This window comes from Acidimicrobiales bacterium (assembly GCA_036399815.1).
Classification (GTDB): Bacteria; Actinomycetota; Acidimicrobiia; order Acidimicrobiales; family DASWMK01; genus DASWMK01.
Genome location: DASWMK010000185.1, coordinates 1 through 57,671, shown reverse-complemented (window position 1 = coordinate 57,671; position 57,671 = coordinate 1). Strand labels below are relative to the sequence as shown.

At 71.8% G+C, this 57,671-nt stretch carries 53 protein-coding genes and 3 pseudogenes (1 of these 56 running past the window's edge); 29 read left to right on the top strand and 27 right to left on the bottom strand.

Annotated elements, in window-relative coordinates; genetic code table 11:
• Both VGB14_14040 and VGB14_14035 read left to right on the top strand, forming a co-directional pair.
• Positions 1-594 carry the 3' portion of a cation:proton antiporter gene (locus VGB14_14040; GenBank protein ID HEX9994043.1) on the top strand. The gene continues 801 nt to the left of window position 1, outside the view, so the window shows 594 of its 1,395 coding nt (coding positions 802-1,395); its start codon lies beyond the left edge, outside the window; the stop codon is at positions 592-594.
• Between the two features lie 52 nt (positions 595-646).
• On the top strand, positions 647-2,032 hold the full coding sequence (locus tag VGB14_14035) for a tryptophan 7-halogenase (GenBank protein HEX9994042.1): 1,386 nt from the start codon (positions 647-649) through the stop codon (positions 2,030-2,032).
• A 75-nt stretch (positions 2,033-2,107) separates the two neighbouring features.
• On the opposite strand, the gene VGB14_14030 is transcribed toward VGB14_14035, so the two are convergent.
• Entirely contained in the window at positions 2,108-2,839 is a 732-nt protein-coding gene (locus VGB14_14030; GenBank protein ID HEX9994041.1) for a phosphotransferase, read from the bottom strand.
• Positions 2,840-2,933: 94 nt separating this feature from the next.
• Here VGB14_14030 and VGB14_14025 point away from each other — a divergent pair, with 94 nt between their 5' ends.
• From VGB14_14025 to VGB14_14000, 6 genes are all read left to right on the top strand, one after another.
• Positions 2,934-3,686, top strand: a complete 753-nt coding sequence (locus VGB14_14025) for an alpha/beta hydrolase (GenBank protein HEX9994040.1) — start codon at positions 2,934-2,936, stop codon at positions 3,684-3,686.
• Between the two features lie 98 nt (positions 3,687-3,784).
• Positions 3,785-5,152 carry a DUF1254 domain-containing protein gene (locus tag VGB14_14020; GenBank protein HEX9994039.1) on the top strand — a complete coding sequence of 456 codons (1,368 nt, stop codon included), beginning with the start codon at positions 3,785-3,787 and terminating at the stop codon, positions 5,150-5,152.
• Positions 5,149-5,811, top strand: coding sequence for a TetR family transcriptional regulator (locus tag VGB14_14015; GenBank protein HEX9994038.1), 663 nt, complete (start codon positions 5,149-5,151; stop codon positions 5,809-5,811). The genes VGB14_14020 and VGB14_14015 overlap by 4 nt, the downstream gene beginning before the upstream one ends.
• Positions 5,808-7,145 (top strand): DUF1254 domain-containing protein, encoded by a 1,338-nt coding sequence (locus tag VGB14_14010; GenBank protein HEX9994037.1) that lies wholly within the window; start codon positions 5,808-5,810, stop codon positions 7,143-7,145. The genes VGB14_14015 and VGB14_14010 overlap by 4 nt, the downstream gene beginning before the upstream one ends.
• Positions 7,146-7,195: 50 nt before the next feature.
• Complete coding sequence (locus tag VGB14_14005) at positions 7,196-7,531, top strand: DUF202 domain-containing protein (protein HEX9994036.1); 336 nt, start codon at positions 7,196-7,198, stop codon at positions 7,529-7,531.
• A complete protein-coding gene (locus VGB14_14000) occupies positions 7,528-7,833 on the top strand; it encodes a DUF202 domain-containing protein (protein HEX9994035.1) in 306 nt (101 codons plus the stop codon). Before VGB14_14005 ends, VGB14_14000 begins: the two co-directional genes overlap by 4 nt.
• Before the next feature lie 482 nt (positions 7,834-8,315).
• Here the strand turns inward: VGB14_14000 and VGB14_13995 are convergent, their stop codons facing one another.
• A complete protein-coding gene (locus VGB14_13995; protein HEX9994034.1) occupies positions 8,316-9,335 on the bottom strand; it encodes a 1-aminocyclopropane-1-carboxylate deaminase in 1,020 nt (339 codons plus the stop codon).
• 347 nt (positions 9,336-9,682) lie between these two features.
• Here VGB14_13995 and VGB14_13990 point away from each other — a divergent pair, with 347 nt between their 5' ends.
• Positions 9,683-10,246: a DinB family protein gene (locus tag VGB14_13990; protein ID HEX9994033.1), complete on the top strand. Its 564-nt coding sequence runs from the start codon at positions 9,683-9,685 to the stop codon at positions 10,244-10,246.
• An 81-nt stretch (positions 10,247-10,327) separates the two neighbouring features.
• Here the strand turns inward: VGB14_13990 and VGB14_13985 are convergent, their stop codons facing one another.
• Positions 10,328-10,552: a hypothetical protein gene (locus VGB14_13985; GenBank protein ID HEX9994032.1), complete on the bottom strand. Its 225-nt coding sequence runs from the start codon at positions 10,550-10,552 to the stop codon at positions 10,328-10,330.
• 1,335 nt (positions 10,553-11,887) lie between these two features.
• Here VGB14_13985 and VGB14_13980 point away from each other — a divergent pair.
• From VGB14_13980 to VGB14_13955, 6 genes are all read left to right on the top strand, one after another.
• Positions 11,888-12,262, top strand: a complete 375-nt coding sequence (locus VGB14_13980; protein ID HEX9994031.1) for a hypothetical protein — start codon at positions 11,888-11,890, stop codon at positions 12,260-12,262.
• Positions 12,263-12,457: 195 nt separating this feature from the next.
• Positions 12,458-13,090, top strand: a complete 633-nt coding sequence (locus tag VGB14_13975) for an ATP-binding protein (GenBank protein HEX9994030.1) — start codon at positions 12,458-12,460, stop codon at positions 13,088-13,090.
• Positions 13,091-13,261: 171 nt separating this feature from the next.
• Positions 13,262-13,933 carry a GAF and ANTAR domain-containing protein gene (locus tag VGB14_13970; GenBank protein ID HEX9994029.1) on the top strand — a complete coding sequence of 224 codons (672 nt, stop codon included), beginning with the start codon at positions 13,262-13,264 and terminating at the stop codon, positions 13,931-13,933.
• Positions 13,930-14,652 (top strand): GAF and ANTAR domain-containing protein, encoded by a 723-nt coding sequence (locus VGB14_13965; protein ID HEX9994028.1) that lies wholly within the window; start codon positions 13,930-13,932, stop codon positions 14,650-14,652. Before VGB14_13970 ends, VGB14_13965 begins: the two co-directional genes overlap by 4 nt.
• 343 nt (positions 14,653-14,995) lie before the next feature.
• Positions 14,996-15,808 carry a GGDEF domain-containing protein gene (locus tag VGB14_13960; GenBank protein HEX9994027.1) on the top strand — a complete coding sequence of 271 codons (813 nt, stop codon included), beginning with the start codon at positions 14,996-14,998 and terminating at the stop codon, positions 15,806-15,808.
• A gap of 172 nt (positions 15,809-15,980) precedes the next feature.
• The gene (locus tag VGB14_13955; protein HEX9994026.1) at positions 15,981-16,274 is read left to right on the top strand and encodes a hypothetical protein; all 294 of its coding nucleotides are present in this window, start codon (positions 15,981-15,983) and stop codon (positions 16,272-16,274) included.
• 225 nt (positions 16,275-16,499) lie between these two features.
• Here the strand turns inward: VGB14_13955 and VGB14_13950 are convergent, their stop codons facing one another.
• Complete coding sequence (locus VGB14_13950) at positions 16,500-18,527, bottom strand: hypothetical protein (protein HEX9994025.1); 2,028 nt, start codon at positions 18,525-18,527, stop codon at positions 16,500-16,502.
• A 440-nt stretch (positions 18,528-18,967) separates the two neighbouring features.
• Between VGB14_13950 and VGB14_13945 the strand changes: the two genes are divergently transcribed.
• From VGB14_13945 to VGB14_13925, 5 genes and pseudogenes are all read left to right on the top strand, one after another.
• Entirely contained in the window at positions 18,968-19,708 is a 741-nt protein-coding gene (locus tag VGB14_13945; GenBank protein ID HEX9994024.1) for a DUF4386 domain-containing protein, read from the top strand.
• Positions 19,709-20,253: 545 nt separating this feature from the next.
• A complete protein-coding gene (locus VGB14_13940) occupies positions 20,254-21,186 on the top strand; it encodes a hypothetical protein (GenBank protein ID HEX9994023.1) in 933 nt (310 codons plus the stop codon).
• A 121-nt stretch (positions 21,187-21,307) separates the two neighbouring features.
• Positions 21,308-21,862, top strand: a pseudogene (locus VGB14_13935) (AAA family ATPase).
• Entirely contained in the window at positions 21,859-23,745 is a 1,887-nt protein-coding gene (locus tag VGB14_13930; protein HEX9994022.1) for an alpha/beta fold hydrolase, read from the top strand. The pseudogene VGB14_13935 and the gene VGB14_13930 overlap by 4 nt, the downstream one beginning before the upstream one ends.
• Before the next feature lie 186 nt (positions 23,746-23,931).
• Positions 23,932-24,844 (top strand): annotated as a pseudogene (locus VGB14_13925) (IS481 family transposase).
• 89 nt (positions 24,845-24,933) lie between these two features.
• On the opposite strand, the gene VGB14_13920 reads toward VGB14_13925, so the two are convergent.
• Genes VGB14_13920 through VGB14_13905 form a run of 4 tightly spaced genes read right to left on the bottom strand, consistent with a single transcriptional unit; the run spans position 24,934 to position 27,630 of the window.
• Positions 24,934-25,350: a DUF2382 domain-containing protein gene (locus VGB14_13920; protein ID HEX9994021.1), complete on the bottom strand. Its 417-nt coding sequence runs from the start codon at positions 25,348-25,350 to the stop codon at positions 24,934-24,936.
• A complete protein-coding gene (locus VGB14_13915) occupies positions 25,347-26,024 on the bottom strand; it encodes a hypothetical protein (protein ID HEX9994020.1) in 678 nt (225 codons plus the stop codon). Before VGB14_13915 ends, VGB14_13920 begins: the two co-directional genes overlap by 4 nt.
• A 33-nt stretch (positions 26,025-26,057) precedes the next feature.
• Complete coding sequence (locus tag VGB14_13910; protein HEX9994019.1) at positions 26,058-26,810, bottom strand: PRC and DUF2382 domain-containing protein; 753 nt, start codon at positions 26,808-26,810, stop codon at positions 26,058-26,060.
• Between the two features lie 34 nt (positions 26,811-26,844).
• The gene (locus tag VGB14_13905) at positions 26,845-27,630 is read right to left on the bottom strand and encodes a hypothetical protein (GenBank protein HEX9994018.1); all 786 of its coding nucleotides are present in this window, start codon (positions 27,628-27,630) and stop codon (positions 26,845-26,847) included.
• Positions 27,631-27,815: 185 nt separating this feature from the next.
• Between VGB14_13905 and VGB14_13900 the strand changes: the two genes are divergently transcribed.
• Positions 27,816-29,069 carry a sigma-70 family RNA polymerase sigma factor gene (locus VGB14_13900; GenBank protein HEX9994017.1) on the top strand — a complete coding sequence of 418 codons (1,254 nt, stop codon included), beginning with the start codon at positions 27,816-27,818 and terminating at the stop codon, positions 29,067-29,069.
• 594 nt (positions 29,070-29,663) lie between these two features.
• The gene (locus VGB14_13895) at positions 29,664-30,119 is read left to right on the top strand and encodes a hypothetical protein (GenBank protein HEX9994016.1); all 456 of its coding nucleotides are present in this window, start codon (positions 29,664-29,666) and stop codon (positions 30,117-30,119) included.
• Here VGB14_13895 and VGB14_13890 read toward each other — a convergent pair.
• On the bottom strand, positions 30,064-30,267 hold the full coding sequence (locus VGB14_13890; GenBank protein HEX9994015.1) for a hypothetical protein: 204 nt from the start codon (positions 30,265-30,267) through the stop codon (positions 30,064-30,066). The two genes, VGB14_13895 and VGB14_13890, sit on opposite strands and share 56 nt — an antisense overlap.
• Before the next feature lie 527 nt (positions 30,268-30,794).
• Here VGB14_13890 and VGB14_13885 point away from each other — a divergent pair.
• The gene (locus tag VGB14_13885) at positions 30,795-31,391 is read left to right on the top strand and encodes a hypothetical protein (protein ID HEX9994014.1); all 597 of its coding nucleotides are present in this window, start codon (positions 30,795-30,797) and stop codon (positions 31,389-31,391) included.
• Positions 31,392-31,620: 229 nt separating this feature from the next.
• Positions 31,621-35,232, top strand: coding sequence for a MobF family relaxase (mobF, locus tag VGB14_13880; protein HEX9994013.1), 3,612 nt, complete (start codon positions 31,621-31,623; stop codon positions 35,230-35,232).
• Here the strand turns inward: mobF and VGB14_13875 are convergent.
• The gene (locus tag VGB14_13875; protein ID HEX9994012.1) at positions 35,222-35,521 is read right to left on the bottom strand and encodes a hypothetical protein; all 300 of its coding nucleotides are present in this window, start codon (positions 35,519-35,521) and stop codon (positions 35,222-35,224) included. The two genes, mobF and VGB14_13875, sit on opposite strands and share 11 nt — an antisense overlap.
• A gap of 320 nt (positions 35,522-35,841) precedes the next feature.
• On the opposite strand from VGB14_13875, the gene VGB14_13870 reads away from it, so the two are divergent.
• Positions 35,842-36,495: a cation diffusion facilitator family transporter gene (locus VGB14_13870; protein ID HEX9994011.1), complete on the top strand. Its 654-nt coding sequence runs from the start codon at positions 35,842-35,844 to the stop codon at positions 36,493-36,495.
• Between the two features lies 1 nt (position 36,496).
• On the opposite strand, the gene VGB14_13865 is transcribed toward VGB14_13870, so the two are convergent.
• The 4 genes and pseudogenes from VGB14_13865 to VGB14_13850 all read right to left on the bottom strand — a co-directional run bounded on the left by VGB14_13865 (position 36,497) and on the right by VGB14_13850 (position 37,646).
• Complete coding sequence (locus tag VGB14_13865; protein ID HEX9994010.1) at positions 36,497-36,700, bottom strand: hypothetical protein; 204 nt, start codon at positions 36,698-36,700, stop codon at positions 36,497-36,499.
• A gap of 77 nt (positions 36,701-36,777) precedes the next feature.
• Positions 36,778-36,957: pseudogene (locus VGB14_13860) on the bottom strand (leucine zipper domain-containing protein).
• A gap of 94 nt (positions 36,958-37,051) precedes the next feature.
• Positions 37,052-37,510 (bottom strand): VOC family protein, encoded by a 459-nt coding sequence (locus VGB14_13855; protein HEX9994009.1) that lies wholly within the window; start codon positions 37,508-37,510, stop codon positions 37,052-37,054.
• Complete coding sequence (locus tag VGB14_13850) at positions 37,488-37,646, bottom strand: hypothetical protein (protein HEX9994008.1); 159 nt, start codon at positions 37,644-37,646, stop codon at positions 37,488-37,490. The genes VGB14_13855 and VGB14_13850 overlap by 23 nt, the downstream gene beginning before the upstream one ends.
• A gap of 457 nt (positions 37,647-38,103) precedes the next feature.
• Here VGB14_13850 and VGB14_13845 point away from each other — a divergent pair, with 457 nt between their 5' ends.
• Positions 38,104-38,313, top strand: coding sequence for a hypothetical protein (locus VGB14_13845; protein ID HEX9994007.1), 210 nt, complete (start codon positions 38,104-38,106; stop codon positions 38,311-38,313).
• Between the two features lie 868 nt (positions 38,314-39,181).
• Here the strand turns inward: VGB14_13845 and VGB14_13840 are convergent.
• From VGB14_13840 to VGB14_13825, 4 genes are all read right to left on the bottom strand, one after another.
• Entirely contained in the window at positions 39,182-39,526 is a 345-nt protein-coding gene (locus tag VGB14_13840; protein ID HEX9994006.1) for a hypothetical protein, read from the bottom strand.
• Positions 39,527-39,656: 130 nt separating this feature from the next.
• Entirely contained in the window at positions 39,657-44,912 is a 5,256-nt protein-coding gene (locus tag VGB14_13835) for a DEAD/DEAH box helicase family protein (GenBank protein ID HEX9994005.1), read from the bottom strand.
• A gap of 36 nt (positions 44,913-44,948) precedes the next feature.
• Positions 44,949-45,290 (bottom strand): hypothetical protein, encoded by a 342-nt coding sequence (locus tag VGB14_13830; GenBank protein HEX9994004.1) that lies wholly within the window; start codon positions 45,288-45,290, stop codon positions 44,949-44,951.
• Entirely contained in the window at positions 45,283-46,725 is a 1,443-nt protein-coding gene (locus tag VGB14_13825) for a type IV secretory system conjugative DNA transfer family protein (protein HEX9994003.1), read from the bottom strand. Before VGB14_13825 ends, VGB14_13830 begins: the two co-directional genes overlap by 8 nt.
• 605 nt (positions 46,726-47,330) lie before the next feature.
• On the opposite strand from VGB14_13825, the gene VGB14_13820 reads away from it, so the two are divergent.
• Positions 47,331-48,293 carry a hypothetical protein gene (locus VGB14_13820; protein ID HEX9994002.1) on the top strand — a complete coding sequence of 321 codons (963 nt, stop codon included), beginning with the start codon at positions 47,331-47,333 and terminating at the stop codon, positions 48,291-48,293.
• Positions 48,294-48,447: 154 nt separating this feature from the next.
• Here VGB14_13820 and VGB14_13815 read toward each other — a convergent pair whose 3' ends face one another.
• From VGB14_13815 to VGB14_13800, 4 genes are read right to left on the bottom strand one after another with little or no spacing between them, the layout of a single operon-like run.
• Positions 48,448-48,891 (bottom strand): hypothetical protein, encoded by a 444-nt coding sequence (locus tag VGB14_13815; GenBank protein ID HEX9994001.1) that lies wholly within the window; start codon positions 48,889-48,891, stop codon positions 48,448-48,450.
• A 6-nt stretch (positions 48,892-48,897) separates the two neighbouring features.
• Positions 48,898-49,554 carry an NAD(P)H-binding protein gene (locus tag VGB14_13810; protein HEX9994000.1) on the bottom strand — a complete coding sequence of 219 codons (657 nt, stop codon included), beginning with the start codon at positions 49,552-49,554 and terminating at the stop codon, positions 48,898-48,900.
• The gene (locus tag VGB14_13805; protein HEX9993999.1) at positions 49,551-50,585 is read right to left on the bottom strand and encodes an LLM class flavin-dependent oxidoreductase; all 1,035 of its coding nucleotides are present in this window, start codon (positions 50,583-50,585) and stop codon (positions 49,551-49,553) included. Before VGB14_13805 ends, VGB14_13810 begins: the two co-directional genes overlap by 4 nt.
• 2 nt (positions 50,586-50,587) lie before the next feature.
• Positions 50,588-51,238, bottom strand: coding sequence for a helix-turn-helix domain-containing protein (locus VGB14_13800; protein ID HEX9993998.1), 651 nt, complete (start codon positions 51,236-51,238; stop codon positions 50,588-50,590).
• 21 nt (positions 51,239-51,259) lie between these two features.
• Here VGB14_13800 and VGB14_13795 point away from each other — a divergent pair, with 21 nt between their 5' ends.
• Together VGB14_13795 and VGB14_13790 are read left to right on the top strand one after the other, a co-directional pair.
• The gene (locus tag VGB14_13795; protein HEX9993997.1) at positions 51,260-51,697 is read left to right on the top strand and encodes a PPOX class F420-dependent oxidoreductase; all 438 of its coding nucleotides are present in this window, start codon (positions 51,260-51,262) and stop codon (positions 51,695-51,697) included.
• Positions 51,690-52,442 carry a maleylpyruvate isomerase family mycothiol-dependent enzyme gene (locus VGB14_13790; protein ID HEX9993996.1) on the top strand — a complete coding sequence of 251 codons (753 nt, stop codon included), beginning with the start codon at positions 51,690-51,692 and terminating at the stop codon, positions 52,440-52,442. The genes VGB14_13795 and VGB14_13790 overlap by 8 nt, the downstream gene beginning before the upstream one ends.
• Positions 52,443-52,850: 408 nt before the next feature.
• On the opposite strand, the gene VGB14_13785 is transcribed toward VGB14_13790, so the two are convergent.
• The 5 genes from VGB14_13785 to VGB14_13765 form a co-directional block, all read right to left on the bottom strand.
• Positions 52,851-53,669, bottom strand: coding sequence for a hypothetical protein (locus VGB14_13785; protein ID HEX9993995.1), 819 nt, complete (start codon positions 53,667-53,669; stop codon positions 52,851-52,853).
• Positions 53,670-54,022: 353 nt separating this feature from the next.
• Entirely contained in the window at positions 54,023-54,286 is a 264-nt protein-coding gene (locus VGB14_13780) for a hypothetical protein (GenBank protein HEX9993994.1), read from the bottom strand.
• Positions 54,287-54,726: 440 nt separating this feature from the next.
• A complete protein-coding gene (locus tag VGB14_13775; GenBank protein HEX9993993.1) occupies positions 54,727-55,815 on the bottom strand; it encodes a toprim domain-containing protein in 1,089 nt (362 codons plus the stop codon).
• A 2-nt stretch (positions 55,816-55,817) separates the two neighbouring features.
• Positions 55,818-56,936: a hypothetical protein gene (locus VGB14_13770; GenBank protein HEX9993992.1), complete on the bottom strand. Its 1,119-nt coding sequence runs from the start codon at positions 56,934-56,936 to the stop codon at positions 55,818-55,820.
• A gap of 182 nt (positions 56,937-57,118) precedes the next feature.
• Positions 57,119-57,655, bottom strand: coding sequence for an SCO6880 family protein (locus VGB14_13765; GenBank protein HEX9993991.1), 537 nt, complete (start codon positions 57,653-57,655; stop codon positions 57,119-57,121).
• Between the last annotated feature and the right edge of the window lie 16 nt (positions 57,656-57,671).

Sequence of the window (57,671 nt, the reverse complement as noted above, 5' to 3'; positions counted from 1 at the left end):
GCGGCCGGGCGGGTGGACGAGACGGCGTTCGGGATCATCTTCGTCCTCGTGTTCGCCTCGGCCTACGCCGCCGACCGCATCGGGATCAACGTCATCCCCGGCGCGTTCCTCATCGGGGTCGTCCTGCCGGCCCGGTCGATCACGTTCCCCCAGCTCCGCGAGAAGCTGCGGGACCTGACCCTCGTCGTCCTCCTGCCCGTGTTCCTCGCCTTCTCGGGCCTCAACACCGACTTCACGAAGCTCGGCATCTCCTACGTCGTCGGCATCACGCTGTTCCTCGTGGCCGGGATCGCCGGGAAGTGGCTGGCCGGCGCCGGCTTCGCCCGGCTCGGCGGCCTGTCGTGGGCCGAGGGCAACGTCATCGGCGTGCTCATGAACTGCCGGGGCCTGCTCGTGCTCGTCGTCGCCCTCATCGCCCTCCAGGACGGGGTGATCTCGGGCGGCCTCCAGGTCGCGGCGGTGCTCATGGCCCTGATCACCACGATGATGACCGGCCCGCTGTTCGACCGGTTCTCGGCGTCGCTCCCAGGGGCGGCGGCCGGCCCGACGGTCGCCGAGGCCGACGTGCGACCGGCGGGCGCGGCAGTCCCTTAACCATCCGTTATCGTTCCGCGGGCGAGCGCTCACGGGAGGGGATGGCTCCGGGATGGACACGACCACGGCCGACGTGCTGATCGTCGGCGGAGGACCGGCAGGCGCCAGCGCGGCCCTGCGGCTGCTCGACCGCGGCGTGCGCCCGGTGATCGTCGAGCGGGAGCGGTTCCCCCGCTTCCACATCGGCGAGTCGATGACCGGCGAGTGCGGCGCGCTCGTGCGGGAGCTGGGCTTCGGGGACCGCATGGTCGCCGCCGGCCATCCGGTCAAGCACGGCGTCGTCGTCTACGGCCACCGGGGCCAGCCGGACTGGTGGCTCCCGGTCATGCGCCGGTCCGCGGAGGACGGCCAGCTCCACGACCAGACGACCTGGCAGGTCCGCCGGTCGGTGTTCGACGACATGCTCCTGCGGGAGGCGGTCGAGCGCGGGGCGACCGTCGTCGAGGGCAGGGCCGCCGAGCCCATCGTCGAGGACGGCGTCGTGAAGGGCGCCGTCGTGCGGACGCCGGCCGGCGAGGTCGCGGTCGAGGCCCCGCTCACCTTCGACTGCTCCGGCCAGGCGACGTTCCTCGCCAACCGGCGGGCGACCGGGCCCAAGTACGTCGGCGCTTACGACAAGCAGATCGCCCTGTTCGGCCACGTGGCCGACTTCGACGGCGGCGACGACAGCGACCGCCAGAACGCCAGCGGCAACACCCACATCTTCTACACGAGCAAGTACCGGTGGGCGTGGGCCATCCCGATCGACGACGAGATGACGAGCATCGGGATCGTCGTGCCGGCCCAGGAGCTGCGCGACAGCGGCGAGACGCCGAGCGATTTCGTCCGGCGCCAGATCCGCGACCTCAACCCCGGCCTGTCCGAGCGGGCCGCCAGCGTCGAGCTCGCCGAGCCGGCCCACGTCGTGCCCAACTACTCGTTCCAGGTCCGGCGCTTCGCCGGTCCCGGCTACGTCTGCGTCGGCGACAGCCACCGCTTCATCGACCCGATCTTCTCGTTCGGGCTCTACATCGCCCTGCGCGAGTCCAAGATGGCCGTCGAGGCCGGGCTGGCCTGGCTCGAGGCGGGCGCGCCCGCCGGGCGGGACTGCTTCGCCGACCACATGATCGAGGTCGAGGAGGCGCTCGACGTCCTCGAGGACACCATCGACGTGTTCTGGGAGAACCCGCTCGCCTTCTCGGTGTTCGCCTACGAGCGCTACCGCTCGCCGATCATCGACATCTTCGCCGGCAGGATCTACCGGGGCATGCCGACCGACCGGGTCGACGTCGCCCTCGCCGCCTTCCGCAGGCTCCTGAAGCGCGAGCGCACCTACGACGCGGACGGGCTGTACTCCGTGCCCATCGGCTCCCGCTTCCGCCCCGACCGGGCGCCCCTGTGGAACAGCGAGCTCGACGACGTCGAGACCACCGAGCGCTGGATGCGCGAGACCGGCTGACCGCCCGCCCCCGCTCGTCAGCCGGGCCCTTCGGCATGACGACGGCGAAGGGCTCCTGCGACCGCGGTCGGCTCGTCAGACCGGTCGGACCTCGGCGAGCCGCGCCACGGCGAACTCGTCGTCCCAGCAGACGGCGGCCTCCCACGCGGCCGACGCCTGCGCAGCGACGTCGTACGCGTCGTCGTCGAGGCCGGCGGCGTTGTGGGGCAGCGCCAGGTCGAGCTCCGGGGCGTCCACGTGGGACTCGTCCCAGTCGATCAGCCCGACCCGGTCCCTGGTGATCCGGATGTTGCCGGGATTGGGGTCGCCGTGGACCACGCACGTCGCCCGTCCGGCGAGCCGCGCCCAGGCTGCCCGGCATCGGGCGACGCCGTCGGCCGGCATCGCCCCGAGGTCGACCTTCGTGCCCGTGTCGGCATGGAGGAGGTCGGTCGACGACCGCCAGCCCGGGCGCTGTGGCCAGCCCAGCGTCAGCCGGTGCAGCCGGCGGAGCGTGTCGGCGACCCGCCGCCAGTCGGCCGCCGTCTCGGGCGGCCCGCCCTCCACGTAGGTCATCACCACCAGACCGTCGGCGAAGTGCCGGCCGGCGACCGTCGGGATCGGCACCGGCACGGTCATCCCCTCGCGGTCGAGGTGGCGCAGCAGCCCGGTCTCCCACGCGAGGTCGGCGTCGCTGCGGCGGCCGAGGCGACCGACGGCGAGCCGCCCGCCGACCCGCACGCTCCACACCTCGTTGGCGACTCCCCCGGCGAGCGGCTCGATGCGAGCGACGTCGTCACCCCACTGCTCGAGCGCCTCCCACCTCACCGCCCCATCGTCGCGGAGTTCCCGGCCGTGGCGAGCAGGTCGACGCCCGCGCGCCCGGCCGATGAGCCCGCCCGGCCCGCACCGTCGCAACGGCATGCCTCGCGAAGAGATCGACGGCGTCCCCGTCTGGTTCGAGGAACACGGCGACCCCCACGGCCAGCCGCTCGTCGCCCTCCACGGCGGCATCCTCACGTTCCAGGCCACCTTCGGCGACGTCCTCCCCTGGCTCACCGAAGGGCGCCGGGTGATCGGCGTGGAGCTGCAGGGCCACGGCCACACGCCCGACACCGGCCGGGCCATGTCGATCGACCGCTTCGCCGACGACGTCGCCGAGCTGGTCGACCGCGTCGCCGGCGGAGGGCCGGTCGACGTCTGGGGGTTCAGCCTCGGCGCCCTGACTGCCACCAGCCTCGCCCTCCGCCACCCGGCCAAGGTGCGCCGCCTCGTCCTCGCCGCCTCGCACATCCGCCCCGACGGCTACCACCCCGAGATCACCGCCCCCGAGCAGGACGACCCTCGCCTGCCGACCCAGGACGAGTTCGCCGCCTGGCAGGCTTCCTACCGGGCAGTGGCCCCCGACCCGGACGGCTTCTTCCCGTTCCTCGAGCGCCTGCAGCCCGTCGTCCACGACTTCGCCGGCTGGACGGCGGACGACATCCGGCGCATCACCGCCCCCACGTTCCTCGTCGTCGGCGACCGCGACTTCGTCCGCCTCGACCACGCCGCCGAGATGCTCGACCTCTTCCCCGACTGCCGGCTCGCCGTCCTCCCGGCGACCAGGCACACCGAGGTCATGCGGCGCGCGGCCGCGCTGCGCGCCCTCGTCCAACCGTTCCTCACCCCATGACGTGACGACGCGGCGGCTCTCGGTCGATCCGTGGGGGCGTCCGAATTCCTCATGATCAATCGTTGACACACGCTAAGACAGGTGCCTCAAATGGGCTCGTGCCCGCGATCCCCTCCGCACCGCTCCGCTCGTACGACCTGCTCGCCGTCGACCAGCTCGAGCTCCCCACGACGGCCGACATCCTGCCGCCCGATCCCGGCGACCGGCGGGAGTACGCCCGCATGCTGGCCATGGACGCGACGATCTACGGGCTGCCGTCGGCGTTCGAGTACGCGCAGCTCTACGAGCAGGCCGTCGATGGCGCCAGCGACCTGTACACCGGGTTCAACCGGTTCCTCCACCAGCGCGACCTCGCCACACCGTCGTTCACGGCGTTCAAGACGCCGAACGTCGACACCCTGTACTCGAACGCCTGGCTCGACCTGACCGGCGGCCCCGTCGAGGTCCGGGTCCCGCCGATGGAGGGGCGGTACTTCACGCTCCAGTTCGTCGACCTGTACGGCAACGCCACGAACCTCAGCTCCCGGACCGTGGGCGCCGAGGGCGGTCGCTTCGCCGTGACCACGACGACGTGGGACGGCCCGCTGCCGGACGGCCTCGTGCCCTTCCGCGTCGGCACGCCGTTCGTCTGGATCCTGATGCGGATCCTCGTGAAGGACGCGGGCGGCGACGTCGATGTCGTTCGCCGGCTCCAGGACGAGGTGCGCCTTTCGGGGACGGGCCCGTCGCCGGCGATCGACTTCCCGGCCGTGACGGCGAAGGAGGTCGAGACCGAGGCCGGGCCGTTCCTCGCCGCCCTCGACTGGACGCTCCGCCACAACGGCCGTCCGGCGCAGGAGGAGGCCTACGTCCACCGCTTCTCCGGCATCGGGCTCGGCGGTCGACGGCCGTTCTCGCTCGACGAGCTCGACCCGGCGGTGCGCGAGGGCGTGGTCGCCGGCTTCCGCGACGCCATGGCCGTCGTCGAGGGATCGCGTGCGCTGGTCGGCGAGCGGACCGCCACCGGCTGGCGGACCGGGACCGCCGGCGAGCTGGGGTTCAACTACCTCCACCGTGCGGTCCAGAACTTCGTGGGCACGGGCGGCAACGTGACGGCCGAGAAGAAGTTCTTCGTCGCCTTCGAGGGCGGCGACGGGGCGCCGCTCGACGGTCGGCGCGACCACCGGCTGAGGTTCGACGTGCTCCCTCCGGTCGACGGCGGTTGGTCGCTCACCGTCTACCCGACCGACACCGGGCTCCTCTACGACAACGAGATCGACCGCTACGCCATCGGGTCGACGACCGCCGGGCTCGTCACGACGGCGGACGGAGCGCTCGAGATCCTCCTGCAGCACCGGCGGCCTGCCGAGCCGTCGAACTGGCTCCCGGTGCCGGACGGTCCGTTCTACGTGGACCTCCGGATGTGGGAGCCGAGGGCCGAGGCCCGCGACGGCCGCTGGATCCCGCCCGCGATCGAGGCGCGGTGACCGCCGCCGCCGGCGATCTGGCGCCCGACGCCCGCGAGTCGCTCCTCCGCGCCGCCGAGAAGCTGTTCGCCGAGGTGGGGATCGGGGCGGCGTCCCTGCGGAGGATCAGCGTCGCCGCCGGGCAGCGGAACAACTCGGCCGCGCAGTACCACTTCGGGTCGAAGGCGGGGTTGGTGTCCGCCATCGTGCAGGCCCGTCTCGGGCCGATCAACGCCCGCCGGGCCGACCTCCTGGCCGCCGCCGACGCCGACGGCCGCGGCGACGACGTCGCCGCCCTCGTGGAGGCGCTGGTCGTCCCCCTCGTGGAGTTCACGATCGACCGGCCCGACGGCAGCTCCTACGCCCGGTTCCTGGCGGCCAGCTACGGCGACCCGCAGTGGTCGGAGGTCGCCCTCGAGAGCGAGCACGGGGGCGTGTTCCGCAAGTGGCGGCGCCGGCTCGAGGGGGCGCTCGCCCACCTGCCCCAGCCGCTCCGTCGCCTCCGGGTCGACCGGGCGGTCATCGGCGTGATCACCGACGTGGCGCGATGGGAGGGCGGGCGCCGCCGCCGCGGGGTGGGCCGCAGCGAGATGATCGCCGACCTCGTGGCGTGGACGTCCGCCGGGCTGCTCGCCGCGGCACCGGGTCGCGGTCCGGCCACGACGGGAGCGCCGGCGTGAGCGAGCTGCGCGGCATCGCCACCGACGTCTACGTGTGGGGGTCGGCACTGGTCGACGCCATGCGCCTCCGGCACAACGTGACGTCGCCCCGCGACCCGCTCGCCGCCCGCCCCCCCAGCTCGGCCGCCGCCGCGCTCGACAACGTCGGCCACCAGCGCCGGCTCTCCGACCCGGACCTCACCGTCGGCGTCGCCCCCAACGTCGACACGCTGTACTCGCTGGCGTGGCTCGACCTCGACGCCGGCCCGTTCGTGTTCGAGACGCCGGACTTCGGGGATCGCTACTACACGTTCCAGCTGGCGCACGCCAACACCGAGTGCGACCTCGCCCTCGGGCGGCGCACGCACGGGTCGCAGCTGCCGCCGCTCCTCATCCACGGGCCGGCGTACGACGGCCCGGTCCCCGACGACGTGGAGCCGATCCGGAGCCGGACGCGCTACTTCCTCGTCGCCGGTCGCGTCCTCGTCGAGCCCGGGGTCGACGGTGACGTCGAGCGGGTCCACGCGCTGCAGCGGCAGATGCGCCTCCGGCCCCTCGCCGAGCGGCGGCGGGCGGACGGGCTCAACGACATCCCGGCCCAACGCCCCTTCCCCACCGCCGACGACGTGGCCGACCCCGACCTCGTGTTCCTCGACCAGCTCGGAGCGGTCGTCGACGACGAGGTCTTCGAGCCCGCCGACGACGAGCTCCTGGCCAAGGCGGCCGTCCTCGGCGTGGTGCCCGGCAGGGGCTTCGACGCCTCGTCGCTCGGCGCCACGTCCCGCACGGAGGTCGTCGCCGGCCTGCGGGACGGCGACGCCCTGGTGGACGCGAAGATCGGCAGCCTCGGCCACAGCGCCAACGGATGGTCGACGAACCTGCTCGGCCCGCGGTTCGGTTCGGACCACCTGCTCCGCGCCGCCGTGGCCCGCAACCAGATCTACGTGCTGCCGGTCGAGGAGGCGCTGTACCCGGTGGCGCGGGTGGACGGCGGGGGGCTGCCGCTGGTCGGGTCGTCCGCCTATGCGCTGCGGTTCGACCGCCCGCCGCCCGTCGACGCCTTCTGGTCGCTCACGGTCTACGCCAAGCCGGGCCGCCTCGTCCGCAACCCGATCGACCGCTACGCCATCGGCGACCGGACGCCCGGCTTCCGCCAGGGTGACGGTCCCGTGGAGGTCCTCCTCCGGCAGGCGCCGCCGCCCGGTGCGACCGACCGGTGGCTACCGGTGCCGGCGGGCGAGTTCCACCTGATGCTGCGGCTCTACATCCCGCGCCCCGAGGCCATCGCCGGTACCTGGGTCCCGCCACCCGTCGAGCCCGTCGGCGGCGCCGGCGCGCCGCCACCGGGTCCGTGATCGTGAAGGCACGCGGCCATCAGGCTGTCACGTCGAGGTGGCGGCTCGACGTGGGCGACGCACCCGATCCGAGGTTCTCGTTCGCCAACGAGCGCACCTTCCTCGCCTGGTGCCGCACGGCCCTCGCCCTCATGACGGCCGGGCTCGCCATCGCGCAGCTGCTCCCGGCGTTCGGCGTCCCGGGCGACCGCCGCCTCATCGGCCTCCCGCTGATCGCCGGAGGGGCCGTGCTGTCCGCCGGCAGCTTCTTCCAGTGGGCCAGGAACGAGCGGGCCATGCGGCTGGGCCAGGACCTCCCCCGGTCGCTGCTGCTCCCGACGGTCGCGCTCGTGATCGCCGTCACCGCCGCGATCGCGCTCGTCCTGGTCGTCGTCGGCGAGCAGTGACCGACCCCGGCCGCGCCGCCGAGCGCACGGCGCTCGGGTGGCAGAGGAGCGGCCTCGGCATGGGCGTGGCGAGCGCCGCGCTGGCCCGTGCCGTCCCGGCGGCCGGGCCGACGATGCGCGTCGTCCTCGGCGCAGTTGCGTTCGGTGCGGCCACCGCCGCGTGGCTCGCCTTCCGCGCCTCGGCGCGCCGCCGGCTCGGAGCCCCCGGCCGGGCCGTCGCCACCCCCGCAGAGACCGCCCTGCTGGCCACCGCGATCACCCTCGTCGGCATCCTGTTCCTCGTCGCCGCGGCAGCAGGATGAGGCCGCGGTCGACGATCCGTACGAGGCGGCGACGGGAATGGAACGGGCGTACAGGGCTTCGCAAAATGGGAACGCGTCGTAGCCATCCGATGGATCGAGTCGCGACCCTCGCCTTCCGTCGGCGCAGGTCCACTCGGTTGCGGCGGAGACGAGAGCCCTCTTCATCGCATCCCGCTGTCCACGGCCAGATAGATGAGCGCGCCTCGACGCGGTCGATCGCCTGCTCGCCATCGACGCAGTCGGCCTTGTCGGGGCCGCAGCAGTTCCAGCGCGCCGCGATGGCGACGGGCCCCCAACCGCGCCCGTACGCCGCCGACAGCACCACCCGATCGGCGTGGTCAGACCCAGCGTGGGGCGGGATGCCGAGCGCCGGCGACGTCGCTCGCTGACGCGGCGTCGATCGCTTGCGCTCGCTCGCGGCGGAGAGCACCACGCACTCGCCGTCCCCGTCGTCGGCGCGTAGGACAGCGACCGTCTGGACGTCAGCCGAGACCGGGCACCGACGCGTAGGCGGACAGGGCCGGCTGGCCGCCGAGGTGGGCGTAGAGCACCCGTGAGCCGGCCGGGATCTCGCCGGAGCGGACCATGCCGACCAGCCCGGCCATCGACTTTCCCTCGTACACGGGGTCGGTCAGCATGCCCTCGGTGCGGGCGGCGAGGTGGATCGCTTCGATCGTCGAGTCGTCCGGGATGCCGTACACCGGGCCGGCGTAGCCGTCGACGACGGTGATCTCGTCGGCCCGCAGCGGGCGTCGGACACCGATCTTGTCCGCCGTGTCGTTGGCGATGCGCGTGACCTGGTCGACGGTCCGCTCGAGCGTCTTGGACGCGTCGATGCCGACGACCCGGCGGTCGTCGCGTCCCTCGAGAGCGAACCCGGCGATTATCCCGGCATGCGTCGACCCGGTCACGGTGCACACCACGACGTGGTCGAAGAAGACGTCCAGCTCGGCCTCCTGGGCAGCGACCTCCCGCGCCCAGTTGGCGAAACCGAGGCCGCCGAGCGGGTGGTCGGACGCGCCGGCCGGGATGGCGTAGGGCCGGCCGCCGGCGGCGGTCACCGACTCCAGCGCCGCCTTCCAACTGTCTCTCACGCCGATGTCGAAGCCGGCGTCGTCCATCCGGATGTCGCCGCCCATGATGCGGGTCAGCTGGAGGTTCCCGACGACGTCGTAGTTCGGGTCCGGCCAATCGACCCAACGCTCCTGGACGGTCACCGCCTTCAGGCCGAGGTGGCAGGCGACGCCGGTGACCTGGCGGGTGTGGTTGGACTGCACGCCGCCGATCGACACCAGCGTGTCGCATCCCTGGGCCAGAGCGTCGGCGACGAGGTACTCGAGCTTGCGGACCTTGTTGCCGCCGAAGGCGATGCCCGAGTTGCAGTCCTCCCGCTTGGCCCAGATCTCGACCCCGCCGCCGAGCGCCGCGCTGAGCCGCGGCAGCGGGTGGATCGGTGACGGGCCGAACAACAGCGGGACCCGAGCGAAGCCGTCCAGGCTCATCGCCGGAGTGTAAGCACCGCCGGCTCGGATCTTCCGGGGGCGAGGCGACGAACGCTAGTGTCAACGCCTCTGCCACCCCCCGCAGCCCCCCAAGCCCTCTTGCGCCGAGGAATCCGGCGGGAGACGTCGGCGATGAGGGGCCCGGTCTCCGCCGGCGCTCGGGTGGGCCGGCGTCGCACCTTCAGGAACTGACGTCCCGTCGCCGAGTACCGCCGTGTCGCCGCACACCGGGCTGTGCTCGACGGACATCCTCCGCGAAGCAACTCGCTGGTCGCCGAATCCCCGGCGCAACACACTGGCGGCGTGTCGCGCGGCGAAACGGGGCGCGTGGAGGAACGGAGTGAAGGATGAACGAAGCGCTGCTCTATCTCTCGCGCCACAACGCCTGGGCGTCGAAGGTGCTGCTCGCTACATGTCGGACGATCACGCCGGTCCAGCTGACGGCCCCGGCACCGGCCGCATACGGAAGCATCATCGAAACGTTCAACCACCTCGTCACCAGCGAGGGGGCCCACCTGTCGTCGCTCGGTGGACCAGTGACGACGTGGGTCGCAGCAGCACGACACGAGCGTGAGCAGCATCCCGAGCCGTGGACCATCGACGATGCACGCGAGCAGGTCGCGACCCTCGACGAGCTTTCGCTCCGCGTCGACGAGCTCGACCGCCTGTGGGAGTCGTTCTTCACCGCCGCGGAGTTCGACCCCGAGCGGACGGCCATCCTCGATCTCGGGACCTACGCGTGTCCTGCCGGCATCGTCATGGCCCAGTCGTTCCACCACGGGAGCGTCCATCGCGAGCAGATCTGCGCGACGCTCACGGCCCTCGGCGTCGATCCTCCCGACGTCCAGCCATGGGCCTTCGCCGACGCGACGGGTCGCAGCCGGCTCCTCGGTGGCCGGACGAGCTACTAGAGCCGACGCGCCAGCCGCCGCCCACGGGGCACTCGGTCGCCGACTCACACAGAGGCCCGCCGAACATCCGGTAGCCCGAGCTCACCGAGTCGGGATCGCCACCTCCCAACGGACGGCTCGGAGCGCCAGGGACGGCACGAGGGTCGGGCGGTGACGCGACATGGCGATGGCGTCGACCCATGCCGTCCAGAAGAACGTCAACGAGGCGCTGACGCCGGTGGCGTCGGCGACGTGGAGCCAGCCGAGCGGGATCGACAGGGCGTCGCCGGGCCCGAGGACGATGACGACGACGTCGGCGGGGTGCATCGCTCAACCCGAATCGAGCGGATGGATACTGCAACCCGCCCACACGATGAACGTCCCGCGCTCGACAAAGCGGGTCTCGTGGGCGAGGCGCTGCGGATCGCATCAGACCTCGACATTGGTCATGCGCACGTGCTGTGTCGCCCGCTCGGTTGGGCGGACCGATGGGATCACGACCGCCCCGCGCTCACGTCCGTCGCACCGTTCGCCGCTACCCCGACTGGTTCGACGACTACGGGTGGCTCCGACCGCCGAACCCGGCCCCCCGATCGGCACGTGCGGCTGGTCCCAGCGCGAGCGACGCGGGAGCGAAACAACGGTTTCTGGTGGTCGACCAGGGACTCTCACGGACACAGCGGGTCGACGAGTTCGTGCCGCTGACCTGCTGTTTTAGCAGGTCAGCGGGTCGAGGCGGCGACCGGAATCGAACCGGTGTACAGGGCTTTGCAGGCCCGTGCCTGTCACGACAAACGCCCTGGTCAACCGGTACGACGGTACTCCATCAGGCTTGACGCGGGAGCAGAACGGGAGCGCGCCAACGGAACGGAGCGCCATCGACGCGCGTGTGCACCGGGCTGGGATGGGACCGGCGGACTTGGTTGGGTCGTCGCCCACGCGCGGTCGCCGGGCGGCGCGGTCACGATCGGGTCAGCGGCGCGGGTCCGAAGCTGCGATCCAAGAGAGAGACGTGAACCGTGTATGCCACCGCGTCCATGCAGCCCGTCAACGATTCCAGCGTGTCGTCGTAGCTCACCGGCGGACGCCGCGCGCCGCCCGTTCACGCACCCCACCGGCAAAGCAGGCCGTCAGCGGTCCGTCCGGTGGCGTCGTGTCGTTTGCAGGCGTCCCCGGCCGCCTCGCCGGCCACTCGCCCGAGATCGGCCTGGCCGAGGCGTTCACGGCCGCGACGGCGCGCCGGGTCTCGGCGCTCGAGGAGGGCGGGGAGCGCGGCGGCGCTGCGGACGGCCGGCCGCCGGATGCACCCCCGCCGCCGCACGGGAATCGACACGGGGGTGCCGGTCAGGCCCACGAACCCGAGGTCGTCGACCGGTCCATGGGACAGTGGCGGGCCGCCTGGGCAGGCGGGTGGGGAGAGGTGATCGTGTCGCACTTCCGCCGTTGGTGGCCTGTGCCGGCGTTGCTGGCCGCCTCCCTCGTACTCCAGAAGGCCGCCTTCGAGAGCCGCTACGACGTGTCCGGCCACGCGGCCGAGCACCTCGGGGGCGCGAGCGTCGTGTTCCCGGCGTTCGCGCTCGTCGCGTACTGCTGTACGTATCAGCGCCGGCGCGCCGGCAGCTGCCCGTGCTCGCCAGCAGTGCAGCCTGGCTGGCCACGACCGTGCTCGTCCTCGTGGGCAACGTCCGGGTCGTCGACGCCCTCATCCGTGCCGGCATGGCCGACACGCCGACGTCGGCCGTCCGGGCGAGCGTCAGCGTCGAGTCCGCTCACGACCTCGCCAACCTCGCGCCATGGCTCGGCGTCCTCGCCGCTCTGGCGACAACCGCTGCGCTGTGGCGGGGTCGGCACGTCACAACCCGGGTGGCGATCGCCGCCGCTGCCCTCAGCGTGGTCTTCCCACCGTGGATCGCGCCGGGTGGCGGGGTGGTCGTGCTCGTCGTGGCCCGGTGCACCGCGTTCCACGCCCTCTCCCGAACCGGATCGAGTCGTCGGCCGGCGTCTCGACGGCCGCCTGACCGGCACGCAGAAGCGTGACTCGCCGGGGACGCCGCCGGGATGGCGCAGACGGCGACGCACGCTCCGCCCAACCCTCTCCCTGTCGCAACCGTCCGAGCGCGACCTCGAGCCTCGGACACACCGACGGCGACGGCCGCACGGGCGCGCTCGGCCGACCGGTACCGAGCGTGGCGGGCGGGGTAGGGTCTCAGCGAGCTCGCTCCAGACCCCGGCATGGCTCGCAGATCGACCACGGGCGATAACAGGCGAGGCTCGAATGACGCACAAGCTGTGACGACGGCGCGCCGATCGGTCGCTGCCCGCCTGCTGGGCCGACCGCCGGATGCTGCTCGGTCGGGGAGGCCGGACGGGGCCCGCGGCCCGAGGTGCTCGGGCACCCACCACCACCCCGAGCCGAGCGTGCACTCGGGTCCGGCCCGGTTCTACCTCCGACGGAGCTGTCGTACTGCCGCTGTCCCGGAGGCCAGGGTGGCGGTCGTCGCCTGGCTCGGCTCGACGTTGGACGAGGCTGTGCGGCTGCCCCTCGAGCTGGTGGTGACGGAGATGGTCACCAACGCCGTACTCCATGCCGGCGGCGATTTCGAGCTCGTCGTCGAGCGGTCGCACGGCGCGATCACGATCGACGTGATGGACGCCTCCGGGGCCCCGCCCGTCGTGGAGCACGCTGCGGGGCTCGGCGAGACGGGGCGCGGTCTGTACCTCGTCGCTGCGCTCGCCGACGATTGGGGCTACCAGATGCACCCCACGGGGAAGACTGTCTGGGCGCAGTTCCAGCTGCCAGGCGAGGCGCGGCGGGCCCGATGGGCAAGCTCAATAGGGCGCACGCTCCGCCGCTTCCCTCGCTGAACGACGTCAGGACATTCCCCTGCGCCGAGCAGCGCTCCCGTGCGTCGGCCCAGACCTCGGCGTCGCCGAGTGACGATGCGTCTGCCACCGGCGTACGCTGCGGAGCGAGAACGTACCCGCGCCGCCGGCACGAGAGGGTCTGTTGTGCTCCATGACCGCAACGCTCGTCTCGTGACGGCCATCGACCGGCTCGACGGCGACCGGCCTTTCCACGTTCGGCTGTGCGACACCGCCGTCGAGGTCGTCGACGTGACTGATGCGGCGCTCATCCTGATGTCGGACCGAGAGGTCGGGACCGTGGTCGCAGCCTCGGGCCCGGGGGTGACGAGGATCGAGGACCTCCAGTTCGCGCTGGGCGAGGGGCCGTGCCTGGAGGCGTACCACGCTGGGACGCCGATCCTCGAGGGCGACCTCCGGGGTGTGGGGGCGGCCCGGTGGCCGATGTTCACAGCGGCGGCCCTCGCGGTCGGCGCCGAGGCCGTGTTCGGCGTCCCGTTGGTCGTGGGGGCGATCCGCTGCGGCGTCCTGTACCTGTGCAGGGGGCGGCCGGGCGCACTGACTGACGAGCAGCTGGCCGACGCCATCGCGCTGGCCGCCATCGGGACCACGACCGTCCTCGACCTGCACTCGGCGGCCGCCGTGGCCGTCCTCGGCGCCACGGTCGACGGCGTCTGGCATCACCGAGCCGTCGTCCACCAGGCGACCGGGATGGTGTCCGTCCAGCTCGGCGCCAGTCTCGCCGAGGCGTTGGCCCGCATTCGCGCCACGGCGTTCGCATCCGACCGGTCGATCTACGACGTCGCCGTCGACGTGGTCGCCGGACGGGAGCGGTTCCAGCAGTGAACGCCAGGGAGAAGCTCAGCCGTACGTTCGTCGAGCTGGCCGACACGCTCGTCCGGGACTTCGACGTCATCGACCTCCTCCACGTGCTCACCATCCGCTGCGTCGAGCTCGTCGACGTCGACGCCGCCGGTCTGCTGCTCATCGACGAGAGCGGCATGCTGCGGGTCGCGGCCTCCTCCGAGGAACGGATGCACCTGCTGGAGCTGTTCGAGCTCCAGCATCAGGAGGGGCCAGGCCTCGACTGCGTCATGAGCGGCGAACGCGTCGTCGGCGAGCGGCTGACGGCGACGGACCGCTGGCCCCGGTTCGCCTCCGAGGCCGTGAGCGCCGGCTTCAACTCCGTCGAAGCCATCCCTCTGCGCCTCAGGGACGACCTGATCGGCGCCCTCACGCTGTTCCGCCGGGAGCCCACGGCGCTCACCGATGCCGAATCGGCGATCTGCAGGGCGCTGGCCGACGTTGCCACGATCGGCCTGCTCCAGGCCCGAGCCGTGAGCCAGTTCCAGGCGGTCGCCCAGCAGCTCCACAGCGCCCTCAACAGCCGGGTCGCCATCGAGCAGGCGAAGGGCGTGCTGGCCGAGCGCGGAGGCATCGTGATGGACGACGGCTTCCACCTCATGCGCGAGTTCGCGCGCCGCCACAACCGTCGGTTGGTGGAGGTGGCAGAGAGCGTCATCGCCGGGCGCCTCCCGCTGTCAGATCTCCGAGCCCGCCCCTGACATGACGCCGGTCGCTCGGCACGGTGGCGGCGGGCTATCATGTGCACGAGCTGCGCTCCAGACCCCGGCACCGCTCGCGCCGAGTCGGTCGCGTCGAACGGAGGCCAGGTTGGAGGCGCAGGAGCGCGCTGCGGCCTACGCAGAGGACCTGGACGGGTATGACATCCTCCCGGTCGCCGTCGTGATCGCCGATCGCCGGTTGCGATCACTCCACGTGAACACCGCCTGGCGGACGTTGTTCGGCGAGGCCGGCGGGCTGGGCGGTCGGAGCTGGCTGGGACACTTCGACCTGCCATCGAGACGGCGCGTGGTGAGGTCGGCAGCCGGAGGGTCGACCGACACGATGGAGCTGCGGTACGGCCCGGGCGCCGACCGGTGGGTCGACGTCGCGGTGGCGGTGTCCAACCGCGCCTTCGGCAGCCGCGTTGCGGTCGTCGCCCGCGACGTGACCGAGCGCAAGCAGCGGGAGGCGGCCCTCAGCTTCGACGCCACCCACGACCCGCTCACGGGACTCCAGAACCGAGCGGCGCTCCTCGACAAGGCCGAGTGGGCGATCACCCGGCTCCGTCGCCGGCCATCCGTGCTGGCGGCCATGTTCATCGACCTCGACCACTTCAAGGACGTCAACGACCGGTACGGGCACCTGGTCGGCGACCGAGCCCTCGCCCTCGTCGCCACGCGCCTCGAGCGGGCCATCCGGCCGGCCGACGTGATCGGCCGCGTCGGTGGGGACGAGTTCGTCGTGCTCTGCGAGGACGTGAACGGCGCAGCCCAGGCCGACGCGCTGGCTCGTCGTCTCGCCGCGACGTTGGCGGCACCGCTCCGGGTGTCGGACGATCTCGAGCTCCGCATCGGCGCCACCGTCGGGGTGGCGGTGACCGCCCGGCCCGACGAGACGGCCATCGCGCTAATCGACCGGGCCGACCAGGCGATGTACCGGGCGAAGGGCAACCCGAGCCCGAACGGCGTCACACCGTCCCACCGCGACGGTCTGGCCGCCGCCGGCCACCACCTCGCGAGCTTCCGAGGAAGCCTCCACGACGAGTGGGCGCACTCGCTTCCCGTCGGCGACGCGGACGCGACGCGGCGATGGCTGGTCGCCGCTAGCTACGTCGGCCGGGCCGTCGCGGCGCTCCGCGACGACACCTCACCCTGAACCTGCATGACCTGCACCGGATCGGGCTGCCGTCCGGGCGGAACCGGATGGAGGACGGCGATGCGTGAGCGGGCGATATCCGCACGACGCGTTCTGTCACGTCGCCGCTGGGCGATCGGGTTGCGACCTCACTGGGCCCGGCGACGCTCCGACACCACGACGCCGTGATCGGGTGCCTCCGCAGTGCCGGCGTCTCATCGAGAAGGCCGCGCACGCGCTCTCCGTCCTCGACAGCTACACCTACGGCTTAGCGACCGCCGACGCCGCGCACGCGGTCCTGCAGCGCATGCCTCCGGGCGAGTACCCCCACCTCACCGAACTGACCATCGAGAAGGTTCCCGACCGGGGCTACTACTACTGCGCCGAGTACGGGTTCGGGCGGGACCTCATGCTCGACGGCCTCGAGCAGGCACGCGTCGCGTCCCGGGCGCTACGGGGCGGCGAGGGTGCCCAGAGCGGCCGGTGACGTCGTTCAGAACGTGGATCGTCGTGGCTCGCGGCATGATGTGGGCAGGGTGAGACGTCGCGTGGCCACTGGCGGCGCCGTGTGGCTCGGGGCGATGCCTCGCGTTGCCTGGGCCGCCGGGCCCGGGCGTTCCACCACCAGCGCGCTCAGCACGAGCACAAGACACCCACGCCGGCGGGTGCCAGTGGGCGCTACGACGGCGACGTGCGTCCCGTCCGTGAGCCGTCAATCCCGCCGTACGACCTGGGTGAAGCTCGCCGCGACGAGGGAGGCGAAGACCCATCCGAGTAGGCCCGTCGTCCACGTAGCGGTGGCGAGCCACCGCCCGTCCCGGTACCACGTGGCGCCGTGGCGGCTCTGGTCCGGCGCCCACTCCGACCGCTGCCGCAGCTCGACGAGGGGCACCAAGGTGTCGAGTGCATAGACGAACGGCTGCACGCAGATGTGGTCCGGCTCACAGATCGACGCCGTTGCGCCGCTGGCGTCGGCCGGCACGAGCAGCTGGTGATCCTTGGCATCGGCGTACCAGAGCGTCATGCCGAGGAGAACGGCGAGCAACCACGGGACGATCCGGTAGGGCTCGTACCCGTGCCCGACGGTGAGCCGGAGGAACCACCGCCACAACCGTTGCAGACATCCTGGCCATCCCAACGTGACCTGGTCCTTCCAGTGACACGGCGGGTTCAGTAGAGAGTTGTGCCGCTCGATGAGGATCTTGCGAGCTGACCGGTCGTCCCCACTGGCTCGGTACACCGACGCCAGCTGCTCGTACGCTGCTGGGCTCGGCGTGGTCTGCCGCCGCAGCCACCCTGCCCTTTCCTTCCAATCGGTGTCCGGGCCGTGGAGCCTTCGGTAGGTGAAACCGTCGAGATCGATGCGGTTCGGCCACGAGCCGCGTTCGTCGGCGAGTGAGCCAGCGGAGACACCGGACAACGACAGCGTGCCGTCGACGTTCGATCCGCCGCCGAGGACCAGTGCGCCAGTGATCGTGGCGTTGTCCAGGCTCAACGCACGCCCGACGTCCGCGAACCGGGCGGCAGTGATGTCGAGGTTTCCATTGATGGCGGCGCCGAGCAGCCGCACCTCACCAGTCGCGGTGAACCCGTCGGTCAGAAGGGCGCTACCGACGATGTGGGCGCCGTCCGAACAAAGAGCCGCTAGGGCGTTCGGGCTCGTGAACGTCCCTCCGGCGCAGTCCAGCGAGCCCCCGATGGTGGCGCCCGCGAGCCGGACACCGCCCGAGGCGCTGAAGCCGCTGTCGAGGAACACGCCACCAGCGATGCGGGCTCGGCTGAAGGCAAGGGCGTACCGGCCGGCGCCCGGCGAGGTGATCGTGCAAGTGCCGGCGCGGCAGTAGAGGGTGCCGCCGATCGTTGCGTCGAGGAAGCGGACCTGTCCCACAGCGGCGAATCCGTCGGTGAGGAAGACGCTGCCGGCGATGTTGGCGGTATCGAAAGAAAGGGCGTCGCCTTCGTGATTGGTGAAGAAACCGGCGCGACAGGCGAGGTTGCCGCCGATGGAGGCGCCGAGGAGGCGCACCTCGCCGATCGAGGCAAAGCCCTGGTCGAGGGCAACGCCTCCGGTGATGCGGGCGCGATCGAATGAGAGCGCGTCGCCGTCGCCGTTGGTGAACAAGCCGCCGGTGCATTCGAGGTTGCCGACGATGACGGCGTCGAGGAGCCGCACGCCGCCGGTGGCGGAGAACCCGCCGTCGAGGACGACGCTGCCGTCGATCTCGGCACCTTCTGCTCCCAGTCCGCCGCACGCCGTGCCACGGAGCCGGATCGATCGCGTCGTCGCCTCCTCGAAGTCGATCCGGTGCGGTCCGAGCTGGCAAGACACGAGAGTCAGAGGATGGGGAACCCGGGCCCAGCGGAGGTCGAGCCCGTCGGCGATGCGGGCGCCGATGATCGTGAGCCCGCGACGGTGCTTCGGCCGGGTCTCGTCGCACAGGAAGTCGGCGAGCCACTCGCCGTCGATGGTCCGGCCCGACCAGTGCTCCTCATCGTCGTAGCCCGGTAGCTCGCGTGGGTCGTCAGGTCTGCTGAAGTCCGCTGCCTTACCAGTGGCTGACTTCTGTTCTACGAACTCGTACGTAGGATGGAAGTCGCTGACCGGAACCACTTGGCCATCCTCGCACGCCTCGACGCGACGCTCCGCCTTGGCCGCCGTTGTTGGCGATGGTGCGGGAATGGCGCTTAACGTAGCTGCGACGGACAGGGGGAACCCGACCTCGAGGATCGGGTCGCGCACGGTTCGTGTCGGTCGCCCCGTCGACGCCGACCATACGAACGGTGGCGACCGGCGGTCACGGTGACGGGCAGGCCGCGGGAGAGTCGCACCCAGCGCGGTGTCACGGCTGCGGCGGATGGCTGCGCCACGAGGTGACCGGTGAGGTCGTACTCGTACGCCAATGTCCACGAGCGTTGACCGTTGCGACGAGTCGGCTGCCGAGGTTCGAGCCGTGCCTGGAGGCCGAGTCGCCCCCGCCTCGGCCCACGCTACTAGCCCCCATGAGCAGAGATTTGACCGGATCGAAAGTCACATCTTCTAGGAGAGTCCGGCGTTATGGCCAGCGAAGCTGGCAATGCCGCTGGTCGTTCCACGGGCTACCCGTCGTGTCTGGGATCCCCTGCGTCCTGTTGGTCGGTCCGCTACGGTCGACTCTGGCGCTGCACGGGGGGAGGCCCAGGATGGACGTCCAGCGGACCGGACGGATCTTCGGTTGGTTGTTCATCGGCACGTTCGTGACGAGCATCCCGGCCCGGCTGCTCTTCATCGACGGTGTGGGCGCGAGCTGGAGCGACATGCGCTTCGTCGAAGCCTCCAACGCCAGCCTGAAATGGGGCGCCGTCCTCGAGTTCGGGTTGATCGTCACCCAGATCGGAACAGCGATCGTGATCTACCCGCTCGTTCGGCGGCTGAGCGAGACGGTCTCGCTCAGTTATGTCGCTGCGCGAATCATGGAGTCGGTCTTCGCTGCGATCGGTCTCATCAGCATCATCTCGATCGTGTCGCTGGCCGATGCGTTGGGAGCCAGTGGCGCCGACGCCACGGCACTCAGCACGGAGGGTGACAGGCTGGCGCAGATGTACGACTGGTCGTTCCGGTGGGGACCGGGCCTCGTCGCCGGAATCGGGAACGGCATCCTGTTGGGCTACTTGATGTATCGATCGGAGCTTGTGCCGCGGCGTATGGCGCTGTTGGGGCTCATCGGTGGGCCCCTGTTGATCCTCTCCTTCGTGTTGCAGCTGATCGGCGTCTTCAAGAACGGAGAGGGACCGTCCGGTCTCCTCACGCTGCCAGAGGCTGCGTGGGAGCTGTCACTCGGCATCTATTGCGCGTGGAAGGGCTTCCGGTTGTCGAGCCGGCTCTTCGATCGTGAGGTGGCGGTGTCACAAGCGGCCACGGCGCCGCGGGCTTCCGCTCGCTGACGACACCGACTGGCCGGTCCGCACGGAGGATCGTACCGGGACCGCCGACGTCGATGACCTAACCGCAACGTGAGCGGTCCGGTCAGAGGACTCGTTGAGCCGATGAATCAGCCGGCCGCCGCACACTGTGGTGGAGCACCGGAGCGAGTCTCCGTCCCGGACGCTGGCGAAGTCGCTCGTGATCGAGCTCAACGGCAAGGTCATCAGCGACCTCACGATCGGGGTCGGTGCTCGGGTCGCAGGAAGTGGTCACGGAGCAAGCTCGTGCCGTGCGGGCGGGCGTCGGCTGGACGATCCGCCCGGATACCGGCGAGCGCGGACTAGGTACCGAGGCGGCCCGCGGAGGCCTGCGCATCCCTGAGGCTGGCGGCACCCCAGCTCGGTGGCCCGGAAGTCGGTCGCCGGGCTTCCCGGCACCCCTGCTCACAAGGGTCGTACGCCGCGCTCTCGCGATGTGTCGCGGGCACCGTCCCGCGCGTTGTGGAGACGTTCTAGTACAACGGTCGTGGCGCCATGCGCCCGCATGGCATCAGCGAGGAATCGGCTTGAGCGACCACGAGGACGAGCACCCGAGCGCCATGTTGATCGCCTCGTTGGCGCCGGTGGCGACGCTCGATGCCCTCCCGCCGACGCGGGCCCGGCGTGAGAACGTACAGAACGCGGCAGTGGAGTGGCAGCTGGTAGGCGCACGTGGGTCCTTCAGTGAGATGTTGTCGGTCACCGGGGGCAAGTGGGCTCCGCCGTTCAAGCACGACTGGGTGAACCGCATCTGTGGGCTCATGGGCAGCGCTGGCGAACAGTTGGCGATGGCGTGGACAGCCGAACAGGATGCGCAGCGCTGGCTCCATCGCAGTGCCACGAACGACGTGCACCATCGACGGATGGCGGTCCGAGCTCTGTGCGAGACGGCGATGTTGTTCACGCTCGGAGCGGCGCATGCGGCCGGGAACGCGTCCCTGCGTACGGTCCTCCTGGACGTCCGTACGGCTCGTGGTCTGCGGGAGCTCGGTGTCGAGCGATCCTTCGAGCCGGTTTCGACCACGGCGCGCGACTGGCCGTCGTTCACGCCGCGCGAGCGCATCTGGGCCCAACTCGAGCGTGCTGCTGGCCAGGGTGGGAGTCGCGCCGCCGTTCGCCTGACGGACCGCCTCCTCCGGCTACTCCACGACGCCCGCTATGCGAGCCTGCTGGCACGGCGGAATGCCGACTTCCACCGGCACCGGCCGCCGTCGCTCCCCACTGGGTCGCCGAGGCAAACACTCTGGGAGTTCGACCACACCGCCCGGCAGTCGACGTTGCATGGGTACGGGGCAGTCAACGATCCGGACCATGACGAGCGCGAGGTCCACAAGGTTGCCTGGCGGGGATTGGTCGCCGTCGCTGGCGGGATGCGGGACCTCCGTGCCGCGATTGAAGAGGCTGCTGCGGGCGGCGGCTATCGGATACTCGGCCCTGGCCGTCTGACCCGCTCCGACTGACTGCCCGCGCTCGATCAATCATGAGCGCGAGACCGCGGCGTAAGGGCATGGCGTCAGCCGTCCGACGGGGCGCCGTCATCCGCAGTCGTAGGCACCCAGTGCTCCCCTCGGTCTCTGGGACCGACGCGACGTGCGGGCCCAGGAGCTGTCGGGCGGGTACCAGCGGCGCGTCCTCCTCGCCATGGCCCTCGGGGTCGGCCCCCGACTCCTCCTCCTCGACGAGCCGACGACCGGCCTCGACCCGGGTGCTCGCCGCCAGCTGTGGAACCGGCTGGTCGAGGCCAAGCAGGGCACCTCGATCCTGATCACGACCCACGACATGGGTGAGGCGGAGATCCTGAGCGACCGGATCGCGCTCATCTCCGGCGGCCGCCTGGTGGCGATGGGACGGTTGACGGATCTGCTCGCCCGCCTGCCGTCGAGCGAGCGGGTCGTCCTCGACGGCACGCCGGCTCCGAGCGTCGGCGCCGAAGTGCTGTCGGCGCACGGGTTCGTGGAGGCCGTGGCCGGGCGCCGGGTCGTGTACCCCGCCGACGCCGACGCCGCCCGGCGCCTCGTGACCGAGCTCCTGCGACGCGAGGTGTCGTTCTCGGTGCAGTCGACCACGCTCGAGGACGTCTACTTCCGTCTGCTGAGGGAGGCGGGGGAGGGGCCCGGCGCGGTCGCGGCGGGATGACGGGTCGGGGGGACGGTTGGCGCCGGCGGTTCCTCGCCGCCAACCTGACGTTCCCCGAGTGGGCGGTCGAGGCCCCTGACCGGCTGGTGTACGCGTCCGATGAGTCCGGCTCGTGGCAGGTGCGCACCTGGGACCGGGCGGCAGGGACGCATCGGCAGGTGACCAGCGCGACGTCGGGCACGACGATCGCCCGCCCGTCTCGCGACGGCCGGTCCGTGCACTGGTTCGAGGACGACGGCGGCAACGAGGTCGGGCAGTGGATGACCCAGCCGTTCGCCGGCGGACCGGTCGCACCCCTCCTGCCCGGCGCGCCGCCCATGCGCAGCTCGGGCGCCGGGTTCGGCCCGTGCGGGACGGTCGTCGTCGGCGGCGCCGTTCGGTCGGGGTTCCAGGTCGTGGTCGGCCTTGCCGGCCAGGGCGTCCACCGTGTCGTGCGACTGGACGGGTGGGCGAGGGTCGTCGGGGTGAGCTGCGACGGCGGGGTCTTCGCGCTGGAGCACTGCGAGCACGGCGAGGACCTGCGCCCGGCGCTGCGGGTCGCGCGCGTCGACGACGGGCTGACGGTGGCGGACCTGTGGGACGGGCCCGGCAACAGCCTCTTCGCCGCCGTCTTCTCGCCCGTACCGGACGACCACCGTGTCGCCGTCCTGGCCGACCGTTCGGGCCGTGCTCGGCCGGCCGTCGTCGACCCGTGGACGTGGCGGCGCACGGACCTCGTCGGCGACCTCGTCGGCGACGTCGACCTCGGCGACTGGTGGCCGGACGGCCGGTCGCTCATCGTGCTCGAGACGTGGCAGGGCCGCGACCGGCTCCACCGGGTCGACGTCGCGACGGGCGAGGTGCACCCGCTCCCGCACGCACCCGGCACCGTCGGCGCGGCGGCCGTCCGGCCGGACGGCGCCGTCTGGTACCACTCGTCGTCGGGGGCCCTGCCGCCCGCCATCCGCGCCGTCGGGCGGGCCGAGCCGGTCCTCGAGCCGCCGGGCCCTAGCGCCCCACCGGGGACGCCGTTCACCGAGTGCAGCTTCAGGAACGACCGGGGGGACGAGGTGCACGGGTTCCTCGCCGCGCCAGCCACCAAGCCGCCGCACGCCACCGTCTTCCTCGTCCACGGGGGCCCGCACACGCACAACTCCGATCGCTGGAACCCCTACGCGCAGGCGTTCGTCGACCACGGCTGGGCCGTCGCCCTCGTCAACTACCGAGGATCGAGTGGGTACGGCCGGGCGTGGGTGGACGCCCTCGTCGGCGACCCCGGCCGGCCCGAGGTGTGCGACGTGGGCGCCGGCCGGGACGACCTGGTGGCATCGGGGTTCGCGGACCCGGCTCGTACGGCGATCGTGGGGTCCTCTTGGGGCGGCTACGTGGCGCTGCTCGCCGCCGGCCTCCTCCCCGATGCCTGGTGCGCCGTCGCCGCCGTGGTGCCCATCGCCGACTGGGCGGCGGCCTACGAGGCGCAGGACCGGGGCATGCGGTCGCTGGCCAACGACCTGTTCGGCGGCCCGCCGCACGGCCGGGAGGAGCTGTACCGCGACCGTTCGCCGATCACCTGGGCCGACCGGGTCCGGGCGTCGGTGCTCGTGTACGCACGCCGGAACGACAGCCGCTGCCCCCTGCCCCAGGTCGAGCGCTACGTGGACCGCCTACGGGAGCTCGGACGAGACGTCGAGCTCGCGCTCGTCGAAGGCGGCCATACCGCCGTCGCCACCGAACAGCGCCTTCAAGGGGTCGACCACATCCTCGCCTTCCTCCAGCGCACCGCTCGTCGCGATCGCCGGCGCATCGTTGCAGATGAGACCGGTCCGACCTGTCTAAACGCCTCAGGGTGCATCCGTGGCCGCTCGGAACCGCCGCCTGCGGCAGGTCCGACCGTTACTGTGTAGCTTCGCGGGTTTCCTTGGAGTGAGGGTGGGTCGCACCCCGATCTTCAAGGAGCCCGCACTGATGAACGTGGATGGGATCTACAGCTAGGTGTAATGCCCACGGACGTTGTTGACGGTCCGCGGATGGGTTGAGCCTCCGGGCGAGTGTGGAGCTGCTACCGCACCGCACCCGCCGAGGAGGCTCGATTGCACCGTAACGCTCCGTTGACCGTGGAGGGCCGACGCCGGTTGTGCGCCCGGATCGCCGATGGCTGGACGGTGGGTGCGGCGGCGGAGGCCGCGAACGTGTCTCGTCAGACGGCGTCGAAGTGGTGGAACCGTTGGCTCGTCGAGGGTGACGCCGGGTTGGAGGACCGCTCGAGCCGGCCGCGTCGCTCCCGGAACAAGACCGGTCCCAGCACCGAGAAGCGCATCGTCGGTCTTCGCACCGCCCGCAAGCTCGGCCCCGCCCGCATCGGGTTCATCGTGGGCCTGCCCGCCTCGACGGTGCACCGGGTGCTGGTCCGCCGCGGCCTGAACCGGCTGGCGTGGATGGACCGGCCCACGGGCCGGGTGATCCGCCGCATCTCACCAGCCGCCCGGGGGAGCTGGTCCATGTCGATGCGAAGAAGCAGGCGAAGATCCCGCCCGGCGGCGGGCACCGGGTGCTGGGCCGGGCCGCCCGCACCGGGTCAGTGGCCAACAAGGGCGGCGGCTACCTGTTCATCCACTCCGCCGTCGACGCTTACTGCCGCCTGGCTAACCGCGAGATCCTCTCGGCCGAGAACCGGGCCGACTGCGTCGCCATCCTCGGCCGCGCGCACGCCTGGTTCGCCGACCAGCATCACCGTCGAGGCGCTCCTCACCGACAGCGGCCCCGGCTACAACAGCCACGCCTGGGCCGAGCTGTGCGCTCAGCTCGGCGTCGACCATCGACGCATCCGCGCCTACCGACCCCCAGACCAACGCCAAAGTCGAACGGTTCAACCGAACCATGGCCGACGAGTGGGCCTACCTCCGGCCCTACCGCTCAGAAGCCGAACGCTCCCGCCGGTTCGACCGCTGGCCGCACGACCACAACCATCACCGCGGCCACACCGCCCTCAACGGCCAACCACCCATCCAAGCCGTCAACAACTGCCTGGGCATTACAGCTAGGTGTCGTTGCTCGGAGAAATGGCGAACGTCGCCCCCGCGGGCCGGTCCCGTCTATGGATGCCGGTCGTCGATGATGCGGTCGGCGACGGCGTCGTCGGCATCGATCTCGACCCGTTCCTTGCGCAGCTCGGCGGTGACGACACGGTCCTCGGTGACGGTGTGCTTGCGGATGATGATGCGCTCCCGGACGACGAGGCGCTTCTCGACGACGAGCTGCTCCTCGAACACCGGGATGGAGACCGACCCGTCGGGCAGCGTCTCGACGAGGCCGCTGTCGCCGTCGGCGGCGGCCGTGCGCTCGACGTCGGCATGCTCGACGCCGACGGCGACAACCTCCTCGACCGGTTCGGATTCGACGACCTTGCGGGCCCGGATCCGGCCGGCCTCCTCGCGGGTCGTCCCGACGGCGAGTTCCTCCTCGGAGCGGACGACCTCGGCGACGTCGCGATCCTCGTGGTCGGCGGTCATCGCGGCCTCCTGACGATCAGGCGACGGTCGTCGACGAGCCCGCCGACGCCGCCCTCGCGGGTGCGGGCGACGAGGGCGTCGGCATGGCGGTGGTACCGCTCGCCGAGCTTGCCGCCGAACCAGCCCGCGGCGAGGGCGGCGACGGCGCCGACGACGGCGCTCACGACGGCGGCGATGCCGGTCCGGTCGCCCGAGAACCACTGCGGGAGGTCCAGGTTGGCCAGGACGTCGTACTTCTCGCCGAGCCAGGCGCCGAGGGCGGCGAGGCCAGCGGCGAGCAGCACGAACAACAGGGCCGTCACCAGACCGTTGCGGCCACCGTCGTACCGCGCCACCCGGCCTGCCACCCACCCGCCGACGAAGAAGGCGACGAGGAGGACCACGATGCCGGCCACCAGCGCACCGACGGAGAGGTCGCCCTCGTCGGCCTCGCCGAGCTGGTAGCCGATGCTGCCGGCGGCGCCGGCGAGGCCACCGAGGAGCACCATCGTTCCGAGCGCGGCCAGCAGGCCTGCGACGGTCGAGAGCAGGTCGAGGCCGCCGAAGTGCCGCCTCGCCTCCTCGACGCCGACGTCGTCGCCGGCCCCCCGCACGCGGATCCCTCCGGTGCGCACGTCAGCCGCCGCCGACGGCAGGTCGTGGGCTCGGTCGTCGCCGACCGATCGCTCGTCCATGGTGCTCCTCTCGTGGCTCGTCCCGCTCCCGGGTCAGCGACCCGGGACGTCGCCCTCCGCCTCGATGCGCTCCTTGCGCACGTCGGCACTGACCTGCTGCTCCTCGGTGACGGTGTCGGTCTCGAGCCGCACCCGTTCCTTGGGCACGACCTGCTTCTCGACCACCGGCTGCTCCTCGGTGAGCACGACCTCGTGCTCGGCCTCGGTGATGTCGGGCCCGCTCGTGGCGGCGGCGACGTTGGCGTCGGTGATCGGTTCCCGCTCGAGGCGGGCCACCTCACGCTCGACGGGGACCGTCGTCGTGACGTTCTCGGTGACGACGTACTTCCGCAGCCGGGCCCGGCCGGCCTCGACCCGCTGGGTGCCGACGGCGACCTCCTCCTCGGAGCGGGTCATGGCGTCGTCGGTGCTCGGCCCGCTGGTGTCGTACCCCGTGGTCGCCTCGGACCGGTCGTAGGACCAGTCGCCGAAGTCGCGGCCGTAGTGGTCGTACAACCGGCGCTCCTCCTCGGGGCTGAGGTGACCGTCGGCGGCGGCGTTGGGCGCGTCCTTGACCAGGGAGGTCTCGTACGGGACGCGAATGTCGTCGCCGGCGGTCGTCGCGCCCGAGATCGGGACGAAGCTGAGGTTGCCGCCGAAGAACCCGGTCTTGACGGCCAGCCACTCCGGCTGCCCGCTGGCGTCGTCGAGGTACACGTCCTCGACGGTGCCGATCTTTCCGCCGTCGCGGTCGACGAGGGTGCGGCCGACCCACGCGGTCGCGTCGCTGCTGGGTGTGTTGGTCACGGTGCTCCTTCCGTCAGGGTTCCGGGGGACAGATTCAGCGGGTGGTCCTCGTCGTCGTGACTCCGGCGTTCTCGGTGCCAGCGCCCGCGGCCGGCGGCTGGCGGAGGTCGAGGCCCCGGGTCGGCCGGGTCTGCTGGCGGACGACGGGCAGCTCTTGGTCGAGGCGGCTCAGGGCTCGCTGCCACCGGTCGCGCATGGCCCAGATGCCGCCGCCGCCGACAGCGACGACGGTGACGCCGACCACGATGGCCAGCAGGGCGTAGAACAGCCCGGTCACGATGGCCGGGGCGATCTGGAGCTGGTTGAGCGCAGCGAAGACGCCGACGACGATGATCGCCCCGGCGACGCCGTTCGCGAGCGCACGCCCGTAGGACAGGCCGCCCAGGGTCGCCTCGAGCAGCTCACGCACGGCCGCGGCGATCGCCGAGACGACGACCACGATCAGGATCGCGGCGAACACCTTGGGCAGGTACGCGATGACCGACGCGAGCAGGTCGCTGACGGGGTTCGTGCCGAAGACTCCGAACGCCATCTGGAGCACGAAGAGGAAGAGGGTGTAGAAGACGAGCCTCCCGACGACGTCACTGGCGTCGTACTTCGAGCTCTCGAGCGCCCGGCCGATGCCGCCGCGCTCGATCGCACGGTCGAACCCGACCCCCTCGAGCACCTTGTCGACGACTCGTGCGATGATCTTGGCGAAGAAGTAGCCGATGACGAGTATGACCAGGAAACCGACGAACTTCGGGATGAACGCGGCAACGTCCGACCAGGCGTCCTCGATGCCCTGGCCGAACTCGATGTCAGCGACAACTGCGGTCATGACGCAACCCCTTGTGCGGCGAACGACCGGTCCTTCGTACCCCAATCCGGCGACAGCGAGCCGTGCTCATTTCCGAATTTTCGACGCCGTATTGATGCAGCACGGCGCGTCGAATTGACGGCCGGACACCGTGCGGTGAAGCCGTCGTCGCCTGTCACGAAGAGGAACGCGCCAGAGGGCGCGCCATGACGCGCCAGCTCACCGACCGCGAGGTCGAGGCGCTCGAGCCCCTCGTCAGGGGCATCGTCCGCCGCCGGGTACGCGACGACGCGGCGGTCGACGACCTCGTCCAGGAGGCCTTCGTCCGCCTGGCGTCGGCCCGCGAGCGCCTCAACGGCGGTGCCCTCGCCCCGTACGCGGCGACCGTCGCCCGGACGGTTGTGATCGAGGCCGCCAGGCGCCGCGACCGACTCGAGCGCCACCTCCCCCGCATGCTCGACCGCCTCCCGCCGGCCGAGCCAGAGGACCTCGTTCTCGACGCCGAGGAGCGCAACGCCGTGGAGGACGCCCTCGATCGCCTCCCACCAGCCGACCGCGCCGCGCTCGTCGCCCACGAGGTCCACGGCGCCCCGCTCGACGCCCTGGCCACGGCGACGGCGACCACGCCCGGGGCGGAGGCGGCGCGACTGGCCCGGGCCCGGGCTCGTCTCCGGGTCGAGTACCTCATCGCCCTACGGCGGGTGGACCTGCCCGGCGACGCCTGCCGGCCGGTGCTGGTCGCTATCTCGGCCGGCGACCGTCGCCGGCAGCGGACCCTCGCCGCCGGCGACCATCTCCTGTCGTGCCCGACGTGCGCGTCGCTCGCCCCGCCCCTCGCCGAACGCCGCCGAGCCCTGACCGCCCTCCTCCCGTTCGCCGTCGCTGTCAACGGCGGCCGCCGCCTCGTCGACAAGGCCAGAGCGCACCCGGCGGCCACCGCGGCTGGAGCGACGGTCGCGGCCGTCGCCGTCACCGCCGCCGTCGTCGCCGCCCGACAACCCGAGACGCCGCCCCCTGCCCCGGTCACCGCCGCCACGTCCGCCGAACCGGCCGATCCTGGGCCGACCGAGCCGTCCCAGGCGACGACCACGACGACCGCCGTCACGGTCGCCCTCACCGTGGGCGACCGCACGCTCCTCGACCTCGCCCCCGACGAGCTGGAGGCGTTCGCCGGTCACCGGGTCGAAGCGTCGGGCGTGCAGGTCCTCGGCGTCCCCGCCGACGAGGGGTTCTGGGTCGGCTCCGGCCCCGACCGGCGGATCTGGGTCGCCCTGGAGGGCACTGGCGAGTCCCCCGTCGACATCTCGCCCGGCCAACGCCTGGACTTCGTCGGCACCCTCGTCCGCAACCCCCCCGGCTACGCCCAGTCGCTCGGCCTGCCCCCCGCCGACCAGGCGGCTCTGACCGCGGCCACTCACCACATCGCCGTTCCGTTCCAGGCTGTCACGCGCAGCGACTAAGGGCTCCACCCGGTCGCCGGACGTCGTCGCCCACGCCGGCGACCAGGTCGACACTGGCGCCGAGGTGGAGAGCTACGCCAACGACTTCATCGCCCTCCACCTCCGCCAGATCGCCGGCGGGATGACGTACAGCGAGCTCAGCGAGGAGTCGAGAGCCCCGAGACGAGGAGCTGGCCGGCCAGGGTGCAGGCCGCCTTCCCGGGGGAACCCTCCGCGGGCTGCTCCTCACCACCTTCCGCTTCTGGCAACTCAACCAGGAAGCCCGGTCATGATGGACTATCAGCTTCGTCGGTGCGCGCCTTCTCGCCGTGTTCGCCGCAGTCGGGTTCGTCTACGCCCTCCGTACCTCGAGGACGCCGCTTGTCACGTGACGCAAGCATCCAGGGCGGTGGTGCGGCTGTGGAGGCCGCACCAGGAGCGGGAACGGCCGGCCGTGAGGAGGGCGAACCGACCGCACCCCACGGTCGGGGAGGAGGCCGTCGTATCGCCTCCAGAGCTCCTGCAGCGGGATGCTGGTACAACCAGTCCTCGCCCGGGCGGCTTCTCGCACGCCCGGGGTGTCGGTATTTACCCTGGGGTGTGTATCATCGTCGCATGGCCGAGAACCAGAAGGGCGAGGAACCCTCACTCGGTCGGCGGGAGGTGCAGCGGCTGCAGCGCCTCGAGCCGGTGGCCCGCATTCGCACCGCCGCCGTCCAGATGGAGGGTCATCGCCGCGCGCTGGCTGCGTTGGCGGCCATTCGAGCGGACGCTGTCGACGAGCTGCTCGCCCGGGGCGCGACCCAGGCGGATGTGGCCCGGGAGTTGGGCGTGTCGCCGGGCGCCGTGGCGAAGCTGCGGGCCCGCTCGTCGGGCACGCCGGCAGGCATGTTCACGGTCGGGGAGGCTGGCCGTCGTCTTGGGATGCGAACGACCGAGATACTGCGACTGGTCGACGCCGGCGAGCTCGACGCGGTAGTGGAGGGCGGAAGGATCCTGCTCCCGCTTGCCGCCGTCAGCGCTCTCGGCCGTGGCCGGTCTCGGGCCAGTGTCCGGCCAGACGGTCGGTGAGCCGCTCCACCTGCCGCTGGAGCTCGAGCGCGAGGCCGATCATCTCGGTGGAACTGACCACCTCGGTGGCGTCGGTAAGCGCGCCCAACAGCTCGATGGCCTCGTCACGTCGGAGAATGACCTTGGCCGGGAACCGGTGGCCGGCCACGCACTACACCGCCGTCCAGAGTGGCCGCCCGGGCGTCGTCGCAAGGGCGATCACGACCAGCGCGTAAGTGGCCGCCTGGGCGGGTCGGCCCGCCGGCGAGAACGGCTCAACGCGTCGAGTGCGGCCCGAAGGTCTCCGCTCACGGCCCAGCTGGGGGGAACCTGGCGGGCCGGCTGGGGCGTCGTCGGCTGAGCTGTCGACGGCTCGACCAGGCTGGCATCCCTGGTTGCTCCCGATGTCGCGCAGTCGCCGAGCCCCGTTAGCCGAGCAGCCAAAGACTCTGAAGGAGGTACGCCCGCCCCGCTCCCTCTTACGACCGGTGACCGTCCGGCGCCACGCCCACTGCGCCCCGACCACGCCTGTACACGCATGACCACTCCCCCGACGAACCGTCGCTCCGCCGACGCCAAGCCGTTGTCGCCGTCTATCCGGACACGGCGAGGTCGACCTGGACGAGGCACCCGGCTTGTGGGGTCAACGGCCCGGCCAACGCCAAAGGCGGGCCCTGTCCCGTCCGGAGAGCTGCCGTGCCTCTGCCACCCGGCCCGCCCCACCCCCCGGCCCGCCCGCTGCGGGTCGTCGCCTGGATCGACCCCGCCCTCCACCACGGGTTCGGCCTCCAGCACCCTTACGTAGAAGTCGCCTGGACACCGGTCCTCGGGCCGACGGCCGTTCTCGCCGCCCGACGCCTCGACCTCCTCCTCGGGCGCCATCCCGACGGCGTCGACATCGACGTCGCCGACCTCGCCGCCCAGCTCGGCGTCGGCGCGCGCGGCACCGGCGGCAAGTGGTCACCCATCGTCCGCTCCCTCGAGCGTCTCGAGCGGTTCGGGTTCGCCCGCTGGGACCCCCACACCGACCGGTTCCACCTCCGAACCGCCGTGCCCGCCCTCCCCCGCCAGCTCCTCGACCGCCTCCCCGCCACCGTCGTCGACGAACACCACGCCCTCCTCCGACGTCACCTCCGCCACCTGGGTGACCGGCCGCCGGTAAGCGAGCGAGCCGGCGTCGACAGCGGACCATCGGACACCAGTCCTGGCAGCCCCGCACCCCTCGACCCTCGCGCCCACCGGCTGCGGGCCCTCCCCGGCGGCGGCGCCTCGCGCCAGCCTCGCGTCCGGTGACGGCCGCCGAAGCTCGCCGCCATCCCTTGCGCCGCCGGCGGGCCGCCGGGTCGGCACGCCCGCGCCAACCGGCCGCCGCCGTGGCCGGCCGGGCCTTGTGGCATGGGCAGCTCGCGTCGCGCGCCGGACTGTGGGAACACGCCTCGGCCGCCGTGCGAGGCGGCCCGATCCCGCCGATACACCTTTGCAGGTCCCCCTCCGGGGGACCTGCGCGCCGGGCTCGCGCGCGGTGAGGCTCACCGTCACCCCGCTCGGTTCGAACACCGGAGGACCGGCCAGTGCGGCGGCGGCCGCCGTCGCGTACCTGCAGGGATCGCCGACGACCGCCCGGCAACTCCTCGGTCCGCCGGGACAGGGAGACATGACGGCGTACTACGCCGACTCGATGGAGGGACCCGGCCGGTGGGTGGGTCATGGCGCTCGGCGCCTGGGCCTCGACGGGCACGTGGAGCCTCTCGACTTCGCGCGCGTCCTGTCGGGGCGCGACCCGCACACCGGGGCTCGCCTGCTGGGCGCGTCGGGCAGTGCCGACCGAACGTCGCTGGCGGTCGGCACGGCTGCGGCGATCGCCGAGGACGGCGAGCCGCTGTACGCGCTCAACGACGTCGCGCGCCTGGTCGGGCGTTCGGCGCGCCAAGTCGCCGAGCTCGTCGCCGCCGGCGACGAGCTCGTGTCCGACCCGCCAGCGAGACCCACGTGGCTCCGAGCGGAACCGACCGAGGCGTGTCCCGGTCGAGGGGGCAGGCGCGTGCGCGCGAGCGAGATCCTGCGCTTCCAGGCGCTCCTCGAGGACGGCCCGTCCGCAGACGCCGTCGCAGCCAGCGGTCCGCCGAGCGACGAGCTCGGGCTCGCGGCAGCCGCTCGACTGCTGGGGGTCGACCGGAGCTACCTCCGCCGGTGCTGCCGTACGTGGCTTCGCGAGCACGAGCAGATCGGGGCGACGGAGGACGGTGGAGCGACGTACGCCAGGGCGTGGCTCGAGTGCACAAGAGGCACTGGTGGCAGCGGTCGCCTCCGCGTCACGAGGGCGGCGCTCGCGGACTTCGCGCGGCGCCGCCGGCGTGCGACGGCCCGGATCGGCTTCGACCTCACGCTCTCGACTGAGAAGTCGGTCGCCATCGTCACGATGCTGTCCGAGGGAGCGCAGGCCGAGAAGATGCTCGCTGCCCTCGACGCTGCGAACACGACGGCGCTGGACTACATCGAGCGCAAGGCTGCATTCGCCCGGCACCGAGGGGAACGTGTCGGCACCGAGGGCCTGGTCGTTGCGTCGTTCCTCCACGGCACCAGCCGAGCACTCGACCCATCCCCCCACCGGCACAACGTGGTCGCCAACGCCGTCACCGACCGGGATGGCGTCGGCAAGGCGCTCGACGCTCGCTGGCTGTATCGAGAAGCGGCCGCTGCCGCCGCCCTCGCGACTGCCGAGATGCGGTGGCGAGTGTCGAGGGACGTCGGCGTCCGCTGGCAGCGGTCGAAGAACGGGACGTGGGAGGTCCAGGGCGTCCCCGAGGCCACCGTCGCCGAGTTCTCCACGCGTCGCAACGAGATCGACGAGGCCGTGGCAGACCTAGAGGAGCAGCTCGGCCGGTCGCTCACCGGTACCGAGATCGACGTCGTCGTGAAGACGACGCGAGCGGCGAAGACGCCGACGACCCGCGCCGCACTCACGGAAGGATGGTGGAAGCGCGCCACGGCGACAGGATTCGACCGAGCCGCCCTGCAGGCGTGCTTCGGACGGGGTGGCGAGCGACGATCTCGGCCAACCCGGATCGCAGACCTCCTCTTCGCCTATCTGGCTGGCCCCGACGGCGTCACGGCCGAACAGGGTTTGTTCCGTCGCGGCGACGTCATCCGCGCCATCGCCGACTGGTCCGTCGACGGAGCGGACGGCGAGCAGCTCGTCGTGATGCCTGCCGCCGAGGTGGAGCGATGGGCGGACCGATTCCTGGCGTCCGACCACACCGTTCTTCTGTCGGATCCGGCCGCTCCCACCGACGACGAGGTCTTCACCACGGTCGACCTTCTCGCCGTCCAGGCGAGCATCCACGCCGCCTTCGACCGCGTGTCGAACGGCGGACGCCGGTTCGGGCGGGACCAAGTGGAGGAGGCCCTCGCCGTGCGGCAAGACCTCTCGAGCGACCAGCGCGAGTGGGTGACGGAACTCGTGTGCGACGACCACCAGTTCTCGTGCGCGATCGGCCACCCGGGAACGGGCAAGACCTACGCGCTGTCGGCGGCGGTCGACGTATGGTCCTCGGCCGGGCTGCGCGTCCTCGGCGCTGCCGTCAAGGGCGACGCAGCCAGACGCCTGGGCCGGGCGACGGGCGTCCCGACCGAGACGCTCGCCTGGTACCTCGCAGCGACGACCGACCCGACGCGACTGGTCCTCGACCAGCGGACGGTGCTCGTCGTCGACGAAGCGACGACGATCGGGGATCGCGACCTGGGCCGCCTCGTCACTATCGCCGCTCAGACCGGCGCGACCGTTCGCCTCGTCGGCGATCCGGCCCAGCACGGCGCCGTCGCCGCGGGCGGCACGTTCGCAGCACTGGCAGCCCGAGCCGGCACACCAGAGCTCACGGCGAACCGACGCCTCGGGGACCAGGTCGACCTCGAGGTCGCGAGAGCAGTGCGGCAGGGGCGCATCCGGGACGCCTTCCGAACGATGGAGCGCGAGGAGCGTATCGAGGTCGCGCCCGACGTTCGTCGCCTGTACTCGGCGATGGTGCTTCGCTGGTTCGTACAGCGGAACCGAGGGCACCACCACCCGATGGTGGACCGCCGCCACCGCACCCGCCGCATCCTGAACGAACTCGCACACCGCGTCCTGCAGGCCACCGGCGAGGTCAGTCGAGCCGGAGTGCAGACGAGCGACGGCCGACAGTTCTGCGCCGGCGACGAGGTCGTCGCCGGCCAGCCGGCGCGCGACCTCCACCCTGCGGGCCACCCGCAGGCTTACGTGCGCAACGGCTCGCGTGGCGTCGTTGTTGACGTGCGCACCCAACCAAAGCCGGGATACGACACGTTGGTGGTCGACTTCGAGGACCTCGGCCGCGTCGAGCTACCGCGCCGCTTCTTCGACCCTGCGACGCCAGCCGCTCGCCGGCCCGTCCGCTCGCTCGACCACGCGTACGCAGTCACGTCCTACGCCGCCCAGGGCGCGACATTCCCGACGTCGACGAGCGCCGTCGGACCCGGCATGACGGCAAGGGAGCTGTACGTCGACATCACGCGCGGGCAGGGGCACAACCACGTCGTCGCCGTTCGACCCGACGACCGTCGGGACTCGGCGCACCTACCGAGGGCGCCGGAACATCCTCTCCTCGACGAGCTCGCGCGCGTCGGCGCCCCGGCGGGCGAGCCCACCGGTCACACCATCGCGGGAGACGCACTGGACGCCGCCTTGCTCGGCCGAGGTCGGTCACTCGCCGCGCTGGCCGCGGAGCGACGACGCGCGGAGCGACACGCCGACGAGCGGGCGTCCCGACGGCTCGCACACGCCGAGGCCCGGAAGGCGAACGGCGTCGCTCGTGCAGCAGTGGCCGACCCGCCGGCCGAGATCCTCGCCGTCTTGCCACCCCGCCCGTCGGTTCCCTGGCTCCGCTCCCTCTGGGAGGAGACGCTCGGCGACATGGCCGTCGACCGAGCGAGGCGGCACGGGACGCTCGCGAGCGACACGGGGAACATCCGCGATGCGACGCCGTCGCGCGGCGCCGAAGCCACGAACCACGACACCATTCGGCGTCGCCTCGAGACGCTCGACGAGGCGCTCGCGATGACGTCGCAGCGGGCGAGCGCCAGCCGGGCGCCTTCGCGCCCAGTGCAGCTCATCGACTAGGAGGCTCGGCCGCTCCGCCGACGACCAACTGACCTCCACCCTCGACGCGAACCGACGTCGAGACCCGGCCGTCCGCGTCGCACAGCACGACGAACGGCCCGTCGTCGGCGCCCTGGCACTCTCGTGCGCCGAGCACGAGCGCTTCGTTGCCTGACGCCGCGAACGACAACGAGGCGACCCCGCCGTCGTCGAGCACAAGGCTCGCCCGGGACCGACCGGCACCGTCGAACAACTCCGCACCGACGACCTGGCCGCCGTCTCCGGCGGCGCCGAGCACCCCGACGACCACGCGTGGCCGACCGTCTCCGTCCACGACCTCGAGCCGTCCCGCTCGGACGACGCGACTTCTCCACCACCACCTGAGCACTCGTCGCACTGGCGCGACCTCCGATCCAGGCGGAACCCGAGGTGGCCCGAGCGGCGGGCGCACAATCCGGTCGCGTAGGCGACGTTGGCATTCTACCAGTGTTGCGCAAGAGTAGACGCAGCGACCACCTGCGCCGCTCCGCTCTCCTAGGAGACTTCTGCGAAACGCGTTGCCGCTGGTAGGCGGCGCGTTCCGGCGGTCGGTCGGCTGCGGCTACGCCACATCGTGGCCTGTTCTACCCCATGCCGCCCGGCCGGTACGGTGCCCGGATGGGCAGCGGGCATGACCACGCTCACGGCCGGGTGGACCCGTCCATCGTCCGCTCCCGTGCCGGTGTGCGGGCCGTGGCGTGCAGCCTGGCGGTGCTGGCGGTTACCGCGGTGCTGCAAGCGGTCGTGTTCGTGGCCTCCGGGTCGGTGGCGCTTCTGGCCGACCTGGTGCACAACGGCGGCGACGCGTTGACGGCGCTGCCGTTGGGGGCGGCGTTCCTGCTGCGCAGCGCCCGAGGCGAGCGGGCCGCCGGGCTGGTCGTGGTGGCGGTGATCTTCGTGTCGGCCGTGGTCGCCGGGTACGAGGCGGTGGTCCGCCTGCTCGACCCCCGCGACCTGGACAACCTCGGCGCGCTGGCCGCCGCCGGGGTGGTCGGGTTCGTGGGGAATGAGGTCGCCGCCCGCATCCGGCTCCGGGCCGGGAGGCGCCTGGACAGCCCGGCGTTGGTGGCCGACGGCGCCCACGCCCGGGCCGACGGGTACGTGTCGCTCGGGGTCGTGCTCACCGCAGCAGCCGCGGCGGCGGGGGTGTCGGTGGCCGACCCGATCATCGGGCTTGCCATAACGGCGGTGATCCTCAAGCTGACGGTGGACGCCTGGCGCACGGTGCGCGCCCCGGTCGGCTGACCTACCGGAGCCGCCCGGTCGCTTTCGCCCACCGTTCGACCTCGGGCCAGTACCAGATCAGCCCGATACGCAGGCGGGTGACGGGCTGCGGGAAGTCGGGGTGACGCGTGCGCCACTGGTGAACCTGCTCCGGGTTCTTAACGCCGAGCCGTTGCGCGATCTCGGCCGAGCCGACCAGCTTGTCTACGTCGAGTCGGCGGCCCACCACCGACGACGGTAGGCAGGTGGCAGCGCCCGCCCGGCGGAACCCTTGCTAAGAATTCTGAGCAGACGTACGGTTCACGACCGGACCACCAGCCCCGCCTCACCCTCGGCGTCATAACGGCCGACCCACCGAGAAGCGCACTGGCGGGAGATCCCCATGGCCCTGGCTACATGAGCGACCGGCATCAGCTCCTCGCGAACCCGCCGCACCAACAGACAGCGACCATGGAACGTCAAACGGGCGTTACCGTGACCCACGAAGACCTCCGGGAGGTGAAGACGGCTATCTCCGCTGCACCGGAGGTCTTCGCCTACGTCAACAACCCGTCACCAACGTCATGGCCGAGTACAACTAGTCGGCGGTCGACACGCCGAAGCGAAGGTGGTTGCCGTCAGGGTCGGTGAGGGTGAACTCCCGCATCCCCCACGGCATGGCCTCGATCGCTGTGACAGTGGCGTCGGCTGCAGTGAGGCGGGTGTGCCACTCCTGCACGTCGCCGACGGTCAGGTAGCAACCGGCACGGTTCGCCAACGGGTCGAAGTTCTCGGCCAGGTCGAGGTTGAAAACGTCGTCGTCGTGGAGGCTCACGAACGCGAACCCGCCGCCCTCGTAGAGCCGCACGTCGAACCCCGCCGCCTCGTAGAAGGCGACGGCGGCGTCGAAGTCACCGACCGGGAGAATGGGTGTCGACTCAACCCCGCCGAGCTGCGAACGGAGCCACCCGACGCACACCTGGCAGACCTGCACATCATCCCGGCAGTGCAACGCCGCCAGCCGTTCCCGTTCCTCACCGCAGCAAGAACAGGCCATCGCGCTCGTCGTCCTTCGGCTCGTCCTCGTCCTGAGGACCGGCCGCAAGCACACCTTGCACGAACGTCGCCGGGTCCAGGTCGACCTTGACGCGCTCGTCGCGTTCCTCAGGCGTCGGGTGGTGCTTGGTACCCACGTCCGCCACGCTACCGGTCGAGCCAGTCGCGCCCCTTGTTGTAGAGCCAGGGCGCGGCGTCGAGCAATCGTTCCAAGGCGACCAGTGCGGGTTCGTCGCCGTCGAGCAAGTAGGCCAACTACCTCCACGGTCCAGCCCGGCAGGGTGAGGTCGAGTGCGGTCTGTCGTGCGTGCTCGGCCGGGTCGTCGTTCCCACCGTTGCCGAGCTGGGCCGTAGCCTGTCCCATCGTCGGCACCTCCTGGGGTGTCGGCGAGCGGGCAGTCGCATTCTGCGCCGAAGCTGCCCGTCCAGGCCGCGATCTACCACCTCGCCAGCCTGGGCGGGCATCTTCGCGTCCGGCCCGGCGTGCGAGTAAGACTGGCCGTCGTGTGCGGTAGCCGAGCAGCGGAGCTAATCATCCCGACACCCGTACCAGCGGCGACGACTCTCACCAATCCCTGCTAGCCGACGCCGCTCGTGGGACGGAAGGTCGACGTGGACGACATCGTCAGCGCGACGGAGATCGCGCAGCGACTCGGCGTGAAGCGGCCGACGGTCGTGCACGACTGGCGCCGCCGCCACCCCGAGTTCCCGAAGCCGATCGCTCGGACGGCGCTCGGGTTCCTCTGGGCCTGGCCCGACGTCGAGCGCTGGGCACGGCGAACTGGCCGCGTGAAGGGCGACTGAGAGGCGGGGCCGAGACCGCCGGCTCGACGAGTAGGCGGCGAGCGAGCACGCCCAACCGCTCGCTCCCCTTTCCTGCCGTCGTCGCGCGCCGCTCCTCGACACACGATCGCAGCTTGCGTGCGCCCGCCCCGAGGGTCCGCTCGCGGGAGGGGGAGGACCAGGTCCGTCGAGTCGGGCGCGTCGCGGTGTACCCGCGCCGTGGCGCAGCACCCAGATCTAGCGGCCGAGTTCGTCCATGCCCGAACGACGCTCCCGGGGTAGCGAAGCCAGATGGAGCCGCCACCCGGCGATCGCTGCGCGGATCCCCGACACACGCTCGAGCGGCACACGGAAGTCCTCGTCCCGGAGCCGCACTGCGCGGTCAAGTGCCTCGACGAAGAAGGCGGTGGAGAAGCCGCCGTCCTTCTCCTTTGCGCGTCGGAGCAGGTGGTCGAGACCCAGCGGTCGACGACGGCGGCGAGGTCGGCGAAGTCGCGGCCCTCGCCCCGGTCGAAGATCGCGAGGACCTTGTCGACGGCCAGCTCCTCGGCGGCGAGCGCCCGTCCCGCTGGGCTGGGCTCCGGCGGCAGCAGGCGGTAGTCGCTGGCGAGGTCGACGTCGGTGGCGGCTACGCCGTCGGTGACGACCAGCCGGACGAAGCCGTCCACAGCTCGGTTCGTCTCGACCGTAAGTCCCGCCTCTTCGAGGGCGGCCACCAGGTGCGGGAGCAGCTCGAGGACCCGCTCTGGGCGGGTAGCGAAGTAGTCGAGGTCACGGGTCGTACGGTCGACGTCGCCCCGAGCGATCAGCGCACCGCCGCCGGCGAGGACGAAGTCCTCGGCGTCGGGAAGGTCGGCGACGATGTGGGCGACGCGTTGCTGGAGCGGGGTCAGCACGCGAGGTCGACGCCGCGGTGGCGGCGGAACCACGCGGCCCACGCCCGACGCACACGCGCCGGCAGCACGAGCTCCTCCCACTGGTCGAGAAGGACGTCGACGTCGATGTAGCGGCGGACGGCGTCCTCGTTCCCCTCACGTAGAACCTGCTCGTACACCCGGTTGCGGTCGAGCGGGTCGGCGAGGTCGTAGACGATGGGCTGCTCGCCGCTCCAGTCGATGGTGACCGGCAGGGTGACCCGTCCCTGGGCCTTCGGGTGCCGCGGGTCGTCGACGTCGTCGGGGACGGCGACCGGTCGGGCGTCGGGGCCCAGAGAGCGAGATCGGCCGGGGGCCACGACGACCGAGTGTACGAACGAAGGCGCCCGCTTGTCCTCGACCCCGGTGCTCGACGGCGGACGGAATCGTCGATCGTCTCACTGCGTCCCCACCGCCCCGGAGCTTCTCGACCTCACTCGTCTCCGTTCCTCAGCGACCGGCATCGAGCTGCCGTTCCGTCGAGGCGCCGACGCGTCGAAACGCTCCCTCCAGCGGGTGGACAGCCCCGAGGTCGTCGGCGCTACCCGCCGCCGCTTCCAGGCGGTCGGCCAGATCACGCTGCCGCCGCCGGAGGTCGCGGAGGCGGTCCTCGTGCTCGAACGGCCGGCCCAGCCGCTCCGCCGCTGCGTCAGCGGCAGCGGCCGCCTCTGAGGCAGTCGTCTCGTGGCGCAGGACTTCCTCTCCGAGAGAGCGGACGCGGTGCTCGAGGCGGGTGACGAGACGCACCGGGTCATCCAGGCGGAGGTCGTCGGCGGTCACCGAGAAGTCCGACGACGAGCCCTCGACCGAGAGCCGAGCCGACTGCCAACCGAGGGGCTCGACGGTCACCGCGAGACCACCCAAGTCGCCGACGGCGACCGACTCGCCGGCGGCCTCGCGCACGAGGGCTCGCAGTCGGTCCACCATCGCGGCACCAGCCTCGGCTCGCGACGTGTAGCGCTCCCCTCCCACCGTCATCTCGAAGCGGTTCCCTGTCGTGTCGATTCGACGTGACAGCGCCCCGCCGGCGCGTTCCGCCGCCGCCCTCGCCCGTTCGGACCGGGCGCGCTCCTGGGCAACGGTCCGCGTGAGACGCTGCCCGTCCCTGGCGTGGGCCAGGCGAAGCCGCTCGAGCCGGACGACCTCTGCGTCGACCCCCGCCTTCTCGACCAGCAGAGGGTTGCCGGTCGCCAACGCCTTCACCTCGGCGTACGACAGCGCCTGGTCGCCGACGTCGTCGACCGACCGTTCGGTGGTGCCGTGCTGGATCTGGGCGATGAACCGTGCCTTCCGTTCAACGGTTTGCCAAGCGAAGACGTCGAAGCTCTCCTCGGTGGCGTAACGGACGACTTCGACCTGGTCGTGCGGGTTCCCCTGTCGCAGGATCCGGCCCTCCCGCTGCTCGAGGTCCGCTGGGCGCCAGGGGCAGTCGAGGTGATGGAGGGCGACGGCCCGCGCCTGCACGTTCGTCCCGACACCCATCTTCTCGGTCGACCCGACGAGCACCGCGACCCTCCCGTCGCGGCATGCGGCGAACAACTCCGCCTTGGCGCGGTCGTCCCGCGCCTCGTGCACGAAGCGGACCTGCTCACGAGGCACGCCGAGCTGGACGAGCCGTCGGCGAAGCTCCTCGTACACGGACCACTCGCCCGCCTTCGGCGTGCCGAGGTCGCAGAACACGAGCTGCAGGGCGCCCCGCCGGCCTGCTGGTCCGGGCGTGTCGTACACGGCGTCGCAGGTGTCGCCCCAGAGCGCTGCGATGCGGGACGCGGCAGCACCGACCTTCGACGGGTGCTCGGGCGGCAACCCCACGAGCCGGAGGTCGAGCGCAGCGCGTCGGCCGTCCCCGGTGATCTTCAGCATGTTGTCCTCGGATGGCGGGACCTTGCACGCCCGGACCGCCTCGGCACGGCCCGCGAGATCGCCGATGTACCGCTTCAGGCCGGCAGTCGCGGGAACGACGACGGTCTCGGGTCGGCCGCCGGCCAGGCGTGGCAGATCCACGCCCAGTTCCTCCCGCCCGACGACGTCGGCGACCGACCGGTACATCGTGACGAGCTCCGGGACGTTCCTGAACCGCGCGAACCGCGTGGTCATCCGGTAGCTGGCGCCGTCGGGAGACAGCTCGACCGACGAGACCGTCTCGCCGAAGGCCGCGGCCCAGGCGTCGAACGGCTCCACCCCCGAGGCGGCGAGTTGCCCGGGCGCCAGGAACGCCTGCATCACGTGCATCTCGGCGATGCTGTTGGCGATCGGGGTCGCGGTGGCGAACGTGGCGATGCGCCGCCCGCCGCGGGAGCGGAGGAACTCGAGCTTGAGCTCGAGGTCTTCGGCCCTGCGGCTCCCCGCCCCGCTCACACCCTCGATCCGCGTGGGGAACTGGCGGTTCTTGAACAGGTGGGCCTCGTCGACGAAGAGGTAGTCGATCCCCGTCTCTTCGAACGCCACCCCGTCGTCTTTGGCCCTTTCGTCGAGGAGGGCTTCCAGCCGCTGCTCGAGGCGGAGCGCCTGCGTCTCGAGTCGCTTCACCGACAGGCCCTTGCCGGACGCAGACGACGCGGCCGCCTCCCGGAACGCGGCGATCCTCGCCCGGACGAAGTCGGCCCGGAACGCGTGCGACACGGGGATCCGTTCGAACGCCGAGTGCGTGATGACGACGGCGTCCCAGTCGCCTGTGGCGCATCTGGCGGCGAAGTGGCGGCGGGCGGCGGGCGTGGTGTCGTCGCGCCCGGCGAGGAGGACCTGAGCCTGGGGGTAGAGCTGGCCGAACTCGCGGGCGACCTGGTCGAGCATGTGGTTGGGGACGACGATGGCCGGCTTCGCGGCGAGCTGCAGCCGGCGGAGCTCCATCGCGGCCATGACCATGGTGGCCGTCTTGCCTGCACCGACGGCGTGGGCGAGGAGCACCGTCGGCTCCGAGACGATCCTCCACACGGCGTCACGCTGGTGGCGGTGGGGCCGGAAGCCGACGGCCAGCCCAGGCAGCGTGAGGTGCGACCCGTCCCAAGCCGGGGGCACCCAGCGGTTGAACCGCTCGTTGTAGCGGGCGGCCACCGCCGCGGCCCGGTCGCGATCCTCCCAGACCCATGCCGCGAACCGAGTGGATAGCTGCTCCTGCTTGGCGCGCGCCGCGAGCGTCTCCTCGGCGTTGCCGACGCGCCGGCCGTCCACCTCGTCGGTGACGGTCGCCTGCCGCTGGTTCAGCGCAGCAGCCAGGAGGGTGAGGCCGTCGGCCCTGCCGGTGCCCCACTCGCTCGTGAGGGCGACCGTCCGGCGGGTGCCGATCGCGGCCGTGAGCTCCCATGTCGCGGTCAGCGCGTCGTGCTCGACGATCGTCGACGGCGAGGCCAGGACCTCCGCAGCGAACGCCTCGACCTCCGACGCGTCGATCCAGGGCGCACCCGGCCGGGTGTCGATCACGTCGGGCGGGAGGTCGTCGGGCACGACCGCCTCGAGCGCGGCCACGTTGGCCGCCCACCGCTCGTCGCCGGTGAGGGCGCCCCGCGCTTGGGCGAGCTTCGCCCGCACGTCGCCCGAGAGGTAGGTCGGCGCCGGCACCAGGCGCCCCGTCGAGGGGTCCTCCCAGACCGAGCCGTCCAGCCGTTCGCGGGCGGTCCGCTCGTCGACGCCGAGGAGCTCTGCGACCCTGCCGAGATCGGGCTCCCCCCGCTCGTCGAGACACACCGCCAGGGCGTCGGCCGGACTGGCGATGTCCGCATGCTCGGCCGCCGGACCCACGACCCGCCGGCCGAACAGCGGCGCCTTCGCCGACGTGCCCGTGTCCCGGTCGTAGACCTCGAGAGCGAGGAGCGCCGAGAAGCCGGGGTCGGTGCGGAAGCCGCCCATCCGGGGCCGGACGCGACGACCTCGGTCCTCCCCCGTCTCGGCGCCGGTGCGGCCTGAGGCGACGAACGTCGAGCGGTTGAGCGGCCCCCAGCGCCTGGCGTAGGCGTCGTAGAGGTCGTTCAGGCGTTGCAGCGCCGGTAGGTAGCCGTCGTCGGCCGCCGTGGCCTGGCGCGCAAGGAGGTCGAACAGCGCGTCCCGGAGGTCGCACAGGGCGGCGAGCTCCCGCCGGTCGGACGCCGGAGCGGGGGCGTACCGCTCGACACGGCGACCGACGAGCCGCGCGAACCCCGACTCGGTGCGGACGATGCTTCCTTCCCGGTGCCACGGCTCGACGTGCGCCAAGGGGTCGTCGCGCGAACGGCCGCCGGCGGGGTCGGCCTCCGGCAGCCAGGTCGACCTGGTCGCACGACCGTCGCCGACGACGGTGGCGACTGCCGCGCGAAGCGCCCCTGCCGCATCGCGACCGTCACTTCGCACCGTCAGCTCGCGGTCCCGGTACATGCCTCGGCCGAGACCGACCGTCCCGAGGACGAGCTCCGGGCGGGCGGCGATGTACTCGTTCAGGACGACCGGCCCGTCGGCGGTCTCGATCTCGACCGCCTGCTGCCACGGCGGGCCCTGCGCCGGAGCGGCGCCGTCACGCCGGCGGCGCAGGACCAGGAGGTCGATCACGACGTCGGTGCCCGACGACGCCGCGAACGTTCCCGCCGGGAACCGGACGGCGCCGACGAGGTCGGCCAGACCCGCGAGCTCTCGGCGATGCCCGCCGCCCACCGCGTCCAGCGTGTAGCGGGAGGTCAGCGCGACGACGAGCCCTCCGGGTCGCGTGAAGCGCGTCGACTTGACGAGGAAGTGGTTGTGGATGCTGTGCCGGCCGCGATTGTGGACGGGGTCGTGCAGGACGGCCCGCCCGAACGGGACGTTGGCGATGACGAGGTCGACGAGGTCGTCGACACGGGTCCGTTCGAACGGCTCGCACAGGATGGTCGCCTCCGGGTGCAGCAGTCGAGCGATCCGAGCGCTGACCGGCTCCAGCTCGACGCCGACCGCGTCGATCCGCACGTCGTCCGGTACGAACGCGAGGAGGTTCCCACTGCCACAGCCCGGTTCGAGCACCCGGCCGCCGGTGAACCCGAGGCCGGTGGCAACCTTCCACATGGCCTTGCAGACGTCCGCCGACGTGTAGTGGGCGTTGATGGTCGACCGGCGGGCCGCGGCCCACTCCCGGTCGTCGAGCAGGGAGCGGAGCTCGTTCCGCTCGGCGGCCCACTCTCCACTTGCTTCGTCGAACACGGCGGGGACGGCTCCCCACCCGGCCCACCGCCCGAGCACAGCCATCTCGCCGGCAGTCGGCTCCCGGCCCGTGCGCTCGACGTCGAGCAGGACCCGCACGGCGGCGAGGTTGGCCCTGATCTTGGCTGCGCCGCCGGGCGGGGCGAGGTCGCTCTGGTCGCTCGGGCGCCACCGTGGCCGAGGGCGCTCGACGGCCGGCGACTCCCCTAGTCGATCCCCCCGTGCTCCGCCAGGTATTCCGGCAGGACCGCCTCCTCGGCTCGGAGCTGCGCCATCGAGCGCAGACCCACCCTCTCCGTGAGGTCGTCCGGTTCGCCAGCGCTCGTCTCGGCCCGGTAGTACGCCTCCGCCAGGTCGGTCACCTCGTCCGCAATCCGCTGCGCCAGATCCTCGAAGTACCGGTCGGGCTCCGGGATCGAAGCCAGCCGCACCGGGTCCTTCCGGGCGAGGTGGTCCCGGACGGTCGCCGCGTAGCCGTGCATCGTGCGCTCGCCTCCCGGTCGGGGAGTCTTCGAGGAGCGCGTCGAACGTGAGCTGTTCGGGAGCGCTCCGATCCCGTGGCGTCACGCTACCGCTGGACGGCGCGGCGCCTGGTGGTTCCGGTCACCGGCCAGCCTCGCGACCCTTCGACGCGGTGCGATCGCCGGCGGCGACGAGGTCGGCTGCCGCCCGCACCTCGTGCCGCTCGCCGACCCACACCTCGGCCGCCTCGAGCTGCAGCCACCTCGGCCGCATCCCGAGCGTCGCGAGCGCGGTCGACAGCGTCGGGTCGTCCGCCGTGGCACCGACCACGACGATCGCGACCACCCGGGCGGGGTCGAACACGAGCTCCACTGGCCGCCGCCCGAGGTGGCCGGCGGCCGCGACCTGGTACCCGGCGGACGCCGGCTGATCCCCGGCGGAGCGGAGGTACCCGCCCGGCACCGGCTGCTCCGCCTCACCCACGGCGGGAACGTCGGCCGCGCCGGCCGCGCGACGGCGGGACGGCGCCGGCCGCCCGCGCGCGAAGTGAGCGCTCGGCGTACCAGGGCCGGGTTCGCACGTGGATCGGCGGCAGCGTCCCGTGGACGAGGACGGCGTCGCCCGGCCGCATCTGCCGGACGACGTGGGCCGGGGCGAGCTGGACCTCGGTGCCGGCCTGGGTCACCGAGCCGCGGCGGCTCCCCAGGCCGGTGTCGGTGGAGCGCTGGAGGGTCGCCGCCTGCTCCTGCCCGAGGAGCCGGGCGACGGTGTCGAGGCCACCTAGGTCGGACATCGAGGCGTAGAACAGCTTCGACAGGTGGTTGGTCAGGATCGACTCGGCCTGCTCGCGGTACGTGGCGTCGATCTGCGCCCGCGACTGCCAGACCGTCACCAGCAGGATCCCGAGACCGGCGACCGTCGAAGCGAGCTCCGGGAGCGACCGGAGCGGCGTGTTACCTGCCTCGTCGAGGACGACCAGGAGCTGCGGGTCAAGCGGCCGGCCGGTCGCCGCTACCCGCGCGAACGCCTGCTTCAGGATGTCGTTGAGCAGGCCCCCGAACGCCGGCGCGAGGCGCCGCTGGTCCTCGAGCGGGGCGCAGAGGTACGCCGTGTTCGCCTCGGTCAGGAGCCAGTCGAGGTCGATGTCGCACGTCCGCGCCGACTCGGCGACGCCCGGGTCGGCCCACGGCCACACGACGGTCTGCGCGGTTGCGTACACCGACGAGCGGGTCCGGTCCTCGAGCTGCCAGACGGCCAGGAGCGCCTTCGTCGCCGCCTCGGCGTGCGGGACGATCGCCTCGTCCCCGGATCTCAGCAGCGCCTCGAGCAGCACGCGCACGACGCCGGGCGTCTCCTCCGTCGGGCGGTCCTGGGTGAGCACCCACTCGACGACGTCGCCCATCGCCATCCCCGGCGTGATCGCCGCGACCCAGAGCAGGCCGGAGAGGAGGATCTCGGCCTGCGCCAGCCAGAAGTCGTCGCCCCCCTCGCGACCGGTGCGGGGAGCGGCGTCGACGAGGACGCGAGCGGCACGCTGCGCCCCGAAGGTCGTGCGGGCGTCGCGCAGTGGGCTCCAGCCAGCGGCCGCCGCCCCGGTGCAACCCGTCGGGTCGTAGACGCGGACCTCCCCGATCGACGAGCGCCACCGCCGCGTCGCCTCCAGCAGGTCGTTCTTCACCGACGAGAGGACCGCCGGCCCGTCCCACTCGAGCACCCCGCTTATGACCGCGGTCGTCTTCCCGCACCTCGACGGACCGATCAGCGCGACGGCCCCCCTGTCCGCCCGCCGACTGCTCCCGGGACCGCGCCGGGCGGCCGCGCCCGATCGGTTCTCGGTGGCCAGAAGGTGCCCGCCGGGGACGGAGCGGCCGAGGATGAAACGCCCGGGCTCTGCGCGGCCGACCAGGAGTGCCGCCATCTGCCGCCGTCTGGTGGCGAATCGGGCCTGCGTGTCGACACCGAGCCGTCGCCGACGCTCGAGGCCCCACCGCCGACGCGGCCACTTGACCGCCGCGGACAACCCGACCGCGAGGATCGCCGCCGCGATCGCAGCTGTCGCCGCCCAGTAGGCCCCCGGCCCCGGGAGGCCGGACCTCCACGGTTGGGGCCACGCTGCGCGCGGATCGCCGAGCGTCGTCGGTAGCAGGCGGGCGGCGAGGACGACGTCGTCGATCGGCGGGCGGACGAGCCCGCCCCCGGTAGTTGCGATGGCCAGCACGGCACCCGCCCACACGACGACGAGGACCGCGCCGAACACGCCGGCGGCGAGGAGGACCAGTGCGCCGAAGACGTCCGAGTCGTCGGGTGCCACGTCGAGCCCAAGCCGGCGGCGCGCGCCCGACCGGACGCAGGCGAGGGCGCGCCTCCTTCGCGCGACGAGTCGAGCGAAGCGAGGGCGTCGCACGACCCCGAGGCCGACGCCGTGGTCGTTCGCCCGGCCGCCCACCAGGCGCGCCGCGCGAACCAGTGAGCGAAGCGCGTGTCCGACCCTCCGGAGGTCCTCGTCCTCCCAGGAGTCAGCCCGTGCCGATCGACACCCGCCCGTTCGACCGCGAGTGGGACCGCCTCACTCACAGCCGCGAGGCCTCGTACGCCCTCGCTCAGTGGCGAGACGAACCACTCCTCGCCGCCGAGTTCCTCGACGATCTCGTCGACCGCACGCTGTCGGCGCCACCCGCGACTGCGGACGCTGTGCTCGCCGCTCTCGTGCGACAGGCCCTTGCCGGCGACAAAACGGCCCCCATGGTCCTGCTGCGCTGCCTCAAGCCGGGGCTGAGCGCCCTCGCCGTACGGCTCGCGTGGACCCCGGAGCGAACCTCGGTGTTCGACGACCTCGTCGCGCTCGCCTGGGAGCGGATCGTCACCTACCCGATCGACCGCAGACCGTCGAAGATCGCGGCGAACGTCGTCCTCGACGTGAGGAAGCGCTACGTCGCCGCGCTGACGCCCCCGTCCGGCGAGCTACTCGTCGACGACGTCACAAAGCACGCGCCGAGGGATCGCTCTGCCGAGCAGGCGGCGCTCGAGGGGATGCACCACCAACGTGGCCGCGACGATGGACTCCGCGCGCTCGTCGACGGGGCCGTGTCCGCGGGGGCACTCACGGCGGCGACGGCAGACCTCTTCTGGCGCTGCCGTGTGCTGAACGAGGATCCGAGTGCCGTCGCCGCTGCTACAGGCGTCAGCGTCGACAGCCTCCGCCGGAGATGCCACCGGGCGGCGAGCGTCCTCGCCGGCAGGCTCGGCATGCCGAGCGGAACGCGCCGCACGCGCACGGCGGGTTCCCTCTCCCCCGACGTGAGGGCGGCCGTCGTCCGATACGCCCTCGATCACCCCGACCACGGTCCCCGAACCATCGCCACACGTCTCCGGTGGGTACAGCACGGCGGGCACGTCGACAGCCACGGAAGCGTGCACCAGATGCTTCGCGACGCTGGGCTGAGCACGCGAGAACGCCGGCGAGCAAGCCGCGATCAGGCGGCATGACGGCTCACGGACACACCGGCACATCACACCAGAACGTCTTCACTGAGGATCATGACGTTGGGGGTTCGAAGCCTCCGAGCCCCCGCATCTCCCGTCGCCAAGTCGTGCTCAGCGCCACGCCGCACGTTCTGCATGCAGTCAAAGGGAGCCCTCGTCAGCTCGGCAGCACCGGTTCGAGGTCGAACGCATCCGGTCTCTCAGCCGTGGCCACGGGCCGCCGCCGTGGGCTACGTAGTACGTCGGACGCCGGGTCGTCATGGCTAGGCGGTGAGAAGTCGCAGGACGAGCACGGCGGCCGACAGGAGAAGCGGGACCGCCGGCATGGCGAGGCCGTTGGTGTCGCCGACGCGGAGGTGGCCGACCGCGGCTCCGACGAAGTAGGCGACGAGACCGGCGGCTGCGGCGACGCCGAGCGGCGCGAGCCGCAACCCAGGATGCCGGCCGCGCCGGCGACCTCGAGACCGGCAAGGACCGGGAAGTACCGCTCGTCGACGCCGACGGCAGTGCGGACCTGTTCATCCTTCTGGATCTTCTTCATGGCGGAGCCGGCGACGGTGACGGCCAGCACGACGGTGACGATAACCAGAGCGATGAACATCGTTGGTCAGTTGCTGATGGCCGGGGCGGCCTGGCGGTAGCGGTCGTCAGTGAGCTGGCCGACGAGGAAGACGGCGATGTCGGCGCGTGTCATGGCGGAGCCGACCTTGTCGACGCCGAGGAACCCGGATCGGGTCGTGTTCTTGGCGGGTGCGTCGTTCGGGCTGGTGATGCGGGCGATCGTCCAGTCGAGGGTCGAGCTGCGGACGGCGTCGGTCATGCCGTTGAGCTCGACGAGCGCGTTCGGGAACGCGAACCGGGGCAGCGTCCGTAGGACCTTCGCCTTGAACGTCGGGCGGTCGCGGTCGGCGGCGACGGCGGGAGTGGCGAGTCCGATGTAGCGGCGGACGCCGGCGGCTTCCATCGCCTTGACGATGTTGCGGGTCCCGTCGGTGACGGGAGTGCCCGTGGTGGTCCGCTTGAGCGTCGGGCCGAGGGCGCTGACGACTGCGTCGGCACCCTGTACGGCCCGGGCGATCGCGGCCGGGTCGTTGAGCTCGCCTTCGACGACAGTGAAGTCGGGATGGGCGACGTCGAGTTTGGTGGGGTTGCGGACGTAGGCGGTGACGTGGTGCCCTGCGGCGAGCAGCTGGTCGACCACCTGGCGGCCGATGTGGCCGGAGGCACCGAAGACGGTGACGTTGAGGGGGTTGGTGGTGGTCATCGCTGGTCGAGCTCCTTGCGGATCTGGGGGAGGACCTCGGTGCCGAGCAGCTCGATAGCCTCGAGGAAGGTCGCGTGCGGCATGCCGCCGACGTCCATCTGGAGAATCTGGCGGCTGTGGCTCAGGAGGTCGTGGAGGTGCAGGATGCGCTCGGCGACCTCGTTGGGGCCGCCGGCGAAGACCATGCCGCCGGCCTCGTAGTTCGCATCACGTCCGACGGGCGGTGCCATGCGCCGGCCGATCTCGGCCGAGCCGGTGACGAACATGCGCTGCTCGTGCTCGAGGTAGGTGCGCTTGGCGTCCCGGTCGTTCTCGGCGACGAAGCCGTGGACCGCGACGGCGATGTCGGCGTCGTCTGCGAGGTGGCCGGACCGTGCCCACGCGTCGCGGTACGCGACGCCGTACTGCGCCCAGTGCTGGGCGGTGCCGCCGAGGATGCCGAGGAACATCGGGACGCCGAGCTCGGCCGCCCGGTAGACGGACTCGGGGCTGCCGCCGGTGCCTAGCCAGATCTTGAGCGGCTGCTCGGGGCGGGGCAGGACGAGCGTGTCGACGAGCGGCCGCTGCCGGTGGGGGCCGTTCCAGCTGATGCGCTCGCCCCGGTTGACCGCGAGGAGCAGGTCGAGCTTGGAGGCGAAGAGCATGTCGTAGTCCCGCTCGTCGAGGTCGAAGAGCTGGAAGGTGATGTCGGAGGAGCCCCGTCCGGCGACGACGTCGATCCGTCCCGGCGCGATGGCAGCCGCGGTGGCGAGCTGTTCGAACACCCGGATGGGCTCGTCGGTCGACAGCACGGTCACCGTCGTGCCCAGCTTGATGTGGTGCGTCGACGCCGCGGCCGCGTTCACCATCGCCGTCGGCGACGACAGTGGCATCGACGGCGTGTGGTGCTCGCCGAAGCCGAAGTAGTCGAGGCCGACCTCCTCGGCGACCTGCACGGCTTCGAGCGCGTCGCGGATCGCCTGAGCAGTCGGGCCGCCGGCCGGCGTGTTGCCGAACGTATACACGCCGAGTTCGAACGGCTTGTCGGTCATGGTCATCGTTCCTTTCGTGCGCCGAGTCGGCGCTCGCCGTTGCGTCGCATGGCGAATCGCATGCGGCGGGGGCTCGGGGGCAGGGGTCCAGGAGTCGCGGCCGAGGCGCGGAACCCGTCGAGCAGGACGTGCACCAGCCGCGCCGACGCCTCGGCGGTGATGCCGTGGGCGCGTTCGACGAGCCCTGCGTTCGCCATCAGCAGCAGCACCACGTCGACGGTCGTGAAGTCCTCGCGGAGCACGCCGGCGGCGTGCGCCCGGTCGACGAGGCGGACGAGATCATCGAACGCCCGAGACCGGAGCCGCTCGACCTCGGGCGCCGTCGACACGTCCATCGTGACCAGATCAGCGATCCCGCGATCCGACGCCTGCATGGCGCCGACGGACCGGACGTAGGCGGCGAAGCCCTCCCACGGATCCTCCACATCGAGCGCCGCTTCGACCGCTGCGACGTGCTCCGCCATGCGGTCAGCGAAGACGGCCTCGACGAGGTCAACCCGGGTCGGGAACCGCCGGTACAGCGTGGCGTTGCCGGTGCCGGCCCGCTTCGCGATCTCATCCAGCGGCGCGTCGAGCCCGTGCTCGGCGAACACGGCACGAGCGGCGGCCACGATCGCCTCGCGGTTGCGAACCGCGTCGGCCCTGAGCTGCATGGATCCCATAACCATCAGAAAGTGGGGAACATTCCCCGTTTTCCCGGGGTTGGACGACGCGTGACCTCCAAGACCGACATCCCCCCTACCCACGCGGACCTGCTCGGCCCGAACACCGCGGTGCTGACCACCGTCGGCGCCGACGGGCTTCCTCAGTCCACCGCCGTCTGGTTCGTGGTCGACAACGACGGCACCGTGAAGACCTCGATCCTCACGTCGCGGCAGAAGTACAGGAACCTCGCCCGCCACCCGAAGGCGACCCTGTTCATCCTCGACCCCGCCAACCCGTACCGGACCCTCGAGCTCCGCGCCGACGTCGAGCTCACGCCCGATCCCGACAAGACGCTGCTGCCGAGGTTCGCCGAGCGCTACAACGTTCCCGTGGAGGTCCTCGAGCAGTCAGGCGACGACCGCGTCATCGCCACGCTGACCCCCGTTCGCGTCGTCGCCAATGGCTGACGCGCGCGTCGACGCTCTCCGCTCCTCCGTCGCCCGGCTCCACGGCCTGGCGGTCGACATGAGCGACGCCGACCTCACTCACCAGGCATTCCCGACCGAGTGGACGATCGCCGACGTCCTCTCCCACCTCGGCTCGGGCGCCGTGATCACGCAGCGTCGACTCGAAGACGCGCTCGTCGGCACCGACACGCCCGACGACTTCGCGCCCGGCGTCTGGGACACGTGGAACGCCAAGGACGCTGTCGCCAAGCGGGACGACGCGCTCGCCGCCGACGCCGAGCTGCTCGCCCGCATCGACGCCGTGACCAGCGACGAGCGCGCCGTGTTCAGCTTCTCGATGGGACCGATGAGCCTCGGCTTCGACCAGTTCGTTGCCATGCGCCTCAACGAGCACGCCTTGCACACCTGGGACATCGAGATCGTCCGCGATCCGACCGCGATCATCCCCGACTCGGTCGCCGAGCTCGTCGTCGACAACCTGGACCTCGTCGCCCGCTTCACCGCGAAGCCAACCGGCGACACGATCAGTGTCACCGTGCACACGAGCGGCGCGGAGCGAACCTTCGCCGTGGAGCTCACACCCGAGACGGTGACCTTCGGGCCGTCGACCGCAACCGCTGACGTCGAGCTGCCAGCGGAGGCGTTCGCTCGGCTGGTGTACGGACGACTCGATCCGGCCCACACCCCACCCGGCGTCGAGTCGACCGCAGTCGCCCTCCTGCGGCGGGTATTCCCGGGCCCGTAACCGCGAGCACACGACGCGAGGAGGGGTTGCACCCCGAGGGCGCGCTTCGGCTGACAGCGCGGTGACGACGATCGGTGACATGACGCAGCGTTCGCCACCCTGCTCGGCGCCGCCGAAGTCCGTCGGAGCACAGCCCGGCACACATCAACGCCTCGACCACTGGCTAGTTCCCCGACGGAGAGCGGGCTGCCAAGGTTTCGATCAACATCCGGCAGTACGTCGCCGCAGCACCGACTGCCAGGTGAGCGTGACGCGGCGCGAGTCCGACCACGGCGGAGGTTCATCCGTGGTCAGGGCCGTATTGGTTCCGCAGATCCGCGACGCCTATCGCCAGTTGCGAGAGGTTCGGGAGGATTCGCTTCGGGATCTCCACGCCGGGCTTCGTGGCGCGAGTGAATCCGGATGCAGCTAGTACACCTTGGCGAAACTCGGGTTGACCGATGAATCGGTCAAAATGGGGTCTACCTCCAACTCGGGGAACACCGCGTCACTGATGCATGCCCGTATGTCGTTGAGCCAATAGTAGGCGTCCCTGCCGCGGAGCCGGGCGGGTTCCTTGAGGCTTATCGCGAAGCTGAGGTTGACCTGCATGTCCACTTTCGCGAGATGGGGGGGGACGACCAACTCGAAGAAGGGTGTGCCCGGTTCCAATATGTTTGCGATGTAGCGGCCCTGGACCCCAGGTTCGTACACGTAGGAGTGGTGGCTTGGCGTCCCTATTCCGATGAGTGCGAATCGGTGCTTGTCCCGGTCAGACAGTTCTCGGAGGATGGACAGTGGGTGCCACTCGGGTTCCTCCTCAGTCTTGTATGGCTGCAACCGTTGGACGCGTGCCTGCACCCGAGCGGGCAGATAGGCGATCGCTCCCCGCCGCCTCGCTTTCCGAAAGTCCGTCTTGTAGCCCGCGATCGGGAAGAACGGCCTATTGGCCTCGTCCGGGGTCAGGAGTCGTCTGCAGTGCAGTTCGGAGAGGCTGTAGATGAGGTTGTCGAGGGTCGCCCGGAAGTTGTGGAGGCAGTCGCCGAAGATGAGGCCGAGCGCGGGGTCAACCGGCGGGAGGTCGGCATCGGGGTCCAACGCCCACTGCCGACGGCAACCCCCGTCCTTGTGTTCGACTCTCAAGGGGGGATAGGCGTAAGCCTCCCGGAGGGGCGCAAGGGAGCTGTTCAGGAGTTCGAGGTGCTGGCAAGCCCACGCAAACCGGCGGCGGCACTGCTCAATGCTCATGGGCGCTCAGAGAGCGGTCAGGCCGCGGAAGGAGCGCACCGATCGTGAGTCTGCTGCGCTTCTCGGGCGTTGTCGAGCGCCACCGCGACCGAGCGAGGATCGTTTGATCGGCGTGCAGCCGCACCCGCTCCAGCCGCGGCACCCGCAGGGCCGGGACGCCAAAGCTGTGCTTCAAGCGGCCGAACTCCCAATCGATGGCGCCGCGCTGCCGGTGGGCTTCCACCAACGGTCAGTGCCGCGGGTACCAGCGTGTGCAGCCGGTCGGCGTTGACCCATCGGGAGGCCGGTCGGCATTCGCCGGAAGGGCAGCGCCACTTGGACGCCTGCCGATTGAAGTCAGAGCCGGCGAACGTCTAGGTGCCGTGCTCGCACTCGGGCGGCCGGTCCTTCCCGGCGCGGACGACGGGCGTCTGGCGGAGGGGGGGATGATCGGCCGGACGCCCTGGCTCGCCCTCGTCGTAGACCGGGTCGACGTCGTCGCCCTTGTCCGCGATCACGTGCTTCAGGTCTATGCCGACGGACCGGGCCGCGTCGAGCAGCACCCGGGACGACGGGTGCCAGTACGTCCCGAGCGGACCGACCCGCCACGCGACCGGGAGGCCGGTCGTCGCGCACATCGCGACGTGGAGCTTGTAGCCGTAGTAGCCGCCACCCTTGCGGGTGCTGATCGAAGAACGGTGCGCCCCACGAGGCGTCCGGGTGGGAGAACACCGTGCGCCCCTGGCCCGCCATTGCTGAGGAACCTCTGTCCGTTGGCGTAGGCCGGCATGTCCGACCCGTCGATGGCGACCGTCGTGCCGAGGCCGGGGTGGTGCTCGTGCAGCGCGGCGATCACGCGGTCGAGCGTGTCGGCCAGCAGGTCGGAGAACCACCGCTCCGGCCGAGTCCGGCAGAGCCTCCGCCGCGAGCAGCTTAGTGAGCGGCGCACGTCCTTCGAGGTCTGAGGTGCCGACAGCTTCGCCGGATCGCAAAGCACCGGCGCTCCGACAAGCACCGGCCGCGCGTCAACGCTGCGACGTGTTACGCAGTTTGCGCGCTAAGACGCCTCGGCTTGACATCAACGGGATCTCGATGTGGAGCGACCTAGCGTCGTCGCTGCGTGGTTAATTGCCGTCCGTAGAGTCTGTGGGAATGCGGGGCCGGCTTGCCGAGACCACGAACTGAGGTCGCACCCGTTACGCATGGGGAGGGCGATGATGTTTCGGGATCCAACCTCCTCCAACATGCGGCTCAGTGACGCGTTGCCCGCGGCGCCGGCCGCGTCTCCGTCGAGGGCAAGCACTAAGGGACCCGGCCCCCGAGCGAGGCGTAGCGCCACCGCCGCATTCGGCATCGCCGCACCGAGCAACGCGACGGACGGCAGACCCGCACTGGCAGCCGTCAATGCGTCGCAGAGCCCTTCGGCGACGACCGTCGGAGCGTCGCGAGCGGTCGCGTCGATGAGGACGACCTCTGCGACCCGGGGGTTCGGTCCGAAGCGCCGAGCCGCCGGACTCGTGTACTTCGGGCCGCTGCTACTGAGGCGCCTGAGCTGGACGTAGCGCACGTCCCCGTCCTCGAGGACCGGGAAGGTGACGCCCCTCCCCCTCGGAAGGCCGTCGGCACGTGCGAGCACCGCCGGGCCCGGGTCGGCACCGACGCGGTTAACGCACAGGACGTCCGGATCGAGGCGCCGCGTTTCGACCAGCCACCGGCGCATTGGGTTCCCGGCCGGTGACCAGAGGTGCTCCTCGCATGCCTCCACGTAGGCGAGGAGGTCATGCCGGGCGTCGTCCGAGAGCACACTCCCCTCGTTGGCTTGGCCGGGCGCCGCCCCGCGGCGCTGGGCCGGCGTGCCGGGCGCGACGGGGCGAATGCCGGCGCGGGCGGCGAGGTGCTCGAGAGCCTCCGCGACGGTCATGCCTCTGGCGGTGACGAGGAGGTCGATGGCCGTGCCCGACGTTCCCGTCGCCCAGCAGGTCCACCGCTCGACCCCACGGTGGGTCCGGAAGATCGTCATGGGTGGCGTCTTCCCGGTCTGCGGGTGCCCGGGCACGGGCGACGGCCAGCGAGCGCCGGTTCCCGAGCCCTTGTGGCCGCCGAGGAGCTCGTCGGCGAGCTGCCCGAGGTCGACGCGAGCGAGGATCGCGTCGCGGTCGTACCGCACGGCTACGCGGCCGACGTGCTCGACCGCATGCGTCCGTCGGTGTCGACGAGGCCGTCCTCGCCGGGTCCGACGACGTGGGCGACGACGGCCGTGCGCTCGCCGAGCCGCCACAGCGCCCGACCCCGAACGAGGCGGCGGACGACCTCGCGCTCGACCTCCCGGAGCCCGAGCAGCTCACCTCCGATCCCGGCGACCTCGCCGGGCGCCTGGCGGAAGACGACCTTGGTCGCGGTGTCGGCGAGGAGGCCGGCGGCGATCTTCGCCGTCGCCGACCCATCGTCGGCCTGGGCGGCGAGGTCGCTCGGCCGGTGGGCGACGGCGATGTTGGCGACGCCGTAGGAGCGGCCGAGCTTCCAGGACGACTGGAGGTAGCGCGCCATGCGGAGGTTGCCGAGGAGCCAGTAGGCCTCGTCCAGGACCTGCACCCACTGGCGTCCTGTCCCCGACGCCATCCGCTCGGTGAGCCATCCGTGCGTCGCCGCCATCACGAGTGGGAGGGCCTGGCGGTCGGAGTGGACGGCCGACAGGTCGAGGACCAGTCCGGGGCCGTCCCAGTCGACGCGAACGGTCGACTCGCCGTCGAACATGCCCCGGAGGCTCCTGCTCAGGAGGCGGTCGAGCTCGAAGAAGACCGGCTCCGCGGCCCGGACGAGCTCGTCGGTGCCCTTGTGGCAGCGTTCGGCCATGTGCGCCGTCGGCGTCCGCAGGAGGGCCGCCACGTCGGCGAGGGTCGGCGGCGTCGTTCGCCGTGCCCCTCGGCTGGCCTGCTCGACGGCAGCCCAGAGCACGGCGTCCTCGAGGGCGGTGAGGGGGCGGTCGAGCATGGTGCCGACGAGGGCGGCGACCATCTCGGCTCGGCGGCCGGCCTGCCGTTCGACCTCGTGGCCGTCGGTCGCCGCGTCGCCGTCCAGCGGGTTGATTCGGGTCGAGCCGCCCGGCGCGAGACGCACGACGTCGAAACCGAGCGCCTCGGCGAGCGCGAGGTACTCGCCCTTGGGATCGCAGACGGCGGTCCAGCGCTTCGCGCCGTAGACCGCCGTCTGGCGGTACAGGTAGGACTTGACCAGCGAGCTCTTCGCGTTGCCCGGCTCTCCCATCACCCAGACGTTCGGGTTCGTCACCAAGCCGGCGTCGTACGCCTCGAAGGGGTCCCACACGAACGACGCGCCACCGGCGGTGACGTTCGTTCCGAGGTAGACGCCCCGGTCACCGAGGGGCGCCTGGACAGAGCACGGGTACAGGCTGCAGACGTGCGCCGTCGTGCCCCGGTGCCTGGGTAGCCGCAGCAGGGGCCGGCGTCGCCTCACCCGGTCACCATCCGGCCGAGTCCCAGGCCGAGGGGGAGGCTGGCCGTGTACGCGAGGTCCTGTCGCCCGTAGAGCGGCCGCAGGTCGACGCCGTGCTCGCGTGCGAGTTGCTCGACCGCGTCACACCCACGCTCGAGGGCGTCGACCGAGCTCGCGGTCACCCGGAGCAGACCGGCGTAGGCAAGCTCGGCGTGGCCCGCGACGAGCTCCTGCTCGCGCTCGGCGACCGCCTGCTGGGCGCGACGGTGATGGGCGTCGACGCGGCGGCCCTTCTCTTCACGGACGGCGGCGTCCGACTCCAGCTTGATCGCCTCGCGGTCGACGCGCCGCCGGCTGACCGACGGCGCGACCGGTTCGAGGACGACCGTCAGCTCGCGGCGCACCGCAGTCGCCTCGTCCACGCAGCCGTCCCAGGAGAGGATCGGCTCGAGCCAGGCCGGGTGTCGCCCTGACCGTGGCCACGAGGCGACCCAGTAGGTGGTGTGCCAGGCGTCGTCGATGCGGATCCGCCGCCAGCCGTCGTCGGCGGCCATCGGCCCTGCCGACTCG

Excerpts from the sequence above, each read along its gene's own strand:
- VGB14_14035 (HEX9994042.1), top strand. The coding sequence starts at position 647 with ATGGACACGACCACGGCCGACGTGCTGATCGTCGGCGGAGGACCGGCA.
- VGB14_14025 (HEX9994040.1), top strand. The coding sequence starts at position 2,934 with ATGCCTCGCGAAGAGATCGACGGCGTCCCCGTCTGGTTCGAGGAACAC.
- VGB14_13995 (HEX9994034.1), bottom strand. The coding sequence starts at position 9,335 with ATGAGCCTGGACGGCTTCGCTCGGGTCCCGCTGTTGTTCGGCCCGTCA.
- VGB14_13990 (HEX9994033.1), top strand. The coding sequence starts at position 9,683 with ATGAACGAAGCGCTGCTCTATCTCTCGCGCCACAACGCCTGGGCGTCG.
- VGB14_13985 (HEX9994032.1), bottom strand. The coding sequence starts at position 10,552 with ATGCACCCCGCCGACGTCGTCGTCATCGTCCTCGGGCCCGGCGACGCC.
- VGB14_13975 (HEX9994030.1), top strand. The coding sequence starts at position 12,458 with ATGGCTCGCAGATCGACCACGGGCGATAACAGGCGAGGCTCGAATGAC.
- VGB14_13960 (HEX9994027.1), top strand. The coding sequence starts at position 14,996 with ATGGAGCTGCGGTACGGCCCGGGCGCCGACCGGTGGGTCGACGTCGCG.
- VGB14_13945 (HEX9994024.1), top strand. The coding sequence starts at position 18,968 with ATGGACGTCCAGCGGACCGGACGGATCTTCGGTTGGTTGTTCATCGGC.
- VGB14_13930 (HEX9994022.1), top strand. The coding sequence starts at position 21,859 with ATGACGGGTCGGGGGGACGGTTGGCGCCGGCGGTTCCTCGCCGCCAAC.
- VGB14_13920 (HEX9994021.1), bottom strand. The coding sequence starts at position 25,350 with ATGACCGCCGACCACGAGGATCGCGACGTCGCCGAGGTCGTCCGCTCC.
- VGB14_13915 (HEX9994020.1), bottom strand. The coding sequence starts at position 26,024 with ATGGACGAGCGATCGGTCGGCGACGACCGAGCCCACGACCTGCCGTCG.
- VGB14_13905 (HEX9994018.1), bottom strand. The coding sequence starts at position 27,630 with ATGACCGCAGTTGTCGCTGACATCGAGTTCGGCCAGGGCATCGAGGAC.
- VGB14_13900 (HEX9994017.1), top strand. The coding sequence starts at position 27,816 with ATGACGCGCCAGCTCACCGACCGCGAGGTCGAGGCGCTCGAGCCCCTC.
- VGB14_13895 (HEX9994016.1), top strand. The coding sequence starts at position 29,664 with ATGGCCGAGAACCAGAAGGGCGAGGAACCCTCACTCGGTCGGCGGGAG.
- VGB14_13870 (HEX9994011.1), top strand. The coding sequence starts at position 35,842 with ATGCCGCCCGGCCGGTACGGTGCCCGGATGGGCAGCGGGCATGACCAC.
- VGB14_13855 (HEX9994009.1), bottom strand. The coding sequence starts at position 37,510 with ATGGCCTGTTCTTGCTGCGGTGAGGAACGGGAACGGCTGGCGGCGTTG.
- VGB14_13825 (HEX9994003.1), bottom strand. The coding sequence starts at position 46,725 with ATGGCGGCACTCCTGGTCGGCCGCGCAGAGCCCGGGCGTTTCATCCTC.
- VGB14_13815 (HEX9994001.1), bottom strand. The coding sequence starts at position 48,891 with ATGTTCATCGCTCTGGTTATCGTCACCGTCGTGCTGGCCGTCACCGTC.
- VGB14_13810 (HEX9994000.1), bottom strand. The coding sequence starts at position 49,554 with ATGACCACCACCAACCCCCTCAACGTCACCGTCTTCGGTGCCTCCGGC.
- VGB14_13805 (HEX9993999.1), bottom strand. The coding sequence starts at position 50,585 with ATGACCGACAAGCCGTTCGAACTCGGCGTGTATACGTTCGGCAACACG.
- VGB14_13800 (HEX9993998.1), bottom strand. The coding sequence starts at position 51,238 with ATGCAGCTCAGGGCCGACGCGGTTCGCAACCGCGAGGCGATCGTGGCC.
- VGB14_13790 (HEX9993996.1), top strand. The coding sequence starts at position 51,690 with ATGGCTGACGCGCGCGTCGACGCTCTCCGCTCCTCCGTCGCCCGGCTC.
- VGB14_13785 (HEX9993995.1), bottom strand. The coding sequence starts at position 53,669 with ATGAGCATTGAGCAGTGCCGCCGCCGGTTTGCGTGGGCTTGCCAGCAC.
- VGB14_13780 (HEX9993994.1), bottom strand. The coding sequence starts at position 54,286 with ATGTGCGCGACGACCGGCCTCCCGGTCGCGTGGCGGGTCGGTCCGCTC.
- VGB14_13765 (HEX9993991.1), bottom strand. The coding sequence starts at position 57,655 with ATGGCCGCCGACGACGGCTGGCGGCGGATCCGCATCGACGACGCCTGG.